The 49,269-nt window shown below is 41.8% G+C and carries 51 protein-coding genes and 1 riboswitch; of the genes, 14 read left to right on the top strand and 37 right to left on the bottom strand.

Annotated features, from left to right (window positions below):
• Positions 1 to 176 precede the first annotated feature (176 nt).
• The 18 genes from CLV38_RS09535 to CLV38_RS09620 all read right to left on the bottom strand — a co-directional run bounded on the left by CLV38_RS09535 (position 177) and on the right by CLV38_RS09620 (position 17,968).
• The gene (locus CLV38_RS09535) at positions 177 to 671 is read right to left on the bottom strand and encodes a QueT transporter family protein (protein WP_106194716.1); all 495 of its coding nucleotides are present in this window, start codon (positions 669 to 671) and stop codon (positions 177 to 179) included.
• A 162-nt stretch (positions 672 to 833) separates the two neighbouring features.
• On the bottom strand, positions 834 to 1,190 hold the full coding sequence (locus CLV38_RS09540) for a type II toxin-antitoxin system PemK/MazF family toxin (RefSeq protein WP_106194719.1): 357 nt from the start codon (positions 1,188 to 1,190) through the stop codon (positions 834 to 836).
• A gap of 71 nt (positions 1,191 to 1,261) precedes the next feature.
• Entirely contained in the window at positions 1,262 to 1,513 is a 252-nt protein-coding gene (locus CLV38_RS09545; RefSeq protein ID WP_106194722.1) for a hypothetical protein, read from the bottom strand.
• 204 nt (positions 1,514 to 1,717) lie between these two features.
• The gene (gene acpS, locus CLV38_RS09550; protein ID WP_106194725.1) at positions 1,718 to 2,071 is read right to left on the bottom strand and encodes a holo-ACP synthase; all 354 of its coding nucleotides are present in this window, start codon (positions 2,069 to 2,071) and stop codon (positions 1,718 to 1,720) included.
• Between the two features lie 189 nt (positions 2,072 to 2,260).
• A complete protein-coding gene (gene cshA / locus CLV38_RS09555) occupies positions 2,261 to 3,742 on the bottom strand; it encodes a degradosome RNA helicase CshA (protein WP_106194728.1) in 1,482 nt (493 codons plus the stop codon).
• Positions 3,743 to 4,066: 324 nt separating this feature from the next.
• Positions 4,067 to 5,461 (bottom strand): UDP-N-acetylmuramoyl-tripeptide--D-alanyl-D-alanine ligase, encoded by a 1,395-nt coding sequence (locus CLV38_RS09560; protein ID WP_106194731.1) that lies wholly within the window; start codon positions 5,459 to 5,461, stop codon positions 4,067 to 4,069.
• A gap of 37 nt (positions 5,462 to 5,498) precedes the next feature.
• The gene (locus CLV38_RS09565) at positions 5,499 to 6,554 is read right to left on the bottom strand and encodes a D-alanine--D-alanine ligase family protein (RefSeq protein WP_106194734.1); all 1,056 of its coding nucleotides are present in this window, start codon (positions 6,552 to 6,554) and stop codon (positions 5,499 to 5,501) included.
• Positions 6,555 to 6,721: 167 nt separating this feature from the next.
• A complete protein-coding gene (locus CLV38_RS09570) occupies positions 6,722 to 6,970 on the bottom strand; it encodes a type B 50S ribosomal protein L31 (protein ID WP_106194737.1) in 249 nt (82 codons plus the stop codon).
• A 206-nt stretch (positions 6,971 to 7,176) separates the two neighbouring features.
• Positions 7,177 to 8,433 (bottom strand): transcription termination factor Rho, encoded by a 1,257-nt coding sequence (gene rho, locus CLV38_RS09575; protein ID WP_106194740.1) that lies wholly within the window; start codon positions 8,431 to 8,433, stop codon positions 7,177 to 7,179.
• A gap of 11 nt (positions 8,434 to 8,444) precedes the next feature.
• Entirely contained in the window at positions 8,445 to 9,722 is a 1,278-nt protein-coding gene (locus CLV38_RS09580; protein WP_106194743.1) for a UDP-N-acetylglucosamine 1-carboxyvinyltransferase, read from the bottom strand.
• A 70-nt stretch (positions 9,723 to 9,792) separates the two neighbouring features.
• Positions 9,793 to 10,353: a biotin transporter BioY gene (locus CLV38_RS09585; RefSeq protein ID WP_170068869.1), complete on the bottom strand. Its 561-nt coding sequence runs from the start codon at positions 10,351 to 10,353 to the stop codon at positions 9,793 to 9,795.
• Between the two features lie 234 nt (positions 10,354 to 10,587).
• Positions 10,588 to 11,154, bottom strand: a complete 567-nt coding sequence (locus CLV38_RS09590) for an NADPH-dependent FMN reductase (RefSeq protein ID WP_106194750.1) — start codon at positions 11,152 to 11,154, stop codon at positions 10,588 to 10,590.
• A gap of 15 nt (positions 11,155 to 11,169) precedes the next feature.
• A complete protein-coding gene (locus CLV38_RS09595; protein ID WP_106194752.1) occupies positions 11,170 to 12,234 on the bottom strand; it encodes an LLM class flavin-dependent oxidoreductase in 1,065 nt (354 codons plus the stop codon).
• A gap of 606 nt (positions 12,235 to 12,840) precedes the next feature.
• Complete coding sequence (locus CLV38_RS09600) at positions 12,841 to 13,764, bottom strand: nuclease-related domain-containing protein (RefSeq protein ID WP_106194755.1); 924 nt, start codon at positions 13,762 to 13,764, stop codon at positions 12,841 to 12,843.
• Between the two features lie 147 nt (positions 13,765 to 13,911).
• On the bottom strand, positions 13,912 to 14,769 hold the full coding sequence (gene fba / locus CLV38_RS09605; protein ID WP_106194758.1) for a class II fructose-1,6-bisphosphate aldolase: 858 nt from the start codon (positions 14,767 to 14,769) through the stop codon (positions 13,912 to 13,914).
• 155 nt (positions 14,770 to 14,924) lie between these two features.
• Complete coding sequence (locus CLV38_RS09610; RefSeq protein ID WP_106194761.1) at positions 14,925 to 16,532, bottom strand: CTP synthase; 1,608 nt, start codon at positions 16,530 to 16,532, stop codon at positions 14,925 to 14,927.
• Positions 16,533 to 16,867: 335 nt separating this feature from the next.
• The gene (gene rpoE / locus CLV38_RS09615; protein WP_106194764.1) at positions 16,868 to 17,461 is read right to left on the bottom strand and encodes a DNA-directed RNA polymerase subunit delta; all 594 of its coding nucleotides are present in this window, start codon (positions 17,459 to 17,461) and stop codon (positions 16,868 to 16,870) included.
• A gap of 66 nt (positions 17,462 to 17,527) precedes the next feature.
• Positions 17,528 to 17,968, bottom strand: coding sequence for a YwiB family protein (locus tag CLV38_RS09620; protein ID WP_106194767.1), 441 nt, complete (start codon positions 17,966 to 17,968; stop codon positions 17,528 to 17,530).
• A gap of 226 nt (positions 17,969 to 18,194) precedes the next feature.
• Here CLV38_RS09620 and CLV38_RS09625 point away from each other — a divergent pair, with 226 nt between their 5' ends.
• The 6 genes from CLV38_RS09625 to CLV38_RS09650 all read left to right on the top strand — a co-directional run bounded on the left by CLV38_RS09625 (position 18,195) and on the right by CLV38_RS09650 (position 24,247).
• Entirely contained in the window at positions 18,195 to 18,968 is a 774-nt protein-coding gene (locus tag CLV38_RS09625; RefSeq protein ID WP_170068870.1) for a lipoate--protein ligase family protein, read from the top strand.
• 101 nt (positions 18,969 to 19,069) lie between these two features.
• A complete protein-coding gene (locus CLV38_RS09630; protein ID WP_106194773.1) occupies positions 19,070 to 20,428 on the top strand; it encodes an HD domain-containing protein in 1,359 nt (452 codons plus the stop codon).
• Complete coding sequence (gene yidA / locus CLV38_RS09635) at positions 20,425 to 21,237, top strand: sugar-phosphatase (protein ID WP_106194776.1); 813 nt, start codon at positions 20,425 to 20,427, stop codon at positions 21,235 to 21,237. The genes CLV38_RS09630 and yidA overlap by 4 nt, the downstream gene beginning before the upstream one ends.
• Positions 21,238 to 21,341: 104 nt before the next feature.
• Positions 21,342 to 21,782: an organic hydroperoxide resistance protein gene (locus CLV38_RS09640; protein WP_106194779.1), complete on the top strand. Its 441-nt coding sequence runs from the start codon at positions 21,342 to 21,344 to the stop codon at positions 21,780 to 21,782.
• A gap of 679 nt (positions 21,783 to 22,461) precedes the next feature.
• The gene (locus CLV38_RS09645; RefSeq protein WP_106194782.1) at positions 22,462 to 23,757 is read left to right on the top strand and encodes a Y-family DNA polymerase; all 1,296 of its coding nucleotides are present in this window, start codon (positions 22,462 to 22,464) and stop codon (positions 23,755 to 23,757) included.
• A 70-nt stretch (positions 23,758 to 23,827) separates the two neighbouring features.
• Positions 23,828 to 24,247 carry a hypothetical protein gene (locus tag CLV38_RS09650; protein WP_106194785.1) on the top strand — a complete coding sequence of 140 codons (420 nt, stop codon included), beginning with the start codon at positions 23,828 to 23,830 and terminating at the stop codon, positions 24,245 to 24,247.
• Between the two features lie 98 nt (positions 24,248 to 24,345).
• On the opposite strand, the gene CLV38_RS09655 is transcribed toward CLV38_RS09650, so the two are convergent.
• From CLV38_RS09655 to CLV38_RS09675, 5 genes are all read right to left on the bottom strand, one after another.
• Positions 24,346 to 25,305: a folate family ECF transporter S component gene (locus CLV38_RS09655; protein WP_106194788.1), complete on the bottom strand. Its 960-nt coding sequence runs from the start codon at positions 25,303 to 25,305 to the stop codon at positions 24,346 to 24,348.
• A 119-nt stretch (positions 25,306 to 25,424) separates the two neighbouring features.
• Positions 25,425 to 25,521: riboswitch (THF riboswitch) on the bottom strand.
• A 53-nt stretch (positions 25,522 to 25,574) separates the two neighbouring features.
• Positions 25,575 to 26,147, bottom strand: coding sequence for a 5-formyltetrahydrofolate cyclo-ligase (locus CLV38_RS09660; protein WP_106194791.1), 573 nt, complete (start codon positions 26,145 to 26,147; stop codon positions 25,575 to 25,577).
• 14 nt (positions 26,148 to 26,161) lie between these two features.
• On the bottom strand, positions 26,162 to 27,013 hold the full coding sequence (locus CLV38_RS09665; protein WP_106194794.1) for a bifunctional 5,10-methylenetetrahydrofolate dehydrogenase/5,10-methenyltetrahydrofolate cyclohydrolase: 852 nt from the start codon (positions 27,011 to 27,013) through the stop codon (positions 26,162 to 26,164).
• An 81-nt stretch (positions 27,014 to 27,094) separates the two neighbouring features.
• Positions 27,095 to 27,745, bottom strand: a complete 651-nt coding sequence (locus tag CLV38_RS09670; RefSeq protein WP_170068871.1) for a cyclodeaminase/cyclohydrolase family protein — start codon at positions 27,743 to 27,745, stop codon at positions 27,095 to 27,097.
• Positions 27,746 to 27,758: 13 nt separating this feature from the next.
• Positions 27,759 to 29,429, bottom strand: coding sequence for a formate--tetrahydrofolate ligase (locus CLV38_RS09675; RefSeq protein WP_106194800.1), 1,671 nt, complete (start codon positions 29,427 to 29,429; stop codon positions 27,759 to 27,761).
• 250 nt (positions 29,430 to 29,679) lie between these two features.
• Between CLV38_RS09675 and CLV38_RS09680 the strand changes: the two genes are divergently transcribed.
• A complete protein-coding gene (locus tag CLV38_RS09680; RefSeq protein ID WP_106194803.1) occupies positions 29,680 to 29,901 on the top strand; it encodes a DUF378 domain-containing protein in 222 nt (73 codons plus the stop codon).
• A 100-nt stretch (positions 29,902 to 30,001) separates the two neighbouring features.
• Here the strand turns inward: CLV38_RS09680 and ald are convergent, their stop codons facing one another.
• Genes ald through mgsA form a run of 3 tightly spaced genes read right to left on the bottom strand, consistent with a single transcriptional unit; the run spans position 30,002 to position 31,774 of the window.
• Positions 30,002 to 31,117, bottom strand: a complete 1,116-nt coding sequence (gene ald, locus CLV38_RS09685) for an alanine dehydrogenase (RefSeq protein ID WP_106194806.1) — start codon at positions 31,115 to 31,117, stop codon at positions 30,002 to 30,004.
• Between the two features lie 24 nt (positions 31,118 to 31,141).
• Entirely contained in the window at positions 31,142 to 31,339 is a 198-nt protein-coding gene (locus CLV38_RS09690) for a hypothetical protein (RefSeq protein WP_106194809.1), read from the bottom strand.
• A 12-nt stretch (positions 31,340 to 31,351) separates the two neighbouring features.
• Positions 31,352 to 31,774, bottom strand: coding sequence for a methylglyoxal synthase (gene mgsA / locus CLV38_RS09695; RefSeq protein ID WP_106194812.1), 423 nt, complete (start codon positions 31,772 to 31,774; stop codon positions 31,352 to 31,354).
• 169 nt (positions 31,775 to 31,943) lie between these two features.
• Here mgsA and CLV38_RS09700 point away from each other — a divergent pair, with 169 nt between their 5' ends.
• The 4 genes from CLV38_RS09700 to CLV38_RS09715 all read left to right on the top strand — a co-directional run bounded on the left by CLV38_RS09700 (position 31,944) and on the right by CLV38_RS09715 (position 35,513).
• Positions 31,944 to 32,462 carry a type 1 glutamine amidotransferase domain-containing protein gene (locus CLV38_RS09700; protein WP_106194815.1) on the top strand — a complete coding sequence of 173 codons (519 nt, stop codon included), beginning with the start codon at positions 31,944 to 31,946 and terminating at the stop codon, positions 32,460 to 32,462.
• A 734-nt stretch (positions 32,463 to 33,196) separates the two neighbouring features.
• Entirely contained in the window at positions 33,197 to 33,934 is a 738-nt protein-coding gene (locus tag CLV38_RS09705; RefSeq protein WP_106194819.1) for a methionine ABC transporter ATP-binding protein, read from the top strand.
• The gene (locus CLV38_RS09710) at positions 33,927 to 34,613 is read left to right on the top strand and encodes a methionine ABC transporter permease (RefSeq protein WP_106194822.1); all 687 of its coding nucleotides are present in this window, start codon (positions 33,927 to 33,929) and stop codon (positions 34,611 to 34,613) included. The genes CLV38_RS09705 and CLV38_RS09710 overlap by 8 nt, the downstream gene beginning before the upstream one ends.
• Before the next feature lie 24 nt (positions 34,614 to 34,637).
• Positions 34,638 to 35,513, top strand: a complete 876-nt coding sequence (locus CLV38_RS09715) for a MetQ/NlpA family ABC transporter substrate-binding protein (RefSeq protein WP_106194864.1) — start codon at positions 34,638 to 34,640, stop codon at positions 35,511 to 35,513.
• A 77-nt stretch (positions 35,514 to 35,590) separates the two neighbouring features.
• Here the strand turns inward: CLV38_RS09715 and CLV38_RS09720 are convergent, their stop codons facing one another.
• The 7 genes from CLV38_RS09720 to CLV38_RS09750 form a co-directional block, all read right to left on the bottom strand.
• On the bottom strand, positions 35,591 to 36,505 hold the full coding sequence (locus CLV38_RS09720) for a nuclease-related domain-containing protein (protein WP_170068872.1): 915 nt from the start codon (positions 36,503 to 36,505) through the stop codon (positions 35,591 to 35,593).
• A gap of 663 nt (positions 36,506 to 37,168) precedes the next feature.
• Entirely contained in the window at positions 37,169 to 38,416 is a 1,248-nt protein-coding gene (locus CLV38_RS09725; RefSeq protein WP_106194828.1) for a metal-dependent hydrolase family protein, read from the bottom strand.
• Positions 38,417 to 38,509: 93 nt separating this feature from the next.
• Positions 38,510 to 39,946 (bottom strand): amidase family protein, encoded by a 1,437-nt coding sequence (locus CLV38_RS09730; protein ID WP_106194831.1) that lies wholly within the window; start codon positions 39,944 to 39,946, stop codon positions 38,510 to 38,512.
• 153 nt (positions 39,947 to 40,099) lie between these two features.
• Positions 40,100 to 40,882 carry an ABC transporter ATP-binding protein gene (locus CLV38_RS09735; protein ID WP_106194834.1) on the bottom strand — a complete coding sequence of 261 codons (783 nt, stop codon included), beginning with the start codon at positions 40,880 to 40,882 and terminating at the stop codon, positions 40,100 to 40,102.
• Between the two features lies 1 nt (position 40,883).
• Complete coding sequence (locus CLV38_RS09740) at positions 40,884 to 41,759, bottom strand: ABC transporter permease (protein WP_106194837.1); 876 nt, start codon at positions 41,757 to 41,759, stop codon at positions 40,884 to 40,886.
• Positions 41,760 to 41,775: 16 nt separating this feature from the next.
• A complete protein-coding gene (gene trpX / locus CLV38_RS09745) occupies positions 41,776 to 42,816 on the bottom strand; it encodes a tryptophan ABC transporter substrate-binding protein (protein ID WP_106194840.1) in 1,041 nt (346 codons plus the stop codon).
• Positions 42,817 to 43,348: 532 nt separating this feature from the next.
• Entirely contained in the window at positions 43,349 to 43,738 is a 390-nt protein-coding gene (locus CLV38_RS09750; protein WP_106194843.1) for a hypothetical protein, read from the bottom strand.
• A gap of 179 nt (positions 43,739 to 43,917) precedes the next feature.
• On the opposite strand from CLV38_RS09750, the gene CLV38_RS09755 reads away from it, so the two are divergent.
• Positions 43,918 to 45,060 carry an NAD(P)/FAD-dependent oxidoreductase gene (locus CLV38_RS09755; RefSeq protein WP_106194846.1) on the top strand — a complete coding sequence of 381 codons (1,143 nt, stop codon included), beginning with the start codon at positions 43,918 to 43,920 and terminating at the stop codon, positions 45,058 to 45,060.
• A gap of 74 nt (positions 45,061 to 45,134) precedes the next feature.
• The gene (locus CLV38_RS09760) at positions 45,135 to 45,332 is read left to right on the top strand and encodes a C4-dicarboxylate ABC transporter (protein WP_106194849.1); all 198 of its coding nucleotides are present in this window, start codon (positions 45,135 to 45,137) and stop codon (positions 45,330 to 45,332) included.
• Between the two features lie 37 nt (positions 45,333 to 45,369).
• On the opposite strand, the gene CLV38_RS09765 is transcribed toward CLV38_RS09760, so the two are convergent.
• On the bottom strand, positions 45,370 to 46,062 hold the full coding sequence (locus CLV38_RS09765) for a phosphatase PAP2 family protein (protein ID WP_106194852.1): 693 nt from the start codon (positions 46,060 to 46,062) through the stop codon (positions 45,370 to 45,372).
• Between the two features lie 225 nt (positions 46,063 to 46,287).
• Here CLV38_RS09765 and CLV38_RS09770 point away from each other — a divergent pair, with 225 nt between their 5' ends.
• A complete protein-coding gene (locus CLV38_RS09770) occupies positions 46,288 to 47,319 on the top strand; it encodes a GMP reductase (RefSeq protein ID WP_106194855.1) in 1,032 nt (343 codons plus the stop codon).
• A gap of 87 nt (positions 47,320 to 47,406) precedes the next feature.
• Here the strand turns inward: CLV38_RS09770 and CLV38_RS13755 are convergent, their stop codons facing one another.
• The 3 genes from CLV38_RS13755 to CLV38_RS09780 form a co-directional block, all read right to left on the bottom strand.
• On the bottom strand, positions 47,407 to 47,571 hold the full coding sequence (locus CLV38_RS13755) for a hypothetical protein (protein WP_170068873.1): 165 nt from the start codon (positions 47,569 to 47,571) through the stop codon (positions 47,407 to 47,409).
• A gap of 2 nt (positions 47,572 to 47,573) precedes the next feature.
• Positions 47,574 to 48,137, bottom strand: a complete 564-nt coding sequence (locus tag CLV38_RS09775; protein ID WP_106194859.1) for a guanylate kinase — start codon at positions 48,135 to 48,137, stop codon at positions 47,574 to 47,576.
• Between the two features lie 77 nt (positions 48,138 to 48,214).
• A complete protein-coding gene (locus CLV38_RS09780; protein ID WP_106194862.1) occupies positions 48,215 to 48,877 on the bottom strand; it encodes an undecaprenyl diphosphate synthase family protein in 663 nt (220 codons plus the stop codon).
• Between the last annotated feature and the right edge of the window lie 392 nt (positions 48,878 to 49,269).

Here is a 49,269-nt window from a genome sequence, read left to right on the forward strand (position 1 = left end):
AAAAAAGTAAATACCAAGACAGCCTAGGCACCCTTGGTATTTACTCTCATATTTATTGATTATTATTCTTCACCAACGTCAGTTGACGTAGAACCAAAAAAACAGTGTGGATTGACCAGACTCTCAAAAGAGGGGTTGGTTAAATTCCACACTGTTTTTTTGCGCCTGTTTCGGTATTAAGCTTCCATTCGTTTATTGAAATTCAGTTTTTTATCCAAAGACTGCATAATAGGGATACCTATACCCATTGTCAGGAACTGGCCTAAAAATACGGTAAGGTATGTTATCCAGAACACTTCTTCTGCACCTATAAGTAGAAGCATCAATGCGATCATAAAGCTGAAGACAGAAAACACCACCGTATTGACCATCATTTTTTTTACTGGAGATACTATGTGTTTAGTAACGATGAAGAATATTATAAATGAAACGATCGTGTGCCCAACTCCAAGAACCCAGTCATATACACCAAACGGCGAGAAGACTAGATTAGTCAAAACCACTCCTGCAGTTACTCCAATCGCATATTTCTTATTGAATACGGCCAGATGATTTAGCATTTCCGACAACCTGAACTGTATCGCTCCAAAACCAAATGGCGCAATTAACATCGTGATTGCAAAGTATAATGACGCTATTATTGCATTTAATACCCATTGCTTCGTTTTCATTTATATTTCCTCCTAGTTTTTATATCGTGGGTTGGCGCTTTCGAACCACGGCTGTAAAAGACAACGAGGATAAGTGTATCATGCTCCTGACCGATTTTCAATATAAAAAGACAACCTCAAGATCAGTGATCTCAAAGCTGTCTTTTACTAAGTATAGTTGGTTTAAATATGTCTGTATTTATTCGACAGACCGACACTAATAGCCAATGCATCATCAACTAAGTTCATTGTTGCTGCATTCAATTGTGTCACCTGATCCCTCAAACGCTGTTTATCTATTGTGCGGATTTGCTCCAGTAAAATAACTGAGTTTTTTTCAAGACCCTGTTTTGCACTCACCTCGACGTGAGTGGGCATTTTTCCTTTTTCTATCTTAGTGGTGATAGCCGCAACAATAACAGTAGGACTGTATTTATTCCCTACATTGTTTTGAACGATCAAGACCGGGCGCATACCTCCCTGCTCCGATCCTACCACTGGGGATAAATCTGCATAGAAAATATCTCCACGTTTAACCATAGGCTTTCCTCCTCGAAGGAGCCTTTCAGATCGGGCCATCATTTCGTCTAGAGAGCTGACGAAATGATTTTTCAGATATGAGTATGTGCTTCACTTTCGCACCCATCAAATTCAGAACAAATCTCTAAATTAATGTGCCCCATCTCTGTATAACCTTTCTTCATGGCGTCCATTTTATTCATTGTTTCACGAACAAAGCACTGAAAAATGCCAGACATCAATTCTGACTCCTCTATGTCTGCATCTACACAGTATTCTTCGATTTCGTCGTAGACTGACTGATCAAGTTCAATAACCATTCTCTTATTATTCTGCTCTTCCATGAATATGCCCTCCAAAAGATTACTGCTATTTAAAGCTAATAAATCAGCTTCCCCACCGTCAAAGCCAGAAGCTTATCTGAATAAAATAAAGACAGGAAAAAAGTTTTACTTCCTTGTCTGTTAGTTTATCATGAAAGGCAAACTAAATGAACCAATCTTTGTGACAATTCTTTGACTCGAAAAACACTTCATGCAGAACAATTGTTATTTTTCTTCTAAAATCACCTGAGCTACAGCTACCGTTTCTGTGTGAGATATTGACACCCACGCCTTACAAGGATGAGCTTTACTCGATAAAACAGGCTTTCCTAAGTTGTCTGGCAAAATCTCAACATCCAAAAAAGTCAGCTTCCCGATTCCTGTTCCAAGTGCTTTTGAATAGGCTTCTTTTGCTGAAAATCGACCAGCTAAAAATTCAATTTGTCTCGTTCCACTGAGCGCATTGAACAATTCCAACTCTTTATGTGTCAACACTCGACCAGCAAAAGATGGCCTTCTTATGTAAGCTTTGTTGATGCGTTCAATATCGACAACGTCTAAACCGATGCCAACAATCATCTCTCTACCTCAATTCTTTAACTGTTAAACTAATCATTCAGCTACGGTATAATCGTAACAGAATCGCTTAAGAAAGTCATTTAATATCTTTTACGCACAAAACAAAAAGCTGACTGAACACACCCGCCGAGTAAGTATACTTCAGCAGGAATGCCAGTCAGTTTGTTATTTAATCATATGTGAAAAGAATTAGCTGTTGCTTGAACGACGGCTGTTTGTTGAACGTTTGCCTTTGTTGTCGCCAGCGCGTCCTTTTCCTTTATAGTTACTGCTGCGGTTTCCGCCTTTACCTTTGTTTCCACCGTAATTACGATTTCCACCTTTACCACCGCCGCCACGACGTTTGTCTTTGCTTGGCAATGGACGTTGAGGTGTGATTTTAACTGGTACTTCTTCTGCGTCTTTAACGATTGTCTTGATTAAGGCAGCCGCTAAATCTTCAGCTGAATAAGAGCTTAACAGTTTCTCAGCTGCATTCTCATATTTGTCCAGTCCGTTTTCATCAACCATTTTCTGGATATCTGCCATTGCAGTCTGCAGTTGGCTTTCCAGAGCTTCATCATTGGTTGGTGGACGTAGAGACGTCATCGGCTGTTTAGTCAGGCTTTCTACTGTACGCAGGTAACCCATTTCGTGTGGCGTTACGAATGTAACAGCTACACCTTTTTCACCAGCACGACCAGTACGACCGATACGGTGAATATAGCTTTCTGGATCTTGAGGAATATCATAGTTGTAAACGTGAGATAATCCAGTCACATCTAATCCACGAGCCGCTACATCAGTCGCAACTAGAATATCAATGTTCCCTTTTTTGAAGTCTTTTAAGACACTCATACGTTTGCTCTGAGATAGGTCTCCGTGGATTCCTTCTGCCTGATATCCACGCATTTCCAAACCTTTTGCCAATTCATCTACACGACGTTTTGTACGTGCAAACAAGATAGTTGATTTAGGATTTTGTACATCCAGCAAGCGAGTCATGATATCGAATTTCTCGTTATCTCTAGCTTTTGTATAGAACTGTTCGATAGTCGATGCTGATAATGTTTTCGTTTTAATGCTGACCATTTCAGGGTTTGTCATGAAACGTTCTCCGATGCGTTTGATCGGTGCCGGCATTGTAGCTGAGAATAATAGAGTCTGACGTTCAGCTGGTACTTCTTTGATAATCGTTTCGATATCTTCAATGAATCCCATATTCAACATTTCATCTGCTTCATCTAAAACAAGTGTTTCCACTTGATTCAACCTCAACGCTTTACGGCGAATAAGGTCCAGCATACGTCCAGGTGTTCCGACAACGATCTGCGCTCCACCTTTGATTTGCTTGATTTGACGACTGATATCTGCTCCACCATACACACACGTAACTTTTACACGTTTGTCTTTACTCAAACGGAAAATTTCTTCCTGTGTCTGGATAGCTAATTCACGAGTAGGTGCAATGACCAGCCCTTGAACGTTGTGGTTTTTAACATCGATTTTTTGTAACATCGGCAAACCAAAAGCAGCTGTTTTCCCTGTTCCTGTCTGTGCTTGTCCAATAACGTCTCTTCCTTCTAATGCTAGAGGGATTGTCTGTTCCTGGATGGGTGTTGTTTCTTCAAATCCCATAGCCTGTATGGATTTGAGTAGTTCTGGTTTTAAATCTAGTTCATTAAATTTCAAAAAATGTTTCCTCCTATTATTTTCCTTAGCGTTCATTCGTTTACGAGCCAAGGTATATTTTACTCATTAAGAGAAAAACATCGAAATTAATGAACAGATTAATTTGCCTATCTGTTCAAACAAAGACCCTAGCATACGTCACTCATTTGAAGATGCGAGACACCAGGGCTGTTATTTAACTTGACTCAGTATTTAATTTTAAATTGTATACGGATAATTCGGTTTATCCCTTAAACGAACTGTTCGCTTCATTCCAAATGCAATCTTATCACATGTCTGACTTGTTTTCAACTCATTTTCATCTTGCTGAATAATGAATACGTTTTAGTCTTTTCTTTCTTCGCGTAACGCTGACACAACTTCCAGCATCCCTGTACTTAGACTTGATTTCATTAAAACCGTATCTTCAGGCTCTAGGATCTCTTTCAAGTGAGTGATCAGCGGCTGCTTATCTCCTGTAAAATGAGTCAGTGATGTGTCCGTTTTTAAATCGGCAAGTTTTTTGTATAATGCTTCCATTTCGTCGCCATACAGAACGAGTCGATCGATTTTGTTCAAGTCGATTGCTTCGCTCAGATCTTCGTGCATCTGCTTCGAATACTCTCCAAGTTCCAGAACATCTCCCAGCACTACGATTTTTCGTGAGGGCGTTTCGATTTCCTGGAAATAGCGCAGCACGGCCTTCATTGATGAGGGGCTTGCATTGTAAGCATCATTCAGCAAAGTCGTCTTATTCAATCCATCGATCCATTCCAGACGGTTTTTCGTCAATTCGAAATTCTCCAGCTGTAAATAAGCTTCAGAAATTGAAATGCCTATTTCCTCACCCACTAAGATAGCTGATAAGGCATTCTGAACATTATAAACTCCCGGCACTGGTAATGTGCAGATCAGTTCAGGTGCTTTATTGCATCTAAAAACAGTCTGTTTAAGTTTAGCTTCTATCTCAATAGGATAAATAGCCATATTCTTATTTTTGCCAAATGTCAGCGTTTTACTCACATTAGCGTCTACGTATCCGTTCATTACTTTATCATTTAGTAACGGTTCTTCTCCTGGATAAATGAGTGTCCCGTCTGTCATTCCTTTAACAATCTCAAGCTTGGCCTCTGATATAGCATCACGGGAACCCAAAAATTCAATATGTGATTCACCAATCATCGTAATCACTGCTATCGAAGGGTGAGCAAGCTCTGAAAGAACCTGTATTTCTCCTTGCTCACTCATGCCCATCTCCAGCACCAGCACATCTGTATCTTCCTCCATATTTAAAATGGTGTAAGGAAGGCCCAAATGATTATTGAAGTTACCCACGGTTTTATGTGTTTTGTATCTTGCAGAAGCAACCGCCGCGACCATATCTTTAGTGGTGGTTTTTCCATTACTTCCTGTAATGCCGATCACTTTCGGCTTTACTTTATTCATATGATACTGAGCCAGATCCTGAAAAGCTTTTTCAGTGTCGTCTACTTTAATAATCGGGAAGTTGTCTGGAGCACTTTCTACTTTATCACTCCAGAAACTAGCCACTGCACCTTTTTCGATTGCAGCACCCACAAAATCATGTCCGTTTCTCTCAGCCGTCAATGGGATGAATAAATCATTCTGCTTAAGTGAGCGTGTATCAAAGGATACACCTTCCACTACCAGGTGGTCATCGCCGACGATCAATTGACCGTTTGTTGCAGCTGCAATTTCATTAAGTGTCCAATTAGCCATTCGTTCTCTCCATTTCTATTGCTTTTAAAACTGTTCCTTATTTATTTCGTCGCGTATTTCTGACCAGCCGATCTTTATGTCGTCTTATCCCCAGCTGAATCACTTCTTCGATCAGATCTTCATAAGGTAAACCAGTTTTCGCCCATACTCTCGGATACATACTATTGTTTGTAAATCCCGGGAATGTGTTGACTTCGTTGATATATACTTTGTCGTCTTCAGTTAGGAAGAAATCGACTCTGGAAATGCCGCTTCCATCGATAGCATGGAATGCTTTAGCTGCCAGTTCTCTCAATTCTTTAGTCAGCTCATCTGATATGTCAGACGGCACTTGTCTGATGACTTCCTGATTTAAATATTTATCCTCATAATCATAAAATGGTTTATGCTTGATTAGTTCACCAGGAACAGACGTATGAATATCTTCGTTTCCTAAAACAGCTACTTCGATTTCTATCGCTTTGACGCCTTTTTCAACGACGACACGATAATCGTACTCAAACGCCATTTCGACAGCTTCTTTCAGCTTGTCTTTGTCCAGTACACGTGAGATGCCGACGCTTGAACCCAGGTTCGCTGGTTTAACGAACATCGGGAAACCCAATTCAGTTTCCAGATCATCCATGACCACACCTGAATGAACTTTCCAGTCTGTCAGTTTGACTTCCTGATATGGAAGGACAGGCAAGCCCGCATCCTTAAAGATACTCTTACTGATGATTTTGTCCATACCGACTGCACTTGATAATACCCCGGTACCTACATAAGGGATATCAAATACTTCAAACAGCCCTTGAACAGTGCCATCTTCTCCATTAGGACCGTGCAGAACCGGGAAGGCCACTGATTCACCTTCCAGCATTTCAATAAAATTGAACGCTTCTTTTGTATCTGTCTGATTCATTTCTTCAAATTCAGGTACATCTGTTAATCCTTCTACAACAGAGCCTTTTAACCAATTACCTTCTCTGCTGATGTAAACTGGGATAACGGTGTAATATTCATAGTATAACTTCTGTAAAATCGAGTGGGCAGATTTGATTGATACTTCATGCTCTGCACTTTTTCCTCCATAGATTAGATATAGCTTCATTCGTTTCCTCCTGTATTGAACTGATAGTATGAAAAGGTAAAACAAAATATAACCTTATTTTAGCATACTTTCAACCGCTCATAATACTATTCTCCACCGGACCGAAGCCAAAAAAGAGAGTCAAAGAAAAAAAGCCCTGGAAATCCAGGACTTTAATGCTGTAATGATTAGTCTTCCAATTGGTATTTCTTGTTGAAACGGTCGATACGTCCATCTGCCTGAGCAAATTTCTGACGGCCTGTATAAAACGGGTGAGAGTCAGAAGAGATCTCCATACGGATAAGCGGATACTCGTTTCCATCTTCCCATTCTACTGTTTCTTTTGATGTTTTAGTTGAACCTGACATAAATTTAAATCCTGTCGTTGTGTCCATAAACACCACTTGACGATAATCTGGATGAATTCCTTGTTTCATATCTTTTTCACTCCTTCATGCCATAAAGCCTCTGCGACTTTATAGTTATCTTAATTCTCTAGTCAATAGATAAGTGAACGCCACACTTGGTGTGAGTCTGCCTTACCTGCTTCTTTGTATATGCAACATTACATATAATAGCATAATTCATTTAATCATGCAATCATTTCTTAGAAAAAATCCAGGTGCATTTGAGCCCTTAAAGATTACTGCTTCAAGACTTTTTCAACAAAAGCGGCATTTTTTCCGTAGCGTTTGAGTGTCTTGATAAACTGATCTGTATACTCTAGGGAATCATTACGCATTCCTCTACGCAATTTGTAGACAGCTTCGTACTCTTCTTTAGATAAGAGCATTTCTTCTTTACGCGTGCTTGATTTCCTGATGTCGATAGCTGGGTAAATACGGCGTTCAGCTAACTCACGAGAAAGGTGAACTTCCATATTACCTGTTCCTTTGAACTCTTCATAAATAACGTCATCCATACGGCTTCCCGTATCCACTAGTGCTGTAGCAATAATCGTCATACTTCCGCCTTCTTCAACATTACGTGCTGAACCGAAGAAGCGTTTAGGTCTATATAAAGCTGCCGGATCGATCCCCCCACTGAGTGTACGTCCACTAGGCTGTTCCACTAAGTTAAAAGCGCGAGCCAGACGAGTGATACTGTCCATTAAGATAACGACGTCCTGTTTATCTTCAACTAGTCTTCTTGCTCTTTCTAGTACAAGCTCACTGACTTTCACGTGGTTTTGAGGCTGTTGATCGAAAGTCGAGTGCACGACTTCTCCATCAATGCTTCGCTCAAGATCCGTTACTTCTTCCGGACGTTCATCTATCAGCAGAACGATCAATTCAACATCCGGATGATTCATTTTGATGCCGTTTGCGATTTCTTTTAAAAGTGTTGTTTTACCGACTTTCGGAGGCGCAACAATGAGACCCCTCTGACCAAAGCCAATGGGAGCGATCAGATCGATTATGCGTGCTGACAATTCTTTCTCAGATGATTCAAGATTAATACGACGGTCCGGATACAAAGGCGTTAAAGCTGGGAAATGGGGGCGCTCTCTCGCTTCTTCCGGATTTTTCCCGTTGACCAGTTTCACATTCATTAATCCATTGTAACGCTCACCATCTTTAGGCGGGCGTGCTGTTCCGGTTACTTTATCTCCATTACGTAATCCGAAACGTGTCATCTGAGAAGCAGAAATATAAATATCTTCGTTACTGTGAGAGTAGTTTATCGGACGTAAAAAGCCGAAATCCTGATTGCTGATTTTATCCAGTACCCCTTCAACTTGAAAATACCCCTGCTTCTCTTCCTGCACACGGATAATGGCCATTGACAATTCTTTCTTGTTCATCTGGCTGTAGTATGGGATTTTCAGTCTTTTAGCGTGCTCGTATATATCTTTTAGCGTCATGCCTTGCAAATCATTATATGTTAAAAAGTTTGCCACTTATCATACCCCTATTCTGAATCGTCTCTCTCTTCCATGTAAATATCTGCACCGAGAGCAGTTAATTTTTCGACAATGTGGTCATATCCTCTGAGAATTTTATCCACGCCACCTATTTCTGTTTGACCTTCTGAAATCAACCCGGCTACTACTAGACAAGCCCCTGCCCGCAAATCACTAGCTACAACTTCTGCACCTTCAAGGCGAGTGCCGCCTTCAATTAAAATAACATCACTTTCTACTCTTGACTTGGCACCCATACGATTCAGTTCAGGTATATGTTTCACTCGTTTTGGATAAATAGTATCCACGATCATCGATTCTCCCTGAGCCATCATCAGTAACGGCGTGAAAGGCTGCTGCAGATCAGTAGCAAATCCTGGATACGGAAGTGTCTTGATCGATACACCTTTCAAGTGGCCTTCGGGTTTGGTAATGCGCACATAATCTTCTCCGATTTCCAGCGGAACGCCCATTTCTTCCATTTTTGCGATCATACTTTCTAAATGTTCTACAATTACGTTACGGATAATAACGTCTTTCCCTTTAGCTGCTGCCATGATCAGATACGTTCCTGCTTCAATACGGTCCGGAATAACAGTGTGACGACAGCCGTGCATTTCTTCTACACCGTCGATTCGGATCACGTCGGTTCCCGCTCCACGCACTTTCGCTCCCATATTATTGAGTAAAGTAGCGACATCAATAATTTCAGGTTCACGAGCGGCATTTTCGATAATCGTTCTGCCTTTTGCCTTCACTGCTGCCAGCATGACATTGATCGTCGCGCCGATGGACACGACATCACAGTATACGCGTGCTGCCTGCAGTCCTTCTTCACCAGTCGTCAGATACATAGCACCCATTTCGTTTTCAACCGTTGCACCAAGTGCTCGGAAGCCTTTTAAATGCTGATCGATTGGACGCGGGCCTAGGAAACAACCTCCAGGCAATCCAACGACCCCCTGGCCAAACTTTGTTAGTAAAGCTCCCATAAAGTAATAAGACGCTCTCAAGCTCTTGATTTTTCCAGTCGGCATCGGGATTGAAATCATTTCAGTTGGGTCGATCGTCAGTGTTGTGCCTTCAAAGTGCGTTTTAACATTCATGTCATTTAATATTTCAATCAGAGAATGCACATCCGCTATATTCGGTACACCTTCTAAAGTTACGGGTGAATCCGCTAGTATAGATGCCGGAATCAGTGCGACCGTACTATTTTTCGCTCCTGAAATCGTTACTTCTCCTGATAAATCATTTCCACCATTAATAATTAATTTCTGTGTCATTTTTAATCCTCACTTTTGGTCTGAATAGTCTCGGGTCAGGTTGTCTGTTTAATTGTGCTCTCAATTGTCTTTACAGCTTATCGATACGTTTCGCAAACGGCAACTTAACTAATCTGCCGTATAATCCGACCGCTAATATCATTTTCAGCATATCGATCGGTAAAAAAACGGAAAAATTAACACTCATAATGCTCATAAAAGAAATAGGTGTCTGTAAAAAATAGGTCATTATCATATACTGATAAGTCATGCCAATGACATATAATGCACCTAATCCCATACTCATTATTCCCAGTGTCTGTAGTTTGCTTCTTTGATTTAATAGTCCTCTTCCCACTATCCACGCCACAATGAGCGCGCCAATAATATAGCCGAACGACGGGGACAAAATGCTCCCGATTCCTCCACTACCTCCCGCAAATACAGGTAATCCAATCAACCCCATGATGATATACAAAATAATCGTCATTAATCCTTTTACTGGACCTAATAATGCCGGGATAAAGAGAAAGAAAAAAACTTGTAAAGTAATTGGGATAACTCCGATTGGTAAGACAACAATCGAAGCAACAGCGAGGAGTGCTGTCGACAGGGCTATTTGAGTGAGATCATAGGCAGATGGCTTCTTCAATACATCAAACCCTTTGTCAATTTGTAGTTTATCATGAACTATATTTAATATAAACAATTCATGGTCAGTTTACAATACTTTTAATTAGAACGATTATTTAAAGAGAATGCTCACGGCAATACAGAACAGCTGTTATCTCTCTGCTTATAATCATACAGTGTTTAGCAAATATTTCAATATAAAAATACAGAACACTCATAATGATAAGTGTCCTGTTAAAAAAATATTCACTTTTTAAAATCCATACTGTGCTTCTTTAGCTGCTTTCGCTTTTTGATAAGTCTCAACGAGTACCATCGTATCCTCAATTAGTCTCTCTATTCTGAATAAAGCATCTTCATTTACGATTTCTTTTCTGTAAAAATCTCTTTCTTCCATAAAAGTATATGTTTGAACGATTTGTGCTTTCATGTAAGACAGAATAGGTTTGAGCTGTGTTTCAGCAATCAGGTAATGCTTGGCAGAACCAGCGGTGACGAGAATCCCTGCCACCTTGTCCCGTAACCCATCCTGTGGAAGCAGATCGAATACATTTTTTAAAGAACCTGGAATGGAAGCCTGGAAAATAGGTGTACCTACTAAAATAACGTCTGACGCCATCAGTGTTTCTGTGACGATTTTTGTATCTCCTTTATATTCTCTAAAATCCCGTCCGTCACTGAATACTAAGTCGAAGTCTGCCAGGTCGAGCAGAGTGACTTCTTCATCTGGATAATTTTTTTCAATAAAGCTCCTGACATAAGTCATCGCTGTACGTGTTTTAGATCCGATAGTCGAACCGGATAAAACTGTAATTTTCATAAAAATCTCTCCTCCTTACTGTTTAGCAGTGTACTTCTTGACTGCCGGCAGAATCTCGTTTCCAATCAGTTCAATGTTTTTCATGATTTTATCAAACGGTACACCACCAAAATCCATTTGTGCAATGTAGCGCTGGTGATTGAATGTTTCATGCTGGTACAGTATTTTTTCAATAATTTCCTGTGGGCTCCCCACATTCATCACATCTTTCGGATTTGCCCCCTGAGCAAACTGCTGTTTAGGAAACCCTCTTCCATTCGTCACTTTCATGCCTTCATTAATATGAGGGTAATATTCTTTCAAAGCCTGCTGAGTTGTTTCTGCGGCATAAAAGAAACCGGCTGTCGCTACTGGAAAGTCTTTCGGATCATAGCCAAGACTGTCCAGTGTTTCTCTATAGGCGTCTATTGGACGCTTGAATACAGAAGCCGGACCACCTAACATAGCCTGATACATCGGGACGCCTTGATAAGCTGCTTTAACAGCACTTGCCGGTGTTCCGCCTACTGCGCGCCAGATAGGCAGCTGTCCATTTAAAGGCCTTGGTAGAATCTCAGCGTTTCTCAATGGTTTTCTGAACTCACCTTCCCAGTTGACCACCTTCTGCTGATTGATTTGAAGCAGAAGTTCAAATTTCTCTTCATATAATTCTTCATAATCTCTCAAATCATAGCCAAGCAGTTCGTACAGGCCGACGCGGGAAGCACGACCTGCAACGATTTCCGCACGTCCATCTGAGATCAGGTCGATAGTAGCAAAATCTTCAAATACTCTTACTGGATCAGACGTGCTGATAATAGTTGATGAACTGCTGACTTTGATTTTTTTAGTTGCCTGCGCAATTGCTGCCAGAACAACCGAATGCGCCTGTGTGGTGAACGAATCCTGATGGCTCTCCCCTACACTGATCATGTCGATGCCGGCTTCTTCGGCCAATGTAGACATTTCGATAATTTCCTGGAGACGTTGCTTCGCTGAAATTCTTTTCCCTGTGTGCGGATTTGCGAGGTGGTCCCCCAGTGTATATAGTCCAAATTCTAATCCTTTACTGTCGTCAATACGGTAATCTGCAAAACTCATGTTATCACTCTTTCTTCAATTGATTTCTTTATCTCTTTTAAGATTAACATTTTTTGTCAGTTAATGTGATTCAGTTTCTCAGTATACACTATCAACTAACTAATAGTAAGTCTTTTATCTCGAATTTAACATATTAGTCCGTTTTTCTTTATAAATAAGGCTTTAAAGTTGAAAAGCGGTCGATTTGACGACCGCTACATTATTGAAGTGCTTTTTTTCGAGCGTCGTACCCACTCTAAGACTATTTGATTTTTAGTGGGTACCTCGCAGCCGTTGCTTCCCCACTCGACCTTTTTTTATGCTTCAGTTAGTAGGTTGTCTCGATTACCTCACCGCTCAACTCTATTTCGTGTCTCAGTAGGGAGGTTAAACCGATTACCTCACCACTCAACTCTTTTTCGTGTCTCAGTAGGGAGGTTAAACCGATTACCTCCTCACTCAACTCTCTTGCGCATTTCAGTAGTGAGGTTAAACCGATTACCTCCTCACTCAACTCTTTTTCGTGTCTCAGTAGGGAGGTTAACCGAGTTAACTGATAGAAGTAGAGTTTTTTGTTTTATATTTAGTTGGTACTCGTCTGCTGACGAGTACACTCCTTCTTGAAAATCATTTGTAATAGGTTCCTGAAGAAGATGACATTCTTTCAAAATGCGCTACTAGTGTTCTTCGAATGCGTTTCCTGCATACGGCTCCATTGAACCAGTCCGTCATCTTTGTGACCGTTAATTTACTATCCGGGAATAATAATTGAAACGCCTTAATGTGCGTTAGTATGGCTTCCTCTGTCGATACACTTTGTTCACATTTAGAGCATCCAACTGTTCGTTGAGTCACCTTCATTTCAAAAGAGCCACAGCTTTTACAGGTCATTCCCTTTGTCAGATTGTCGTACTCATACTGGGGAAGTTGTTTTTGAAACGGCACTTCGCTAGTGTGCTCTTGAACCAGTTTTTCAGACAGCATAATCACTCTTTTAGAAAGACCGGAAGACTTGAGCTGCGATTGACTGATTTTCGAAAAGTGATGCTTGATTTGAGCTGAAAAAATAATCGGCTCCCCCGGATCTGCCTGATAGAGTATCAAAGACGGATTAATAAATACAATGGCCGCTTCAATTGTTATTTTGACATTCCAGCTCTGAAATAGTTGACGCAGTAGCGATGCGGTCCTGCTCAACTGAGTCAACGGATTGGAAATTTCATGACTGGTCAGTGTATGGATTTGTCCGGATTTCATTACATAGTCGCCTTCATAATTTTTTATTTCATATAAATAAACGACTTCTGGTGTCAGCAGCAAGGAATCGATCTGGACAGAATTCCCTTTGACCCTCAGCAGCAAGTCTTGCAGCACTACATAATCATTTTTAAGATAGTCGTTCATGAGCTGGTCAAACTGTTCTTCTCCAATGTAGCCCTTCTCCATATTTAGTTTTGCCAGCTTTTCTTCATGAGTTAATATCATTCGTTTATCCAGTATGTTTAAAACAGTCAGCAGTAAAGGCTCTACGCGCGCTTTATCGATTTGCATCCGTTCAGCTCCCCAGTAAGTATTTTCCTCTATTACTAGTTATATTGATAATTAAACTGAAATATCATCAAACTTTCTCTTTTTTAAACGAAAAAAAAGCACCACTCAAGAACTAATGTCTCAAGTGGTGCCAGTGTATTATTTTAATTATCCTTTGTTTGAAGAACCGAATTCTTTCATTTTAGCTTTAGTTGTAGCTGTGATGTCTGCTTTACCAGGTCCGATGATTTTACGAGGATCGTAAACTTTATCGTTGTTGGCAATAACTTCACGCGTACGTCTAGTCCACACTTGTTGTAATTCAGTGTTAACGTTGATTTTAGTGTGACCAAAGTTGATTGCTTTTTCGATTTGGTGAGTTGGAATTCCAGATCCACCATGTAATACAAGTGGAGCACCTGTCAATTCAGAAATTTCTTTCATTTCGTCGAATCCAAGTACAGGCTCGCCTTCGTAGTCGCCGTGAACTGACCCTAAAGCAGCTGCTAAAGCGTCAACGCCAGCTTCGTCTACCATACGTTTACATTCGTCTTTATCAGCATACATTACGCCACCGATTACGCCGTCTTCTTCTCCGCCGACAGTACCGATTTCTGCTTCTACTGATACTCCGTTAGCATGAGCATATTCAACCACTTTTTTAGTGAATGAAATGTTGTCTTCAATTGGGTCATGAGAATGGTCGATCATTACTGAAGAGAATCCAGCATCGATTGCTTCTTTACATTTGTCAAAAGAAGAACCGTGATCTAAGTGTAATGCTACAGGAACAGTAATGTCCATTTCTTCTAATAAAGCATTAACCATAGCAGAAACGACTTTAAATCCGCCCATGTATTTAGCTGCTCCTTCAGAAACACCTAAAATTACTGGAGATTTTTCTTCTTGTGCTGCTTGTAAAATGGCTTGTGTCCATTCTAAGTTGTTGATGTTGAATTGCCCAACTGCATACTTTTCAGCTAAAGCTTTGTTCAACATATCTGTCATACTTACTAAACGAGTCATACATATAGCCTCCTAAGATTTTTGCGCACTTTTTAAACCGATATACGCACTCGGTCTCATCTATAATTATATACAAAACTTCACAATAAAACTAGTCATATTCATTATCTTTATCTCTATTTTCAAAAATTTTCATAGTGTGTATTAGTTTCAGCTTACTTAGTCTTATTTTCCAGTGATTTTTCTATGAATGACTTAAATAGTGGCTGCGGGCGATTCGGTCTGGAAATGAACTCAGGGTGGAACTGACACCCTACGAAAAACGGATGATCGTTTACTTCTATAATTTCTACTAAACGATTATCTGGAGAGACACCTGAGAAAACCAATCCTTTTTCTTCTAATAACTCACGGTAATTATTATTGAATTCATAACGGTGACGGTGACGTTCCTGAACAACCTCCTGGTTACTGTAGGCTTCTGCTGTAACTGTTCCTGTCTGTAACTGACACGGGTAAAGGCCTAATCTCAATGTTCCACCCATCTCTGTGACATTTTTCTGATCAGGCATCAAGTCAATGATGTTATGTTCAATGTCCGGATTCACTTCTGCAGAGCCTGCATCTTTAAGATGAGCAACGTTTCGCGCAAATTCAACAGCAGCCAGCTGCATGCCTAAACAAATACCGAAGAACGGCACTTTATTTTCTCTGGCATATTGTATAGCCAGCATTTTGCCTTCCAGTCCGCGTTCGCCAAATCCACCTGGGACTAAAATACCATCTGCATCAGCTAATTCTCTGACCACTTCTTCGGGAGAGAGTCTTTCTGCATTGACCCATTTAATGTCGATTTCCGAGTCAGCAGCGTAACCAGCATGTTTCAGTGCTTCAACAACGGATAAGTAAGCATCCGGCAGTTCAACATATTTCCCAACGATGGCAATACGTGTTGTTTCTTTCAGATTGAGTACTTTTTCTTCCAGTGCTTTCCATTCGGTCATGTCCGCTTCCGGTACATCCAGTTTCAGATGATCAACGACGATCTGATCGAGTCCCTGTTTCTGAAGGTTTAAGGGAATAGTGTAAAGTGTGTCTACATCTAGTGATTCGATGACTGCTTTTGAATCGACATCAGTAAAGGATGCCAGTTTATCTTTAGTGTGCTGCTCTACTGGATACTCAGACCTGACGATCAGTACGTTCGGCTGAATCCCTAAGCTGCGTAGTTCTTTGACACTATGCTGGGTGGGTTTAGTTTTCATTTCCCCTGCTGCCTTTAAATAAGGAATAAGTGTGGTGTGCAGGTACATGACATTGTCAGAGCCGACATCGCTTTTCATTTGACGCAACGCTTCTAAAAATGGCAGTGATTCAATGTCGCCAACTGTTCCCCCAACTTCAGTAATGATGATATCTGAATCAGTTGTCTGAGCTGCACGCATGATTTGTTTCTTTATTTCGTCAGTGATATGAGGGATGACTTGTACAGTTGCTCCGAGATAATCCCCACGGCGTTCTTTATTGATGACTTCAGAGTACACTTTCCCTGTCGTCACGTTCGAATACTGATTTAAGTTAATGTCGATAAATCGCTCATAATGCCCTAGATCCAGATCCGTTTCCGCTCCATCGTCCGTAACGAATACTTCGCCGTGCTGATATGGACTCATTGTGCCTGGATCCACGTTGATGTAGGGATCGAACTTTTGAATCGTCACTTTCAGTCCTCTGTTTTTCAAAAGTCTTCCAAGAGAAGCAGCTGCGATCCCTTTTCCGATTGACGAGACGACTCCGCCTGTTACAAATATATATTTTGTCATGTTTGTTCCCTCCACTTTTTGTTATCCGGTAAGGCAGAATATCCCATAAAACAGAAAACTCCCTATTCCATTTAATAATAGAATAGGGAGCGATGAATAGTTTTACATTCCGTCCTGCTGACCCTACTCTACATCAAAAATAGACGTAGGGTGCCCAATAAATAGTTTAACTACCTCTGACGTCTAAGTCAAGGGGGAGTTTTATAGATTTTTCTCAATCATACGTACTACCCTTTTTCTTAAAGGGTTTTCGACCTCAAAAAAATAGCGCCAGTACACGATCTGTACGGGACACTATTTCAAACGGACAAGTCGTTTTCAACTAGTCACTTTTTTTATTCTTCTTCGTCGTCTTCAGAATCATCAAGTACTTCTTCGTCATCAACGATATTCAAGCCTTTTAACTCTTCACTGTCTTCTTCATCTTCATCACCCAGGTCAGCCAAGTCAGCCTTGTATTCCCCTAAGTCTTCCTCATCTTCATCATCTACCATGACGCCATGTTCATCTACCTCAACAGCCGCACCGTATTTAACAACAGCTTCTTCGTCGTCATCTTCTATTTCTTCCTCATCAGCTTCTTCGTCCTCATATGCATCAAAGCCTTTATGTTTCTTACGACGCGGTTTTTCGTCTTCTTCATCGTTATCATGTGTAATCTCTTCATCGATCGAGTCGATTGGGTACCATGCACGAAGACCCCAGCGGTTATCTCCCAGTGAAATATAACGGCCGTCTACATTTAAATCTGTATAGAACTGGATCATTTCCTGTTCCAATACACTATCATCTAATTCTAAATAATCTGCTACTTCTGCCAGTAAGTCATTAAAATCCGAGACTTCCCCTGTTGTTTCAAGTATTGCATGGGCAACGTCTACCATAGCTAGTTCGTTTTTTGATTGACCTTTAAATTGACTTAATTCCACGACTGTAACGCCCTTTCTATCTTCGTTTTCACCTTACTCTTACCTCAACTAATTTATACTACACGATTACGTCGTGAAACGCAATCTAAATTGATATTCTCCCAGCTTCTGTTCATTGGCATGGAGCTCATAATCGACCCATACTCGTCCGGAAAATGGACGATCGTAGTAGCTGACTCTTAAATCGCCTGTTGTCACATCAAGCGGAATAATGCCTGCGGGAGACTTGTAGTTTGTCTGCGTTCTTTCCTTACTGTTGAATTTCAGGCGCATTGTCTGATCGCCATTTCTTATCAGATGAACGACACCATCCGGATTGATTTTGACTGTCACCGGAACAGTGGTCTCTTCATGTGTCTCTTCAAAACGAATATAGTAGCTGTTATTCATATAGACGACTCGTCCTTTTTCTTCAAACGAATGCTGATGGGTCTCGCCATTCTGTATATAAGATGTTTCCATTGTCACTTCGGCAGGTAGGCCGTTTTTTAGCTCTTTTGAAGGCAAAATCGCTACTCCTTCCTCTATATTACTTTAAAATTGTCTGTCTACTATAGTTTATCACAAATTATCAGACACGTCTCATTCTATATGTGATATCCCGGCCCCAAAAACTGTTATTTTTGGTATACTGAATAAAATAACGATTAGATCGAACAAAGGACGGATATTCATGACTGTGGAACTTTCTTTTTTATCGCAATACCGGCATCCTTTTTTATTATTCGATGAGTTGCCTGACGCCTATACTGAGCACCCGTTCGCTCCTTTTGCACTGACTGATGCTTTTATAAAGGAAGCTGGTGAAACTGCCCAGCCCATTCTACACTTCTGGCAGACAAGTCCGTTGATTATTTTGGGAATGATGGATACCAAACTCCCTTATCTGTCGGATGCACTTCCTTCTTTTAGTCGCCACGGTTATCCCTATATCGTTCGAAATTCAGGCGGACTGGCTGTGGTGGGCGATAAAGGCGTACTGAATTTTTCAATGATTTTTCCGGAAGAAGACGAGCGCCTCCCTATCGATGATGCTTATGCGCGCATGCATCACGTTATCCAGGCGGCTTTTGCCTCTTTCGGTAAATCCATTGAGGCGTATGAAATCAAAGATTCGTATTGCCCCGGCGACTTTGACTTAAGTATTGCAGGCAGAAAAATCGCAGGCATTTCTCAACGCCGCATCAGAGGGGGGATTGCCATCATGATTTATCTCAGCGTGTCAGGAGATCAGCATACACGCGCCCAAATGGTCCGTGAGTTTTATGACAAGGGATTGAAAGGCACCAAAACTAAATGGAATTTTCCTGCAGTCGATCCGAACGTGATGACGACTCTGGAAGAAGCCTTTGACACCCCTATGACGATAGACGACGCGAAACGGCTTCTGTTAGCTGCATTTGAGCCGGTTTCTCTTCAAAAGGGTGAGCTCTCCTCAACCATCCGGGGATCGTATTCTGAAGGCTTTGAAAAAATGACTGTTCGAAACGACAAATTATTACCTTAATTAATCCTCAGTGCTTGAGGTTCAGGAGAGGAGTTTTTTTACTTCGCAGAGCACCTTCTTAGGTTCATTAACATAAGAAGATAGAGTAAAAAAGAATCACTATGTGTATTGAAACATTCGAAAAATCAGATCGTCTCCCTATCGAAAAAGTGTTTAAAGATCCGGTGCATGACTATATCCACGTCCGCCACCGCCTGATCCTGGACTTGATCGATACTAAAGAATTTCAGCGTCTGCGCCGAATCAAACAACTAGGCACGTCTCATTTCACCTTTCACGGAGCGGAACACTCCCGTTTCTCCCATTCTCTGGGTGTTTATGAACTGACCCGCCGTATCGTTGATATGTTCGAGCGGAATTATCCCGATGACTGGGACTGCAACATGCGCTTAGTGACGTTATGTGCAGCCTTGCTGCATGATGTTGGACATGGTCCATTTTCTCATACATTTGAAAAAATATTTAATACCGATCATGAGTCCTTGACAACCGAAATTATTCTATCTGATGAGACAGAAGTCAACACGGTTTTAAGACGCGTGTCCCATGATTTCCCAAATCAGGTCGCCAGCGTCATTACGAAACAGCACCCAAATCCGCAAGTAATTCAGCTGATTTCCAGTCAAATCGATGCTGACCGGATGGATTATCTGCAAAGAGATGCTTTTTTTACAGGCGCTACTTATGGTGCTTTCGATCTGTCCAGGATCTTGCGTGTGATCCGTCCTTATAAAGACGGCATAGCGTTTCAGTATCAGGGCATGCATGCCGTTGAAGATTATATTGTCAGCCGCTTCCAGATGTATATGCAGGTCTACTTCCATCCGGCTTCGCGGGGAATGGAAGTCACACTGGACCGTCTACTTTACCGTGCAAAACAATTATACAAAGAAGACACTTTATACCCTGCCTTCGAGCTGCTGGATCCATTTTTCGAGGAAAAACCGACTCTAAACGATTACCTGAAACTTGATGACGGTATTTTACAGACGGCGATTACCTTATGGACTGAAAGCGAAGATGCTTATCTGAGTGAGTTATCGAAAATGTTTCTGCACCGAAAACCGCTCAAATCCGTCACTTATATCGATGGAAAAGACGATGCCATAGTAGAAATTCTGCGCGACATCGTAGGCAGCTTGACATATGACAAAAACCTGTATACCATGACCAATAGCAGTTCAGACCTGCCTTATGATTACAAATTGAAAAGTAAAACACCGATCCGTCTGATGCAGTCTGACGGCACACTTGTCGAATTGAGCAAAGTCAGTCCAATCGTCAAGACACTGAGCGGTAATCTACATGGCGATCACCGATTATATGTACCAAAAGAATTTCTGGAAGAAAAGAGTGCTAATATCAATATGTTTCAGGAAGAATACGATGCTTTCCAGCGCTACATTGTGAATGGGGCTATAATACATCCTGACGAAACAAAGAATGGAGAAAATGCATGACAATCGAACTAGTTGCTATTGATTTAGATGGAACATTATTAAATGAGGAACACAAAATAAACCCCGAAGTAAAAAAAGCCATTCAGTCTGCCAAGCAGTCTGGTGTTAAAATCGTCATCTGTACAGGTCGACCGTTTCCTGGAGCGACTGCATTCTTAGACGAATTGGATTTGAAAGGCGATGACGATTATGTCATCACTTATAATGGCGGACTGGTCCAGGAAGTGAAATCTGGAAAAGCAGTGGTCAAGCATATGATGGATCACCAGGATTACGTTACGTTACAGGAAGCGGCTTTAAATGCCGGCTCCCACTTCCATGCGATTCATAACGAAGGAATTTTCACCCCGAATAGTGATATCAGTGAATATTCTGTCCGTGAAGCATACATGATCGGTCTCCCACTGTTTCACCGCAAACCGGATGAAATGGACCCGGCTGTCATTTACAATAGAATGATGATGATCGACGAAGAATCTATTTTAGAAAAAGCGATTTCCCGCTTACCTAAATCCTTGTGGGAGAAGTATACTATCTTACGCAGCGAACCATTCTTTCTGGAATTGCTGAATAAAAAAGCAAGCAAAGGAACCGCTGTGAAAGAACTAGCTGAACTCCTGTCTATTCCTCAAGAGTCTGTCATGGCAATCGGCGACGGTGGAAACGACCTTGATATGATCGAGTGGGCCGGTGTCGGTGTAGCGATGGAAAATGCACGCGATGAAGTGAAAGCAGTAGCCGATCACATCACGGTTTCCAATAAAGAAAATGGCGTCGCTAAAGCAATTGAGAAGTTTGTATTGTCCTGATATTTCCCCTTTAATAGAACAATTTGAAGGAAAGGCTTTTGTTTAGCCTTTCTTTTTTTTAGTGCTATACTGATAATAGACTAAAGAAAAGGAGCGCGATCAGTATGCCAGATAAAGTTGTTTATACGACGTCCGCAGTCAATATAGGAGCTAGAGATGGTGGGAACAGTCATACACCTGACCATTCATATGAAGTAAAAATAGCTCCCCCTAAAAAAATGGGTGGAGATGGAGAAGGAACAAACCCGGAACAACTCTTTGCTCTAGGTTACAGTGCCTGCTTCCATTCAGCCTTGAACCATTATAAAAAAGAAGAGAACATCGAGAATAACTCTCAGGTGACATTGACAGTACACTTGCTGAAAGATCCTGAAGATGGTGGATTTAAATTGAGTGTGGAAATCGAAGTCGGTGTAGAAGACATGTCCGAAGAACAGGCTCAAAAACTGGCAGAGAAAGCTCACGCATTCTGCCCTTACTCAAAAGCGACAAAAGGAAACATCGAATCAACAGTTAAAGCTGTACCTTACGTCGAAGGAAAATAACTGTTACGATTCAATCAGTCAGTCGATGCTTATTCGTCGCTGATCCAAAAGGGAATCCCATCGAGACTGATGGTGGTTCTCTTTTTTTGTCCGTTTGGTGAAAAGTGGTTGGGGTGCTTTGGCGCACCCCTTCCTTCTTATCGTTTGAGTCTGCCGAAAATCCTTCACTTGAGCAGACTCTCTTCCAGTACACTTTTGAGTCTGCTGAAGTAGCATTCCCTTAAGCAAACTCTACGGTACAGTTAAGTTCACTTAACGCAAGCAGTCAGGACTTTAGCACACTCAAGTCCTACTGCCCCAGACTTTACCAAATTCTGTCTGACTTCGGCAATCTGCCTGCTTAGTTCACTCCCACTTTGTCGAACCCCCTCGCTCTTCAGCAGACTCTACATTTTTCTTCACTTTAGTTTACCGAACGTGCACCATCTTCAGCGTTCTCAAAACTCTTTTCACTTCCACTTTGCCGAACCCCATTTTCTTCTTTTATTTTTCCCTGCCTTCTCTTTAATTTAAGAGCAACTATGCCTTGTTGTTTCACCTTTTCATTACGTTTTCAGCCTGTTATGCTGCAGTCATTCTGTAGAACTGCCTCAAGTTTCCGGACGCGTTCCCCTTGACGAACCGAATATATGTTCCTATAATTAAAACAAACATACATTCCCGTAAAGGAGGAGCTGTTATGTTACAAATTATGGATTACTCTAACGAGCCCTGCAGAGATATTCTATGTATCGATGTGAAGTCTTTTTTTGCCTCAGTAGAAGCTGTCGAAAGAAAGGAGCACCCCCTTAAGGCAAAAGTGGCAGTCGTGAGTAAACCAGATAATAACGGCGGATTAGTACTGGCTTCCTCTCCTATGGTCAAAAAATTATACGGAATCAAAACTGGGACACGCGTGTATGAAATTCCAAAAGATGCCGCCATTGATGTCGTTGAACCGCGCATGGCTTTATACTTAGAGAAAAATATAGAGATCGTCAACATATTCAAACGCTTTGTGGCCGAAGAAGACCTTCATGTCTATAGCATCGATGAATCCTTTCTGGATGTCACCCATTCTCATCGTCTGTTTGGCAGCACAGAAGACATAGCAAAAGAGATTCAGTACCTTATCTGGAAAGAAATGAAGCTGGTCGTAACTATTGGCATCGGGGATAATCCGCTCCTTGCCAAGCTGGCACTGGATCATTCAGCCAAACATGACCGAAGCAGCAATTTTATAGCGACCTGGCACTATCAGGATGTCCAGGACACTGTGTGGGAAATTGCTCCCCTGAGAGATTTTTGGGGAATTGGATCCAGGACAGAACAGCATCTGCAGCGTATCGGAATCCATTCCATTTACGAGTTGTCCCAAGCTGATGTGAGGAAACTGAAAAAACGATTTGGTGTGATAGGTGAGCAGCTCTTTTTTCATGCACATGGCATAGACCGAACCCTGTTATCTGAAACATTTACGCCGAAAGCAACCTCTTTCAGTAAAAATCAGATTCTTAACAGAGATTATGTTGAAAAGCATGAAGTGGAGATTGTGATTCGTGAAATGGCAGAAGAAAATGCGACACGACTACGCAGGCATCATCTGACGACCGGCGTGGTCAAACTAAGTATCGGTTTTTCAAAAGATATAGATGACCGCGGATTCAGTCATCAGCTGCCTATTGAAAAGACGGATTCGTCTAAAAAAATTATCGAAGGGCTGCTCATCCTGTTCAATCGCTATTATAAACGTGTGCCTGTGCGGGTCGTCAATGTTACTTTCGGAAAAATCGAACCTAAGTCCGCCCTGCAACTCTCACTGTTTGATTCCGCGGAAAAACTGATCAATCAGGAAGATCTGGATCAGACAATCGACTCGATCAGACATAAATACGGCTACACCTCACTCCTCCATGCCAGTAGCCTGTCCAATGGAGGTACGGCACTCTACCGCTCCAAATTACTAGGAGGACACCGATCGGGTAAAGAAAGATGACCTATCTGGTGCAGTCGCTGCGTGTTACTTATTTTTATTATAACTATTATCAAGGAGGAGGCTGGTTGAAATGGCACAAGACATCATCAAACTCTCCCCAGACGCTTTAGGCTATAAAGACAGGGGGAAAATGAAATGGATGGGCATGATGTTATCTGATCATGCTGAAGCATTAAAAAAACAAAAGAAAGACACTCAGTCCGCAATCATCGTTCCTAAAGAGAAATTATCTCTTGAAGAACTCAGTACATTACTGTATAAAAGTTACACGCTCCAGAAACCGCTCGCCATTCAGCTGAACATTGTCAAGGATGGGGGTTATCTGCCTGATATAGAAGGTGTAGCAAAAGGATTTAAGGATGATCAGGTCTATATAAAACTGCGTGACCACAGGACCAGACAAATCCCCTTGGACGATATCCGTCATATCCACTGGATCGATTCGGCTCAATGGTTTGAAAAATACCAGCGTCAATCTGTTTCCGTTTAGTCTTCCCGGCACGTTTCTCAACATGATAAAACACCCTGCAAAATGTAGAAGACAAGTGGTCTTCACTCTTTTGCAGGGCGTTTTTCTTAAGATACTAGTTACGTTCGTGCGGTTGAATATTTCAGATAGACTCTTCTCAACTGCTTGTTGTTTGCTATAAATTGAACAGTAAATACACGCACAACTATCATGATGGCATTTTGAATCAGTCTTGGCGGCAGGAGCACAACGATCGGGTTTTGCGTTAAAATACGCAGCCAGATAGTGTTCAACGTCAGATTGATGAACAGCGCTATGAACACCTCTGCCATTATAACGCGTTTAGTTGATACCTCACGCTTATGCAGAAACAAGCCATATGCCATACCTGTCAGAAAAGCCGAGAGTGTAAATCCGGGGAAAAACCCTCCCACACCTCCCCCAATAATAAATCCCAGCAGATCGGCTAAAACGGCAGCTACCCCTCCGACCCATGGACCAAAAAGCATCCCTATCAAAGCGGTCGGCAGGAAAGCAAAGGTTATCCGAACAACCGGCGTCGTGATCCCGATCCGCCCGAGTGTTATGTTCATCGCCACAAGCAATCCGATGATCGCTATGCCTTTTGTCCGATTACCCAGACGCCACTGTGATAAGCGGACGGCACGGTAAATCAGCAGCCACACATAAAACAAAAAGGCAATGCCGTAAATCACACCGCTTCCTTCATAAACCACGTTTATGTGAAGAATCTCCCGCTGAAGGAACAAGACATAAGCCGCTCCCGTTATAAGGTTCCCGAGCAGCAGACTGATCAGGATGCTTTCTTCCTGCAGTTTTCTTGTGACATACAGTCCCAGAGAAAAAAGGACACCTGTAAAGGCAAACAAGACGATGCTATCCGTTAATACCATCTGCCAGTTACCTGTCTGGCCCAGGACATAAGCCGCAGCGTCTGTTCCGATCTGCATCCTCAGGTAGGGAATCACAAACGAAATAAAGAGAGGGGCCAGGACCCCTATAAAAATATACTGTAAAAAAACATTCTGACGGTCGTCAGTACGTGGTGTTGCTGTCATAATCGAAGATCTCCTTTAATTTTAATTCTTAACCAGTGTTTGCACTGGTCAAGTGCATTAAACTGAGTACGGTAGCCTCAGAAAAATTAAAGAGTCCTCGCCAAAAAACTAGCTAGTTTTCAAGCGGATGCAGAGAGAAATCGCAAAACCACCGTTTTTTCGTCTGGAGGCAACATCCCATCCACCCAGCACTTAACGTTTCTCTCTTACTCTTTTTTCCTTCTTTATTATATGTTAGTCGGTTCTCTTACTCAATAGGGCAAGGTAACTTAATTGACCAGAGTTGCTTTTTGAATCCCTTCTTCTGTAATCAGAAACCCTACAGGAACGTCATGAGGTTCTATGGGAAATGAGTCGACCAGCTGATTGGAATGAAGGAGGGACACGGTTGGGCCTTTGAAATCAGACAGGAAACGGTCAAAATACCCGCCTCCATAGCCAATACGGTAGCCAGCCGGTGTGAAAATCAGTCCGGGAACGATCAGTAGTTTAATTTCTTCAGGGTTCAGGCGCTTCGTCTTCTCCGGCAGTGGTTCCTCAATCCCAAAGTATCCTTTTTCAAGCTGATTAAAAGATGTCAGCTCATAAAAATCTAAGCCTTTCGTCTGATGGTCAGATTTAGGGACACAGACGCGTTTCCCTTCTTCCCATGCTTTTTCGATAATGGTACGGGTATCCCACTCTCGTTCGCTGGATACGGTCACCCCAATACAATCGGCTTCATTCCACAGCAAAGAATCAAATAAATGATCCTGCAAATCGTTTTCTGTCTGATTTCGTTTGATCCATCCAATTTCTTCCAGTGAAAGCAGCATACCTTTTCTTAATTCTTCTTTCCCCATCATCTCTTCCCCCTTTAGTTAGAGCGCTGATTCCATGCGGCCTGAGCCACCTGTTCAGCCAAAATTGCTGTAGTGATCGACCCGACTCCCCCAGGGACGGGGGTAACAGCGGATGCTTTTGCAAAGACTTCGTCGTATTTGACATCTCCGACTGGTTTGCCGTCTTTGTATCCAAATCCGACATCCACTACGACAGCCCCTTCTTTAATGTAGTCAGCCGTGACCAGTTCGACAGCCCCCGTTGCTGAAATGACGATATCAGCCTGACGCGTGTACTGTTTAACATCTTTCGTTTTAATGTGCACATTCGCAACACTTGCTTCCCGGTTCAACAGCATGATTGTCAATGGTTTCCCCACCACAGGACTACTGCCGATTACACACACATCTTTTCCTTCTACTTCTATATCATAAAAATCAAGGAGAGCCATGACGGCTTTAGGTGTACTCGGAAAAAGAGCGATCGGATCATTCTCAACTAACCGTCCCAGATTTTCAGGTGTCAGCCCGTCAATATCCTTGTTTGAGTCTAAACAGCGGGCAACGTCATTACGTGAAAGAGTCCCCGGAAGAGGCTGCATCACTAACACCCCATGAATATCAGTATTCTTGTTTAATGAGTCGAGAGCCTGAAGAATTTCTTCAGAGCTTGTTTCCTCTTTAAAGATAACGGGTTCTACTGCTATTCCCGCACGCTGCATCGTTTTGATCGCTGCGTTCTCATAGGAAACAGAGGATTCGTCATCCCCCACTCTTACAATAGCCAGAGTCGGGTAACAGTCAATCTTTTTCAAATCCTCAATCGTCTTTTCTGTCTGCTGAAGTAATGCTTTTGCTACAGGTTTGCCTCGTAATTCCTTAGTCATAAAGTCCCTCCATCTTAAGTAACTGATCGATTAACAAATGAGCAGTACTTATTCACCCTAAGTACTGCTCATCTTTAAAAACTATAGTGAATCCGGCCACTCATTTTTCTCAAGAAAATAATTGATTGTTTCACGCAGCTCCTGCACTTTCTTTTTCCCGCTGGCGACGCGCTCAAAAGCTTTATCTTCTATAACGACTCGTTCGGCTTCATCGGATAATAGCTTTGTGTTAATTGTAACGTTTAATACAGCCGTTTCCAATACCGTTTCGATAAATAAAGCAGCAACCATTAAATCGTTGATGATTGTTCCGCTCATTTTCATTCGTGTCAGCTGTTCAAGCAAACCAATTAGTTCGTGGCTTTTATCCAGCATCGTGAGAGGCGGCTGAGCTGCTCCCCGGATCGCTTTTTCAACTGCTTCCTGTCTAATTTCTTTTTCTCCAGGTGTTTCTTTGGGCAATTTATAGGCCATCAGCACCGGTTCGAAGGCAACGGCATCATCTTTTGCCAGTTGTTCAAAAAACGATCGCGCGCTCTGTGCCTGATCCAGTACCTGTTTTATGTCATCAGCGTGCTCTGTGTATTTCTTTTTATCTTTTTGAATATCAGCGACCATTCGGATAAGAGCAGCACTCATAGAACCAATGTAAGCTGCTGCGCTTCCTCCACCTGGTGTGCCCTCTTTTTTTCCTAATTCCGTTAAATAATGCTCGATCGTCAATTCGTTCATATTCTTTCCCCCTTTAAAACAATCCGGAGATTTTACCTTCATCATTTACATCCACCTGGACAGCAGACGGCACTTTAGGTAAACCCGGCATCCGCATGATGTTGCCTGTGAGTACAACAATAAAGCCCGCACCGGCTGAGACAGTCAGATCTCTTATATTAACTTTGAATCCAGTCGGCCGTCCAAGAGCCGTTGCATTGTCTGACAATGAATACTGAGTTTTAGCCATACAGATCGGCAAGTCGCCATAACCTAATTTTTCCAGTCGTCTGGCCATTGTTCTTGCTTTTTTAGTCCATTCTGTTCCTTCACCACCATAGACGGACTGGACGATTTTTTCTACTTTTTCTTCTATTGGATCACTTAATTCATACGCATAACTCAGCGTTGATTCGCTTTCAGTCAATTTAACGACTTCTTCAGCTAATTCAATACCGCCTTCTCCACCTTCTGCCCAGACATTTGACTGGACCACTTTGCTGCCGGTGTCTTCGATGGCTTTTTTCAGTACATCCAATTCTTCCTGTGTATCACCAGGGAATGCATTGATTGCTACGATAGCCGGTAAAGAGAAAGTGCCCTGGATGTTTTCAATGTGTTTCAACAGGTTAGGCATTCCTTTTCTAAGGGCTTCAGTGTTTTCTTCAGCCAAATCAGTCTTTTTAACCCCACCATGCATTTTAAGCGCACGAATCGTTGCAACAATAACGACGGCATCCGGTTTGATGCCACCCATACGGCATTTGATATCGATAAATTTTTCGGCACCCAGATCGGCTCCGAATCCAGCCTCAGTGACCACATAATCCGCGTGCGCCAAAGCCATTTTAGTCGCCAGCAGACTATTACATCCGTGAGCGATATTGGCGAATGGTCCGCCATGGATAAATACAGGCGTATGTTCAAGCGTTTGAACCAAATTCGGTTTAAGAGCGTCTTTCAGTAAAGCGGCAACTGCGCCTTGAGCATTCAGCTCACCTAGTCTGACAGGTTCATTGTCAAACGTATAGCCGATCAGGCAGTCTTTCAACTTCCCTTTCATTTCAGCCATTGAGCTGGACAGGCAGAGGACGGCCATTATTTCTGATGCAACTGTAATGTCGAATCCATCTTCTCTAGGCATCCCATTTGTGCGAGCACCGATTCCACTGATGATCGAGCGCAGCTGACGGTCATTCATATCGATTGCACGTCTCCATGTGACTCGACGCGGATCGATATTCAGCTCGTTTCCTTGATAAATATGGTTATCGATCATGGCCGCTACTAAATTATTGGCGGCTCCAATGGCATGAATATCGCCCGTGAAGTGCAGATTAATATCCTCCATTGGAATAACCTGCGCATACCCGCCTCCAGCTGCGCCCCCTTTTATGCCAAAAACTGGTCCAAGTGACGGTTCACGTAATGCAATAGCTGTTTTTTTACCTATTTTCTGGAGGGCATCTCCCAAACCAACAGAAGTCGTGGTTTTACCTTCTCCAGCAGGAGTAGGATTGATAGCTGTAACAAGAATCAGCTTTCCGTCTTTTCCTGTAGTATTATGTAGTGCGCTGTAATCAACTGTTGCTTTATATTTCCCATAATGCTCTAAGGCATCCTCTTCGATCCCTAACCTCTGCGCGATTTCTCCAATTTGGAAAATGTCTGTTGCCTGAGCTATTTCAATGTCACTTTTTACCATTCTTACCCCTCCTGTATAATATAATAGACTAGTCCCTTTAAGGACAACCACCCTTTTGTAAATGGTTACATACTGAATTCATTTTTACTTTTTCAGTATAACATAGAGTTAACCCTTGCCCAGTCAATTTTCTTTTTTCTATTCGTTTTCACCTTTTCATAAATAATCTCCAGCACTTGATGAGAAACAATCGACTTTTATTCATAAATTTCGTATCATAAGGATATAAGAACATAGAGGAGGACCTAGTTTGAAAATAATTGACCGCGCGGCGTTGACCATTCTCATTATCGGTGGGATCCATTTATTACTTATCGGTTTAATTGGTTTTAATGTAGTAGAAACAGCATTTGGCGATCCAGAGCAGTGGGGTGTTCGCATTGTTTATATCCTTATCGGCTTAAGTGCGTTATGGTGCTTTAAATATTATTCATTTACCCCAAGAGGCGGGAGTCGTTTGAAAGACCGTTAATTGACTACAGTAAAAAAGCTCATCCCCGCGGATGAGCTTTTTATGTGGAAGGGGCGAAACAGAATCACCCAATCGTTCTATTCCGTTTATCTATCTATGATCAATTAAGCAATGTCCCTAACTCAACGTAGTCATAGTTCAACTCGTTTGCCACAGCTTCATTGGTTATTTTCCCTTTATAGCTATTGATACCTGTCGCAAGTACCGGATTTTTAGTTACGGCCTTTTCGACGCCCAAATCGGCGAGCTGGAGTGCGTAGAGGATCGTATCGTTTGTCAGTGCGATAGTCGACGTCTTGGGTACAGCACCAGGGATATTAGCAACTGCATAATGAAGGACTCCGTGCTTTTCGACGGTTGGCTGATCATGTGTAGTCGGCTCATCCATCGTCTCAAAATTCCCACCCTGATCGATTGCTATATCCACAACAACTGTTCCTTTTTTCATTGACTTGATCATCTCTTCAGTCACCAGTTTAGGTGCTTTCCGTCCTGGTATCAGCACAGCACCAATAACTAAATCAGAGTTTTTAACCGCTTTTGCGATATTAGAGGGTGTAGAAGCAAGTGTTTGTATGTCTCTGCCGAACAAGCGAGTCAATTCTCTCATCCGTTCCGGATTCAATTCGATAATGTTGACTTTTGCCCGCATACCGATTGCCATTCGAGCAGCATTTTCACCGGCAACGCCTCCACCTAAAATCGTGACTGTCCCACTTTCGACACCTGGCACACCGCCTAAAAGCATGCCGATACCACCCGCATGTTTTTCCAGATAGTGCGCCCCTATTTGAACAGACATTCTGCCTGCAACTTCACTCATCGGTGTCAACAATGGCAGCTTGCCATTCTTCTCAACTGTCTCGTATCCGATGGCTGTCACTTCGTTCTCGACTAAAGCCTTCGCCAGTTCCGGAGCAGCTGACAGATGCAGGTACGTGAATAGGATAAGGCCTTTTCTAAAATACGTATACTCTTCTTTTAACGGCTCTTTGACCTTCATGATCATATCTGACTGATTCCATACCGCGCTGGCTGACTCAGACAGTTCTGCTCCACTATTAGTGTAAAGGTCATCTTCAAATCCACTGCCGACTCCGGCATTTTTTTCAATAAGTACACGATGACCATTATCGATCAGTCGTTTAACATTAAAAGGTGTAAGTGCAACACGGAATTCATTATTTTTAATTTCTTTTGGAACGCCAATTATCATAGGGACAATCCTTTCATAAATAAGTTATATAATAAAGTATGTCAAACACAGTAAGAGCCCCATGATGATAAACAGTAACCCGCCTACCTTATGAAGCTTTGGAAACCACTCAGGGAATTGACTATCTGTTCCTGCCCGGTGATGACCGGTTTTCTTTTTATCTGAGTACTTAAATGAAATATAGCCGTAAACGATCAGAGCCAATCCAACTAATAACAGCATATTACCGCCCCTTTAAAAATGTAGAGAATCACGGTCTTGTCCTCTGGAAACGTCACGCCAGTCATAAAATCCAGCGTCCAGTCCTCTAAGCAGGACTTCTGCCGATCCCATATTCGTTGCCAGTGGAATTTCATACACATCGCATAGACGTAAAAGTGCTGAAATGTCCGGTTCATGCGCTTGTGAGGTCAATGGGTCACGGATAAAAATCACCAGATCCATTTTATTATCAGATATATAAGCACCGATCTGCTGATCACCACCAAGTGGACCTGATTTGAACCGGTGTATATCCAACCCGGTTTCTTCTGCAATACGAGAACCTGTCGTGCCCGTTGCAAACAAGTTGTGTTTCTCAAGAATGAGCTTGTACGCCTCTGTGATTTTCACTATATCGTCTTTCTTCTTATCATGTGCAATCAACGCAATATTCATTTACTGTTTTCCTCCTTTAAAAAGGATCTATTTTTCACATCATAACATAAACTGAAGAGTTTTATCGTACAAAAAAGTTGACTGAACAAGGGGCTTCAAATCGTTTCACTTGCCCGAATAATTTTGAGTCGATACACTATAAATAGATCAAACAAGGAGGAATTTGAATATGAGCAAAAAAGTAGCTGTCGTTATAACTAAGTTATTTGAAGATGTGGAATTCACTTCGCCTAAAGAAGAATTGGAAGGTGGCGGACACACGATCACCACTATCGGTTTCGAGGCTGGTGAAACAGTAGAAGGTAAAAAAGGGGAAGCATCAGTGACCATCGATAAAGGGATTGATGACGTTTCTCCAGAAGACTTTGATGCTTTACTGATTCCAGGTGGCTTTTCACCCGATCAGTTGCGTAAAGATGACCGTTTCCTGGCATTTACCAAAGCATTCTCCGATGACAGAAAGCCCATCTTCTCAATCTGTCACGGCCCTCAATTACTGATTAATGCGGAAGTTGTAAAAGGCAAAGATATTACTGCCGTTAAACAAGTAGCGGTTGATTTAAAAAATGCCGGCGCAAACTTTTATGACAAGGAAGTCGTTATTGATGAGTCCGGACTGATCTCAAGTCGTACACCAGATGATTTACCTGCATTCAATAAAGCTATGATCGATGCACTTAGTGAGTAAATTATTATTTTCAAGGGCTAAATGCTTAGACAATTTTAAGGATTTAACTTGACCAATTTGATACACTATCAATGTGGAAATAAAGTACACCTTTCTTTTCTCCCCAAAAGAAGTTTAACTGGATCCCCCGAAACAGTTAAGCAGTCTTTGAAAAGAAAACTCATTTGATACCACAATTCTTTCTCCCCGGATTGAATAGTTTATACTCAAATGAAATAGAGACTTTACGTCTTATCCCCAACCGTCTTTTCTAGAGGAAAAGGCGGTTATTTTATTTGCCGTAGTGCTTCGCATCTGCTAGAACATAAACCTATGATTTATCATGAATTGGTCATAATTAATTCAAATTTTAATACTATACTTTACTCATACCCACAACAACCAACTTATTTTTTGGTAACAACACTCCTCCAAGTGTTTGTTACCACTCCTTTTTTACCACTTGTCGATTTGTCGGCAGGTGGTTTTTTCTGTCTAAAATTCCCTTTAAAAACAATATTGTTTATAATAATCTTTTATAGCACCCTCTTATCCCATTGCCCAAAACAGGCTGTTCTTCTTATTCTAACAGTCTTCAGAGACCTTTTGTGTTTTTTCAGCGTACTCAATTTAATAATGACCGGGTATTCATTAAAAGGAATAAGCTCTGTTTTTATTGCTTACCTTTTATTTACTCCCTATAATTAGCTGTGTTGTTTAAACAGCGACGTGCTAAAAGGAGGTCTATAGACACTTTGATCAAACTCCAACACATCGAAAAAACTTTTTATAGTAAACAAACTGAATTCACAGCTTTGAGTAATATAAACTTATCGATTGAAAGCGGGGAATCTTTCGGGGTCATTGGAGAAAGTGGTGCAGGAAAGTCTACTTTACTTCGAATGATCAATGCACTTGAATCTCCAGATAAAGGATCGGTAAGTGTGGATGATGTCAATTTGACTCAGCTGTCAAAGAAAAAACTCAGACTGCAGCAGAAACAGATCGGTATGATTTTTCAGCAGTTCAATCTGCTTAACAATAAAACAGTAGCCGACAATGTACGCTTGCCACTTACCCTGCATAAGTACCCTAATGCTTTAACAGTTGATGAGGTGCTGGACTTTGTTGGATTAGCCGACAAGAAAAACAATTACCCTCAGGAACTAAGCGGTGGTCAGAAACAGCGAGTAGGTATTGCCAGGGCACTTATCACACGTCCAAAATTATTATTATGTGATGAACCCACTTCTGCCCTTGATCAGAATACGACTGAAGAAATTGTCGAGGTGCTTAAAAAGGCTCATGAGGAATTTAAAATGACGATCGTAGTCGTGACACATGAACTACTTGTCATTAAAGCTTTGTGTCAGCGTGCCGCCTTGATGGAGCAAGGTCAAATCAGGCAGATCGTACAGGTCAACCGTTGTGAGAGCAAAGAAATCGTTGTTCCCTATCTGGAACGGGCAATCGAGGTGCTGACACATGACTGAGTCCATTTCGCTATACATTGAACGTGTCATTGAATTTTCGCCACGGTTGATTGAAAGTTTATGGGAAACAGGAATCATGCTGTTTTTTGCCATGATTGCTGCCATACTGCTTGGGATTCCTGTGGGAACACTGCTTTATCTGACAGCCGACACCCGACCGATGGCCAATCGTTTCCTGAATCGCCTACTAAATATACTGGTCAATATTATTCGTTCATTCCCGTTTCTTCTATTAGTGGTCGCCATGCAGCCCTTTATCAGGCAAGTGTATGGTCGAGCAACAGGAGACCCTATTGCCGCATCATTTCCAATGGTTGTTATTGCTATTGCTCTGTATGCCCGTTTTGTTGAACAATCTCTGATGGAAGTACCACGGGGCATTACAGAGACCGCACAATCAATGGGCGCGACGAACTGGCAGCTAGTCTGGAAATTCCTGTACGTCGAAGCAAGGAGCAGCCTGGTTATCGGCTTTACCACTGCCGTCATCAGTTTTGTCTCCTACTCCACTATCATGGGTGTGGTCGGAGGCGGCGGAATCGGGGACTTCGCTATACGGTACGGTTACCAGCGTTACGAAACAGATATTATGTACACCGCTATTGTGCTGATTATCATATTAGTTGAGATCTTCCAGTGGCTGGGATTGAAATTGGCAAAAAGAATAGATAAAAGATAGTAAATATAAAGGAGAAAAAAGATGATGATTAGAAAAAGTTTATTACTAGGAAGTACTGCCCTACTGCTGGCAGCCTGTGGAGATGCAGCAGATGATACCGCTGAAGAAAACACTGGAAATGAAGTGGAAGACACTACTGAAGAAACGGCAGAAGATACGGGTGAAGACGTTGTTATCGAAGTGGCCTCACACTTGCCTCCAATGACTGACATCGTCGAAATCGCTGGAGAAGTGATTGCAGACGGTTATCGTGTTGAATTAGTCGAAGTCTCTGACAACATTCAATTCAACGAAGCGTTACTCAATGAAGAAGTAGATGCAAGTTTTGCCCAGCACGAACCCTTTATGAAAATGTTCAACAGCGAGCGTGATGGAAATCTGGTAGCGATGCAGCCTATTTACAATGCCATCGTTGGTTTTTATTCTCCTGTTTATGATTCGATCGATGATATTGAAGAAGGGGCTGAAGTCGCACTGCCAAGTGACCCGTCAAACGAAGCACGTGCCCTGATGATTTTAGATCACTATGAGTTGATTACATTAAGTGAGGATGTCACATTTGATGCGACTGTTGATGACATTGAAGACAATCCGTATGACTTTACCTTTACAAGCATCGACTTGCTCAACTTGTCTTCCGCTTATCAGGATGGCGTAGAACTTGTTTTCAACTATCCGACTTACATTGAATCAGTGGACTTAACACCAGAAGATGCTTTATTCCTTGAAGAGGATGATGACTTTACCTTCTCTATTCAATTAGTTGCCCGAGAAGATAACCAGGATTCAGATGCGATTCAGGCCCTACACGACGCATTCACCAGTCAGGAAGTCTACGATTTCCTAGACGACCTTGCAGATAATGGTCATTTAGAACCTGCCTTTGAAGTAAATGAGTAACTGAATAAGTAACGGATCAAGGGTCAGACTGCTTAGCAACTTAAGCAGTCTTTTTTTATACACGATACTCCCTATGGTCATTCGTAAACTCTACCACTCGTTTCCCCGGCAGCAATATAATGATCCTTCAGAATTTTTCTTATCTTTCTAAAATGAACAACTTCACCACACCAGTTGTTTACATTTGTCGTAGTCAATTTAAGTTCTGGAAACAGGAACTGCATTTCTTCAATATTATTAAGAATCACTTCTCCTACAGAACTTTTAAAGAAACAGGATTTACAGTAACAAGATCTTTGAGTAATCAGCAATTCAAAAGAACCACAATTCTTACACGAGAGCCCTTTTTTCAATTCTTCATAATTGTAGTAAGGGAGCTGCTTCTGCATTGGCATTCCACTGTTTTCAAGTTTTCTGAACCTGTTGGCGAGGTAATGTTGCTCTTTCGTGAGCATTCTACTTCTGCTGTTGATCTTTAGAAGGTACTCCTCGATTTGATTCGGCATTAAAATAGGATCATCGATTTTAGCATTATACAAGCTGAATAGTGGGTTGACGAACACCACATTGGCTTCCACTTTGCTCGTGCTGTTCCACTCTTTCAGCAGCTGATTGATAAACGACTCCATTCTGCTCAGCTGAATCATTGGATTCGCCACATCCTGTCCTTGAATAGTGCTTAATCCATCTGAGTTCCTAATGTATTTCCCAGAATAATTTTTGATCTCAAAAAGATAGAGTGTGTTTGACGTGATGATGATTGAATCCACCTGAAATGTTGTACCGTTACTGACCAGCAGCAGATCATTTAATACAATCATCTCTTTATCAAGTATGGTCTTAACAAGGTCATCAAAACAGCGTTCGCCTTTGAATCCTTTTTGCAGGTTAACAAGGTATCGTTTATCGGTTTCATTCAGATCAATGCGTTTATCTAAATAAATCAAGCCCTTCAGCAGATGAGATTGTTCTCTTTCCTTCAAAATTTCCATTGTCATCCCTCCTTGTTATAAATATTGTCTATTTAATCAAAAACTGATTTTTTTCATACCCTTTTTTTCCTTTTTTCTTTATTTGTGTGTGACTTAAGTATACTCTGGGAAAGCTTCATTTCAGTGAACCGAACTAAGCAGTGGTATGGCTAACTAGAACGTGCCTCTTACTGGAGTTGATCGAATTTGCTGTCTGCTGAGTAAACTCCACTAACTTAAATCCCCCACTTTGCTTAACTAAGTTCAACTTGGGTTTGCTCAATCCAAAATTTTCTCCACTTTACCTAACTAATAACCTCTTCGACAAACCTGTCAAAAAGATGACCTCCACTTAGCTAAAAGGAACTCCACTTCGGTCTACTCTCCTCAGGATTATCTTTGAGTGTCCTGAACTTGATTACGACTCAGTTCACCCAGTGTGAAACCAAGTTGGAGTAAGCCTAAGACAGGTTAATCATTCTTTGAAATACCGCCTATCAAGTTCGAACTGAAGTGAAGCAAGTACTCACAATTTTTTAATGCAGTACATACTCGTCAGCTGACGAGTATGCTCCTCTCAAAACGCTCTATATAGTGAACAGACTCGTTCAGGAAACGAGTCTGGACCTTCCTGAAAGGCAAAAAAAATCAGCCGGATCATCCGGCTGATTTCCTTATTTCACTTTACTTAGTCAAGTGGTTCTTTTCGATTTTTCCGTCTTTGATAACGAGCTGAATCGTGTCGTTAGTTGATAAGCTGGCAATGTCTTCCAGCGGGTTGCCTTTAACAACAACGATATCTGCCAATTTCCCTTTTTCCAAAGTCCCCACTTTATCCTGCCAGCCTAAACATTCAGCAGCTGTTTTTGTAGTGGCCACGATTGCTTCCATCGGGCTCAAACCGACTTCAGTCATCAATTCCAGCTCGCGAAGATTAAGTCCATGTGGCATAACACCGGCATCAGTTCCCATTGCAATTTTAACGCCCGCTTTGTGAGCTTTAGCCACACTTTCCTTGTGCGCTTCGATAGCATCTCTAGCTTTTTCAACAGCTGAATCGGGCATACCTGACTCTTTTGCCAGTTCCAGTACAGAAACAGGTGCAAGCAACGTCGGCACCAGAAATGTTCCATGTTCTTTCATTAAATCTATCGCTTCGTCGTCAAGGAAAATACCGTGCTCAATCGAGTGAATGCCTGCTCTGACGGCCTGCTTAATGCCTTCTGCACCCTGCGCATGTGCCATGACCCGAATCTCTTTTCTAAAACGGGCTTCTTCAACGATAACTTTTAGTTCGTCTAAGGTAAACTGAGTGAATTCTGGGTGATCCGTTGGACTTAGTACACCACCCGTTGCGTGTACTTTAATGACTTCAGCTCCTGCACGAAGCATTTCACGCACCTTTTTGCGGACTTCTTCTACTCCATCTGCTCGCCCATCCGGCATGCCAGGGTAATTAGCCTGCAGCAGTTCTACAGTTTGTCCTGAAGTCGTGTACCCATCTCCATGTCCGCCGGTAATCGTCAAAGCATTGATACTTAACTGCAGACGTGGTCCGGAAATCAGGCCCTCTTCAACTGCTTTTTTGACTCCCAGATCTGCCCCCAAAGCATCTCTGACAGAAGTGATGCCGGCATCAAGTGTTTTTTGCATATAGTGTGCAGCCTGGTAAAATCTGAAAGAAAATGGCGTCTCCAGTCGTTTCTGAACGGCTTCATATTCCATCATAACGTGCACATGCGTATCAATAAAGCCCGGCAAAATCGATCCACCCTGTGCGTCAATGACCTGTTCCTCACCGGATAGCGAGTAATCACTTTCTTCTCCTACAAAGATCAGTGTATTTCCTTCAAATACAACGATGCCTTTGTCAAGTGGCTGATTTCCATGACCATCAATAAGACGTCCGTTTTTGACAACTGTTTTTCCCATACTATCTCCCCTAGCTCTGACTATTTTCTTTATTGTAACGGAAGAATAGGATGAATACTATAAAAAGATTAAGAATAAATGGCATTATTCTAATTATTTAATCAGTTGTTCTACTGCATAAGCGATCTCCAGCAGCTCAACATCTTTGCCGCTCTTTCCAATAACTGTCACACCGATCGGTTCACCCGTCAATCGAGTATAGCCCGGTATAGTGACAGCTGGATAACCTGATGCGGAATACAAGACTGTCCCGTAATTACTTAAGGTAATCAAAACATTCACTGTTTCAAATGCTTTATCTAAGGCTTTACGTGACAGGCTCTGATTAGACGAGATCATCTCATTGATGTCTTTACTTCCCAGGCCATTCTCTGCCGACTGTTTTAACAGTTCCTGATTGTAGGGTGCCCTATTCTCCAAGTCTTCTTCATTGAATGACATGATTGTTTCCAGAGTCAACTTATTCTGAGAATCAGCAAAAAACGCACGAATACCTTCATTCATTTCGAATTTAAAAACAGGTAGATAATCAATATTAAAGGCTGCATCGTCCACTATTACTTCTACACATTCTGCTCCAGCTTTTTTCAGTTTCTCCTGGACGGACTGCATGATGGTCTCATCTTCATCACGGTAGACCATTTTGGCTCCATCGTTATCTAAGATCCCTGCTTTTATATCTTTCAACTGGACATGCCATGTTGCTTCCTCTTTTACAGGTGACATCCCTTTGAACAGGCTGTATGTATCCTGAACCGTTCTAGCAATCGGTCCGGCCGTATCGTGAGTTTTAGATATAGGAATAATGCCGTCCTGCGATACTAAACCAAGTGTGGGCTTCAGACCGACTACTCCATTTTGACTTGCCGGATAGATGATGGATCCGGACGTTTCACTTCCAACTGTCAAAGGAGCGAGTCCCAAAGCGGCTGCAACAGCACTTCCCGCACTTGACCCTCCCACATCAAACTGTCCAAACGCATTTTTCGTCTGTCCGCCAATCGCTGAGTATCCGTTTGAGCTTTCTGTAGACATAAAATTTGCCCACTCAGATAAATTAGTTTTGCCTAAAATCAGAGCCCCTTTTTCTTTGAGTCGTGTAATCAATTCCGCATCGGCATCAGCCATATGCTCTTTCAAAACGGCAGCACCTGCTGTTGTCGGCAGTCCGGTCATGTTGACATTGTCTTTAACCAGAACAGGTAAGCCGTAAAGCAGATCATGTGTTTCATCATAGCTCATTTTCTCAGCCTGTTCGATTGCCTCTGGATTTAACGAAATAACAGCATTATACTCTTTCATCCTGACGACTTGATTCCAGAAACACTTCACTAGTTCAGAATAGGTCAGCTCATTGTCTCGAACCATTTTCTGCAGTGACTGGACATCACTTTGAATCACTTTCTCCATTAAGGTTTCATCTATATCATACTCCTTGTAGGTGTCGACCTTTTTGTATGATGATTCTTTTGGGTGTATGTACTGCTTGTTGATTTGTCCCTTGATGTAGTCGTCATTATTGAACCCCATTAAAAATCTCCCCTTGTATTCAATTTAATATATAGCTCACTCTTTTTATTATACACAAAAACTGAGTTGTCTCTCCTGATCATGTTTCAGGAAAGGCACTTCAGTCTCTGTAAACTATCCATTACCTCTTCTTAGATGTCCCCCCAAAAACCCTTAAATGCCTGGCGACACCTGCTCTTCTTCAAAAAGAACGAAGAGATCTTCCAAAGTCAGTTTTGCTTTTTCTTCTTTGTTAAGATCCAGTTTAATTTTCCCGTTTTCCATAACAATGAGTCGGTTGCCGTAAACCAGCGCATCTTCCATCCGGTGAGTGATCATCAGACAGGTCAACTGGTTTTCTTCGATCACCTGATCTGTCAGTGCCATCAGTTTTTTAGATGTTTTTGGATCCAAGGCAGCCGTGTGCTCATCAAGAAGCAGCAGATCGGGCTGTGTCAAAGTCGCCATCAGCAAACTAAGCGACTGTCTCTGCCCACCTGACAAGTGTCCAGTAGGGGTGTCCAAATGTTTTTCCAGTCCGTTTCCGATCGATTCGCATATCTTTTCAAATCGCGTTCTTTGTTCTTTCAATTTTCGTGGAAGAATGTACCGTTTTTTCCCTCTCTTCAATGCCAGCAGCAGATTTTCTGCGACAGTCATCCGTGGAGCAGTGCCCATTTTTGGATCCTGAAAAACACGAGATATATACTTGGCTCTTTTTTCTTCCTGCCAGTTGGTTACCTCCTGCCCACTTAATGTCACTGTTCCACTGGTCAACAGACTTGTCCCTGTAATACTGTTGAATAGAGTGGATTTACCGGCTCCATTTCCGCCGAGTACTGTTACAAAATCTCCTTTGCGTATCGTCAAGTCTAAGTGATCTAAAATCGTATTGTCTAGATCTGACTCATTTGGGATGGTTTTCGTTGCCTGATGCAGTTTTAGTAATGTATCCATGTCACGCCTCTTTTCCTATCAGTGTTCCAAGTCTTAATCCTTTTCTCAATTGAGGAATCATCAAACAAATCGCCAGGATCGATGCACTGTAGATGCGAATATATGTTGTGTCGAATCCCAGACGGATCACGCCCAGAAGCAGCAGCTGGTAGGCTATGCTTCCGATAACAACGGACAGCAGCCGTTCACCTAACGTGACATCTTTGAAGACAACTTCTCCAATAATCAGTGATGCCAGCCCAATAACGATAACGCCTGCTCCGCCATTCACATCAGCATAGCCATTGTTTTGAGCAATCAAAGCACCTGCCAGCGCAATGATTCCATTTGAAAAAATGAGTCCAATGATTTTCATGCGATCAGTCTTGATCCCGAATGAACGAGCCATTGTCTCATTATCACCCGTTGCGATATAAGCCTGCCCCAAACTGGTATAGAAGAAGAACAGGAGCAGACTGATGACAGCGATCAGAACGATCACTCCAACAACCACTCTGTCGAAATAAGCCGGGAGGAAATCAAACACGTCGTATACACGCGGGAAATTAAGCAAGCTTAAATTGGGACGCTGCATCACGTAAAGAATGACTGAATGCAGGCCGGTCATCACCAGTATCCCTGATAGTATGACTGGGACCTTTCCTTTTGTATAGAGGAGACCCGTTATAAGCCCCGCCCCCATCCCGGCCAGAAAAGCCAGCACCATTGCCAGTAGCGGGTGTAACCCATTGACAATTGCAGTCACCGCTACAGCAGCGCCGAGCGGGAAAGACCCTTCTGCAGTCAGATCCGGAAAGTTTAAAATCCGGTATGTTGTGAATATACCAATACCTAATACAGCCCATAACAGCCCTTGTGCAATTGCGGATATCAACATGTCTCAAATTCCTCTCTTATTCTCTAACCTCTATAATAGTCGCTTGTTCTAATATCGATTCTGGAATAGTAATATTTAGTCGATCTGCTTTTTCCTGATTGACTAAGATGTCTCCTTCACTTAACACAAAGACTGGGAACTCGCTTGGATCCTGACCGTCCAGTACTTCAGCAGCCATTCGTCCGGCTTCCTCGCCCATCTCCGTCTGATTGATTCCCACTGTGATCAGTCCACCTTGAGCAATCATCAGATCGACTGTTGGGATCAGCGGCATATCATACAGGTCAGCCTCGCTGACGACTGTGTCAAAGGCACTTGCGATAGTGTTGTCTGTTGGAAGGTAAATCGCGTCAACTTCCTGTGACATGGATGCGACCATCTGCTGGATTTCGTTTGTGCTTGAAACAGTATAGGTCACTGCTTCCAGTCCCATTTCTTCCAGTACTTCTGCTGCGCGTTCTCCTTCAGCTCTGGAATTATCTTCCCCTGAGCTGTAAAGCAGTCCGACTGTTTCAGCTTCCGGTAGAACCTCGACCATCAAATCAAGCTGGGCTTCGACCGGAGCCTGGTTTTTAACGCCCGTGACATTAGTTCCCGGCACTTCTTCCGATTCCACAAGTCCAGCACCGACAGGATCTGAGACTGCACCCATGATGATTGGAATATCAGTGGTTGCATTCGCAAAGGCCTGACTGGCTGGTGTGCCGATCCCAATCAGCAGGTCTGCTCCTTCTTCAACTAATGACTGAGCCATTGTATTCATCAGGTTCTGATCTCCCTGAGCATTCTGGAAAACGACTTCAATGTTTTCGCCATCAACGTATCCGTGTTCCGCTAATCCTTCGATAGAGCCGGCAGTGATTTCATCAAGTGACGGGTGACTGGTGGTTTGTAAGATACCCACCTTGATCATACCCTCTCCAGTAGTATCCCCATTCGGTTGTGCTGTCTCATTCTCTGTTCCAACATTATCTGCGTTAGTCAATGACGAAACAAAAACCCCAATCAATATAACTAAAATAATGCCTATTGTGATAATCATGCCTTTTCTTTTCATTTTTAATTTTCCTCTCTGATTTTAAGTAATTGATTTGTTTGTTCTTACCCTATTCCCTTGCCAGTCCCAGTCAGATTGCATCTGCATCCACCCCTTTTATGTAAGCTTAATTGTCGACTCGAGAATGTATTGTTTACTGTCTGACCTGTTAGCCAATACGCTTTATGATTTCAGATAAAACAAAAAGGCAACTCCCACGATTGTAACTTAGTCGTGGAAATTGCCTTATAAACAGCAAAAACCACATAGATGGGTTAATCATCTATGTGGCATTAACTGAAAAATTCTCGTTAAAATAAGCCGGCATAGATACAAAGTTTAGTTTGTCCTAAACGTTGTATCCATGAAAGAAAGTCTTCATCAATACAACGATTTGCGCCAGCTGTTCCAAGCAGTATTCAGTTGGTTAAGTTGGTCAAATCGTTTCATCATGCTGAGCTCTCCTTCATGTCTTTTAATGTGATTTTTATATTACACCTCTTGTTTTGATCCGTCAACCGTTAAGTTTTTTTGATTGCTTGATTTTATTACTTTAATTAGGTGAAGATTCTCTCACAGCTTTATTTATCTGCCAATCTGTAATAAAATCATTGACAAATTTGAAAATAAGTAAAGGAAATATTAAAGACAATATATTGTTTGAATAAAACAGCCCATCGCTACGGAGACTGATCGTCACGAAAAAATAGATCAAAACAGCAAATATATACACTAAATCAAGTATGCTATTGATTATGATCGCTTTTTTGACTTTATCTGTTTTGATTTCTTTTTCTTTTAATAGTGCACTCACGTTAAACCCACGAAACATAGTAATATAAATTGAACTATATTCTTTCTGAGTAGCTTTGTAAATAGCTACCCCTTTCAAAACAGCTAAGACAATCGATACACCAACTATAATACTATACATGATTATCATAAGATTGCTCCTTTATATTTGTTGCTGTAAGCATACATATAAAGGCGATTCATTACAAGAAGTGTTCCGCCAAAGTCTCAAGCGGATAATTATCTCATAAAAAGATAGAAAGATTCCAAATCACACTGACAGTCATGTTACACTAATTAAGAACTCGAACAAGAAAGGTATGACTACACATGACTAAAAAAGTTGCAATTATAGGAGCAGGCGTTATCGGAGCTTCTACTGCCTACTTTTTAAGCAAAGAGGAATCGATCAATCTGACCATTTACGATGAAGGAACTGGTCAAGGGACATCGGCAGCTGCCGGTATCATCAGCCCCTGGTTATCCAGAAGGCGGAATAAAAAATGGTATCACATGGTCAAGGAAGGCGCCGCTTTTTATCCGACTTTTCTTTCTGAAGTAATGGAAGGTGAAGAAATTCCTTCATCCGTTTATAAACAAGTGGGAACCCTGCTTTTTAAAAAGAAAGAAGAGTATATACATGAAATGTTCACCATTGGAAAAAAAAGGAAAGTAGATGCGCCTGAAATAGGAGATCTGGCAATTTTATCTCCTGAAGAAATCAGAGAGAAAATGCCTCTTTATACTGGAGCCAATTCCGCGGTCTGGGCATCCGGAGGCGCACGAGTGGATGGTGGACGTTTAGTAGATCTGCTGTTGTCCAAAGCTCAAGCAAACGGTGCTCACGTGGTTAGACAGCACGTGACGTTTGAAAAAAATACAGATTCTAATGATTCAACCTATATTGTCAAAACGAAACAGTCCTCTAAACAATTTGACTCAGTTATTTTATCCGCCTCGGCTTGGCTTCCGGATCTGCTGATGCCGATGAATTACGCTGTCGATATCCGCCCGCAAAAAGGCCAGCTCGTAGAACTGCAGTTGACTAATTGGGTTACAGATGACTGGCCCGTCATTATGCCTGAGGGAGAATCGGATATTATCCCATTTGAGAATGGAAAGATCATTATTGGAGCCACTCATGAGAATGAGAAAGGATTCAATCTCACTATTGATAAAGATATGCTGAATAACATGGTTCTAGAGGGCACCACACAGTTCTCCAATGAGCTGCACCAGGCTGAAATATCTACTTACCGTTCAGGTACCCGGGCATACACCTCCGATTTCGCACCGTTTTTCGGTGAAGTACCTGACCTCCCGAATGTATTTGCTGCAAGTGGCTTTGGATCGACTGGATTAACAGCAGGACCACTTGTAGGCCAGTGTCTGGCTCAGATGGTAACAAGTGAACCGACCACTCTCCCTGTAGAGGATTACCCTATCGAAGACTACATTAAAAAGGTGAATTAGATAATTGTTTAGCTTCCCAATGTAAGGTATACTTTTAAAATAACAGAGTGATGGTGAGACAAGGAGAGTAGAGTATGGGATCAGATAGAGTTGGTAAATTAATCGGATGGGTCGCAATGGCCTTAGCACTAATAGGATTTTTCCTCTGGAATATTCCTCTGGGATTAGCTGCTATCGCCTTAGGTGGTATTGGCCTAGCCAGTCCTGAAAAAGGATTGAACTGGACAGCTATCGCATTTGGCGCAATTGCTATGATCATAGGTATCATATAAAAAACAGCAAATGAAAAGGACAGCAGAGTCTAATGACTCACCGCTGTCCTTTTTTGTATCCTTTGTCTTTAAGTGACACACTGTATAACCCTATACTTAATGATAACATTGCTAGACCGAGTGAGTACCCGCCGATGACATCAGATGGGTAGTGTACACCGAGATAAATGCGACTCATCCCTATTAAAGCAATCAAGGGAAGCAATGTGACCGATCCGATCAGAACGGGGAGCCACGTTTTGCTGGCTCTGATAATCAGAAATAATAAAGCCCCATACGTAATAATCGACCCCATTGCATGACCACTCGGGAAAGAATAACCGCCCTGAACAATCAGATGTTCAACATGAGTGGGTCTTGGTCGTCTGAATAAAATTTTAACTAGCTGATTCACTCCACCGGCCCCTACACTGACCGTCAGGAAGTACCAGACTGCCAGCCGGGTATTTTTACGGAACCGCCAGATATAAAGTGACAATACAATAGTGAATAAGGCAATAAACCAGCCATCACCTAATCTCGTGATAAATATGAAGGCCCAAGTCAGTAACGAGCCTCTTTCTTCATAAAATTCATTCCCTATGAGTTCATCAAGAAGCCCGATGAATCCCCAGTCATAAAAACTCATCCAGACCAGAAACAGGAATGGGATCGTCAGTATCATCGCTAGTATGAATAAATTTTTGGGTCGACCAAACTTGTCTACAATATAATCTTTTACTTCTTCCATGTTAAAACCCTTTCGTCTTTTGATAGCCCTCAATTGACCATTTTAGCTTAAACCTGCAAGTCTTTCAACATTATTTGCTTTGTTGGAAATCAGACATATCTGATCCTCTATTTGCTTTGACATCGAGCGCATCTTTCGGTAAAGTAGTTTAGGGAAACTCGATTGTAAATGCACGATTTTCTCCCCAAAATATGTCTTAACAGACGGCAAAAAGAGGAGTACACCATGAAAGTTTTTGATTATGAAGATATACAATTGATTCCGGCAAAATCAATCGTCAAAAGTCGTTCTGAATGTGATACATCAGTGACTTTAGGCAACCGCAGATTTGCTTTGCCAGTCGTTCCTGCAAATATGCAGACCGTCGTTGATGAAGAATTATCCGTATGGCTTGCTGAAAACGATTATTTTTACGTTATGCACCGCTTCGAAGAAGAGGCACGTAAAGCGTTTGTTAAAATGATGCACGAGCGTGATTTGTATGCTTCAATCAGTCTTGGCGTTAAAACAGATGAGTATACGTTTGTAGAAAAACTCGCACAGGAAAATCTGGTGCCTGAATATATCACGATAGATGTGGCACATGGCCATTCCGAACAGGTTATTGATATGATCAAACAGGTCAAGACATTTTTACCTGAAACCTTCCTCATTGCAGGGAATGTCGGGACACCTGAAGCTGTGCGTGAACTTGAAAACGCAGGTGCTGATGCTACTAAAGTGGGTATTGGTCCAGGTAAAGTCTGTACCACTAAACTGAAGACCGGTTTTGGTACTGGCGGATGGCAGCTGGCTGCTTTATCTCACTGTTCAAAAGCGGCACGTAAACCATTAATTGCTGATGGCGGCATTCGTACACATGGCGATATTGCCAAATCGATTCGCTTTGGCGCAACAATTGTCATGATCGGTTCACTTTTTGCCGGACATGATCAGTCACCCGGTAAAATGGTCAGAATCAATGACAAGCCTTATAAAGAGTATTTCGGCAGTGCCTCTTCACATCAAAAAGGTGAGCGTAAAAATGTTGAAGGCAAAAAAATGCTGACGCCTTATAAAGGTGATATTGCAGATACTCTGCTTGAAATGAAACAGGATTTACAATCTTCTATCTCATATGCAGGTGGAAATGATATCGGATCCTTACGTAAAGTCGATTATGTTATTGTTAAAAATTCCATCATGAATGGTGAAAACTATAATGCGAGCGGCATCGATGTACCGGATAGTTACGCATCCAGCAACTTTACAGTCTAAATAATCAGACAAACAAGACACAAACCCTAACAGATAAACGGTAGGCTGAATACCATCAGCTTACCGTCTTTTTTTGTGAGTGTGCCTTTATTTTTTCAGTTCGATAATAATAATGACAACAATGTACAGAAAAACAAGGAACAGTACCAGAAACAGCGTCCAGAACGGCAAGTCAAAAAACAGACTTAATATAAAGTATATCAGTAATGTATAAAGGGGATACCATACAATCGTTTTTGGATCAATCTCCATAACTACGCCTCTTTTTTGGATGCAGCAGTTTCAGCTCTGACTACCTCCAGAATTTTAGTAACGGTTTCTTCAACTGATCTGTTCTCCAGTATCAGATCTGCCTCCGGAATGGGCTTTAACTCATCTGTTTCTTCACTGAAGGCCACTCGTTCTGAAATTTTCTGTTGAGAATCGCCACGCCGATTCATCCGTTTCTTCATTTCCTCAGTCGATACATAAATGAAGACGACCAGGGTTTCTTCAGGATACACTTTCTTCATAGCCTTTGCCCCATTTTTATCGAGCGACACATGAACTAAAGGGTGTTTATCTAAAGCCTGAGAGACTTCCGCCTTTGTCAGCCCATAGAGTTTCTGATTATAGATTGTCTGCTCAATAAAATCATCTGGGTCTAACTCTTCCACTTTTTTGAAATAGTAATCCACTTCGTCTTGTTCACCCTCGCGCGGAAGCCGCGTGGTCGTCGTGATTAATTTAGGAATACCCTTCTGGCTCAAGAGTTCACCTATCGTTGTCTTTCCACTGCCACTTGGACCCACTAAGACAATGATACGTTTGTTACCCATTCATCTACCTACTTTCTCCTTTTTAAGTGAAAAGAGACTAAACAGATCGTTTTCTGCTTACCCTCTCCTTTTACCCATTAACCGCCTAATGTAACATCTGTTTCCTGATACCACTCGAGCGCTTCGTGCAGGTGTTCGTCTTTATAATTTGGCCAGTACTCGTCGATGACATATATGTCAGAATAGATAGACTGGATCGGTAAAAAGCCGCTTAGACGACGGCGTCCACCCCATCTTAACACCATATCCATTCTCGAAATATCTTTAGATGCAATATAGTCAATCAGATTTTTATTGTCCACTACCTGATCATTTTCCAGTGCATGATTCAGATCCCAGTTCCATCCATAATTCACCAGGAAATTGACTTTCATTTTTCCTTCTCCAAATTTAGTTCGCTTCATAGCGTAAGGCAATAATTCTTTAGGAAAAACTTTAGAGTCCGTATTCCCAATAACCAGTAAATCAGCATCCCGTTTTTTCAGTTCATTCACTGAATCAACACAGGCTTTCTGAAAAGCTTTTGTCTGAAGAGAGGGGCGTTTAACATTATCCATGGTAAATCCATAGTACGTCATCTCTTCGATGCCAAGTTCAAGACACGCTTCATATAATTTTAGTCCAGGACCTATTCCATGATTATATCCTTCTTGTTTATTGAGTCCTGCATTGACAGCCCATCTTCTATTGCCGTCGGGAATCACTCCAATATGCTTTGGTAACCGTTTATACTTTTTCATTTATCTAACATTCCCCTTAATTCGTTTTGCACAACACTCCAGTATTATGGATAAATGCTTAAGTCTATCATACCGTTTTTATAGGACCTTCATCAACTAAGAGAGTGAAAATCAGGAAAAATAATCTCTTTGTAATATTAGCTGAAACTTATAAATCTGTTTAGTCTTTATCAGTAAATCAAAATTCACAATTCATTAATAATTTTTCACCTCTAAATCAACAGATAAGAACTCACCTCTGCTATATTGTGATTAAAAGAACAAGTAAGAGTCTTCAGACTATATGTATCAAAAAATAATCGAGTAGGAGATAAATGATTAATTCATTTATCGTCCTCTCACACCACCGTACGTACGGTTCCGTATACGGCGGTTCAATATCTTAAGTAAGC

The sequence above is a fragment of the Alkalibacterium olivapovliticus genome, from assembly GCF_003003275.1.
GTDB classification, from domain to species: Bacteria; Bacillota; Bacilli; order Lactobacillales; family Carnobacteriaceae_A; genus Alkalibacterium; species Alkalibacterium olivapovliticum.

Coding starts and splice junctions, on each gene's coding strand:
- CLV38_RS09720 (WP_170068872.1), bottom strand. CDS start 36,505: ATGGAAATTTTGAAGGAAAGAGAACAATCTCATCTGCTGAAGGGCTTG.
- CLV38_RS09690 (WP_106194809.1), bottom strand. CDS start 31,339: ATGCTGTTATTAGTTGGATTGGCTCTGATCGTTTACGGCTATATTTCA.
- acpS (WP_106194725.1), bottom strand. CDS start 2,071: ATGATTGTTGGCATCGGTTTAGACGTTGTCGATATTGAACGCATCAAC.
- CLV38_RS09665 (WP_106194794.1), bottom strand. CDS start 27,013: ATGACTAAGGAATTACGAGGCAAACCTGTAGCAAAAGCATTACTTCAG.
- CLV38_RS09560 (WP_106194731.1), bottom strand. CDS start 5,461: ATGGCTAATTGGACACTTAATGAAATTGCAGCTGCAACAAACGGTCAA.
- CLV38_RS09640 (WP_106194779.1), top strand. CDS start 21,342: ATGCCAGATAAAGTTGTTTATACGACGTCCGCAGTCAATATAGGAGCT.
- trpX (WP_106194840.1), bottom strand. CDS start 42,816: ATGAAAAGAAAAGGCATGATTATCACAATAGGCATTATTTTAGTTATA.
- CLV38_RS09730 (WP_106194831.1), bottom strand. CDS start 39,946: ATGGGGTTCAATAATGACGACTACATCAAGGGACAAATCAACAAGCAG.
- CLV38_RS09595 (WP_106194752.1), bottom strand. CDS start 12,234: ATGAGTTTTGCAGATTACCGTATTGACGACAGTAAAGGATTAGAATTT.
- CLV38_RS09580 (WP_106194743.1), bottom strand. CDS start 9,722: ATGACACAGAAATTAATTATTAATGGTGGAAATGATTTATCAGGAGAA.
- mgsA (WP_106194812.1), bottom strand. CDS start 31,774: ATGAATATTGCGTTGATTGCACATGATAAGAAGAAAGACGATATAGTG.
- CLV38_RS13755 (WP_170068873.1), bottom strand. CDS start 47,571: ATGGAGATTGATCCAAAAACGATTGTATGGTATCCCCTTTATACATTA.
- CLV38_RS09630 (WP_106194773.1), top strand. CDS start 19,070: ATGTGTATTGAAACATTCGAAAAATCAGATCGTCTCCCTATCGAAAAA.
- CLV38_RS09760 (WP_106194849.1), top strand. CDS start 45,135: ATGGGATCAGATAGAGTTGGTAAATTAATCGGATGGGTCGCAATGGCC.
- CLV38_RS09765 (WP_106194852.1), bottom strand. CDS start 46,062: ATGGAAGAAGTAAAAGATTATATTGTAGACAAGTTTGGTCGACCCAAA.
- CLV38_RS09710 (WP_106194822.1), top strand. CDS start 33,927: ATGACTGAGTCCATTTCGCTATACATTGAACGTGTCATTGAATTTTCG.
- CLV38_RS09590 (WP_106194750.1), bottom strand. CDS start 11,154: ATGAAAATTACAGTTTTATCCGGTTCGACTATCGGATCTAAAACACGT.
- CLV38_RS09565 (WP_106194734.1), bottom strand. CDS start 6,554: ATGAAGCTATATCTAATCTATGGAGGAAAAAGTGCAGAGCATGAAGTA.
- CLV38_RS09670 (WP_170068871.1), bottom strand. CDS start 27,745: ATGAACGAATTGACGATCGAGCATTATTTAACGGAATTAGGAAAAAAA.
- fba (WP_106194758.1), bottom strand. CDS start 14,769: ATGACTCGTTTAGTAAGTATGACAGATATGTTGAACAAAGCTTTAGCT.
- CLV38_RS09740 (WP_106194837.1), bottom strand. CDS start 41,759: ATGTTGATATCCGCAATTGCACAAGGGCTGTTATGGGCTGTATTAGGT.
- yidA (WP_106194776.1), top strand. CDS start 20,425: ATGACAATCGAACTAGTTGCTATTGATTTAGATGGAACATTATTAAAT.
- ald (WP_106194806.1), bottom strand. CDS start 31,117: ATGATAATTGGCGTTCCAAAAGAAATTAAAAATAATGAATTCCGTGTT.
- CLV38_RS09645 (WP_106194782.1), top strand. CDS start 22,462: ATGTTACAAATTATGGATTACTCTAACGAGCCCTGCAGAGATATTCTA.
- CLV38_RS09725 (WP_106194828.1), bottom strand. CDS start 38,416: ATGGGAAAAACAGTTGTCAAAAACGGACGTCTTATTGATGGTCATGGA.
- CLV38_RS09655 (WP_106194788.1), bottom strand. CDS start 25,305: ATGACAGCAACACCACGTACTGACGACCGTCAGAATGTTTTTTTACAG.
- CLV38_RS09775 (WP_106194859.1), bottom strand. CDS start 48,137: ATGGGTAACAAACGTATCATTGTCTTAGTGGGTCCAAGTGGCAGTGGA.
- CLV38_RS09535 (WP_106194716.1), bottom strand. CDS start 671: ATGAAAACGAAGCAATGGGTATTAAATGCAATAATAGCGTCATTATAC.
- CLV38_RS09700 (WP_106194815.1), top strand. CDS start 31,944: ATGAGCAAAAAAGTAGCTGTCGTTATAACTAAGTTATTTGAAGATGTG.
- CLV38_RS09660 (WP_106194791.1), bottom strand. CDS start 26,147: ATGGGGAAAGAAGAATTAAGAAAAGGTATGCTGCTTTCACTGGAAGAA.
- CLV38_RS09715 (WP_106194864.1), top strand. CDS start 34,638: ATGATTAGAAAAAGTTTATTACTAGGAAGTACTGCCCTACTGCTGGCA.
- CLV38_RS09610 (WP_106194761.1), bottom strand. CDS start 16,532: ATGACAAAATATATATTTGTAACAGGCGGAGTCGTCTCGTCAATCGGA.
- CLV38_RS09570 (WP_106194737.1), bottom strand. CDS start 6,970: ATGAAACAAGGAATTCATCCAGATTATCGTCAAGTGGTGTTTATGGAC.
- CLV38_RS09540 (WP_106194719.1), bottom strand. CDS start 1,190: ATGGTTAAACGTGGAGATATTTTCTATGCAGATTTATCCCCAGTGGTA.
- CLV38_RS09600 (WP_106194755.1), bottom strand. CDS start 13,764: ATGCAAATCGATAAAGCGCGCGTAGAGCCTTTACTGCTGACTGTTTTA.
- CLV38_RS09770 (WP_106194855.1), top strand. CDS start 46,288: ATGAAAGTTTTTGATTATGAAGATATACAATTGATTCCGGCAAAATCA.
- CLV38_RS09780 (WP_106194862.1), bottom strand. CDS start 48,877: ATGAAAAAGTATAAACGGTTACCAAAGCATATTGGAGTGATTCCCGAC.
- CLV38_RS09650 (WP_106194785.1), top strand. CDS start 23,828: ATGGCACAAGACATCATCAAACTCTCCCCAGACGCTTTAGGCTATAAA.
- CLV38_RS09750 (WP_106194843.1), bottom strand. CDS start 43,738: ATGATAATCATGTATAGTATTATAGTTGGTGTATCGATTGTCTTAGCT.
- CLV38_RS09545 (WP_106194722.1), bottom strand. CDS start 1,513: ATGGAAGAGCAGAATAATAAGAGAATGGTTATTGAACTTGATCAGTCA.
- CLV38_RS09735 (WP_106194834.1), bottom strand. CDS start 40,882: ATGGATACATTACTAAAACTGCATCAGGCAACGAAAACCATCCCAAAT.
- CLV38_RS09675 (WP_106194800.1), bottom strand. CDS start 29,429: ATGGTAAAAAGTGACATTGAAATAGCTCAGGCAACAGACATTTTCCAA.
- CLV38_RS09755 (WP_106194846.1), top strand. CDS start 43,918: ATGACTAAAAAAGTTGCAATTATAGGAGCAGGCGTTATCGGAGCTTCT.